Annotated in this window: 53 protein-coding genes, 1 tRNA gene and 1 other RNA gene (2 of these 55 running past the window's edge); 17 read left to right on the top strand and 38 right to left on the bottom strand. The window is 69.5% G+C overall.

All coding sequences use genetic code 11. The features are described from left to right. From KIF24_RS24845 to KIF24_RS24865, 5 genes are all read right to left on the bottom strand, one after another. On the bottom strand, positions 1-4,021 hold the 5' portion of the coding sequence (locus KIF24_RS24845; RefSeq protein WP_221086103.1) for an SNF2-related protein. Its footprint begins 3,914 nt before the window's first position; 4,021 of the gene's 7,935 nt are visible here — the first part of the coding sequence; its start codon is at positions 4,019-4,021; the stop codon falls past the left edge of the window. A 341-nt stretch (positions 4,022-4,362) separates the two neighbouring features. After that, positions 4,363-4,641 (bottom strand): hypothetical protein, encoded by a 279-nt coding sequence (locus tag KIF24_RS24850; RefSeq protein ID WP_221086104.1) that lies wholly within the window; start codon positions 4,639-4,641, stop codon positions 4,363-4,365. Positions 4,642-4,755: 114 nt separating this feature from the next. After that, positions 4,756-5,568 (bottom strand): hypothetical protein, encoded by an 813-nt coding sequence (locus KIF24_RS24855; protein ID WP_331461276.1) that lies wholly within the window; start codon positions 5,566-5,568, stop codon positions 4,756-4,758. Between the two features lie 837 nt (positions 5,569-6,405). After that, the gene (locus tag KIF24_RS24860; protein WP_221086105.1) at positions 6,406-7,527 is read right to left on the bottom strand and encodes a M23 family metallopeptidase; all 1,122 of its coding nucleotides are present in this window, start codon (positions 7,525-7,527) and stop codon (positions 6,406-6,408) included. A 5-nt stretch (positions 7,528-7,532) separates the two neighbouring features. Next, positions 7,533-7,934, bottom strand: a complete 402-nt coding sequence (locus KIF24_RS24865) for a hypothetical protein (RefSeq protein ID WP_230415874.1) — start codon at positions 7,932-7,934, stop codon at positions 7,533-7,535. Between the two features lie 247 nt (positions 7,935-8,181). Between KIF24_RS24865 and KIF24_RS24870 the strand changes: the two genes are divergently transcribed. From KIF24_RS24870 to KIF24_RS24895, 6 genes are all read left to right on the top strand, one after another. Further along, positions 8,182-8,523 (top strand): hypothetical protein, encoded by a 342-nt coding sequence (locus KIF24_RS24870; RefSeq protein WP_221086107.1) that lies wholly within the window; start codon positions 8,182-8,184, stop codon positions 8,521-8,523. Positions 8,524-8,926: 403 nt separating this feature from the next. Then, on the top strand, positions 8,927-9,223 hold the full coding sequence (locus KIF24_RS24875) for a hypothetical protein (RefSeq protein WP_221086108.1): 297 nt from the start codon (positions 8,927-8,929) through the stop codon (positions 9,221-9,223). Next, complete coding sequence (locus KIF24_RS24880) at positions 9,220-9,996, top strand: hypothetical protein (RefSeq protein ID WP_221086109.1); 777 nt, start codon at positions 9,220-9,222, stop codon at positions 9,994-9,996. Before KIF24_RS24875 ends, KIF24_RS24880 begins: the two co-directional genes overlap by 4 nt. 3 nt (positions 9,997-9,999) lie before the next feature. Further along, positions 10,000-11,343, top strand: coding sequence for a hypothetical protein (locus KIF24_RS24885; RefSeq protein WP_230415875.1), 1,344 nt, complete (start codon positions 10,000-10,002; stop codon positions 11,341-11,343). A gap of 38 nt (positions 11,344-11,381) precedes the next feature. Beyond that, positions 11,382-12,845, top strand: coding sequence for an SCO6880 family protein (locus KIF24_RS24890; RefSeq protein WP_230415876.1), 1,464 nt, complete (start codon positions 11,382-11,384; stop codon positions 12,843-12,845). Positions 12,846-12,876: 31 nt separating this feature from the next. Continuing rightward, positions 12,877-14,331 (top strand): hypothetical protein, encoded by a 1,455-nt coding sequence (locus tag KIF24_RS24895; RefSeq protein WP_230415877.1) that lies wholly within the window; start codon positions 12,877-12,879, stop codon positions 14,329-14,331. Between the two features lie 75 nt (positions 14,332-14,406). Here KIF24_RS24895 and KIF24_RS24900 read toward each other — a convergent pair. Then, positions 14,407-15,284 (bottom strand): IS5 family transposase gene (locus tag KIF24_RS24900; protein ID WP_407939906.1). Its coding sequence is split into 2 segments (ribosomal slippage): positions 14,407-14,918 and positions 14,918-15,284, totalling 879 coding nucleotides; the frame shifts between segments, so codons are not numbered across the junction. 335 nt (positions 15,285-15,619) lie between these two features. Between KIF24_RS24900 and KIF24_RS24905 the strand changes: the two genes are divergently transcribed. The 5 genes from KIF24_RS24905 to KIF24_RS24920 are packed head-to-tail and all read left to right on the top strand — an operon-like array spanning position 15,620 to position 20,073. Continuing rightward, entirely contained in the window at positions 15,620-17,143 is a 1,524-nt protein-coding gene (locus tag KIF24_RS24905) for a type IV secretory system conjugative DNA transfer family protein (protein ID WP_230415878.1), read from the top strand. After that, positions 17,140-17,352, top strand: coding sequence for a hypothetical protein (locus tag KIF24_RS24910; RefSeq protein WP_221087682.1), 213 nt, complete (start codon positions 17,140-17,142; stop codon positions 17,350-17,352). Before KIF24_RS24905 ends, KIF24_RS24910 begins: the two co-directional genes overlap by 4 nt. Then, positions 17,342-18,526: a toprim domain-containing protein gene (locus KIF24_RS33415; RefSeq protein WP_230415879.1), complete on the top strand. Its 1,185-nt coding sequence runs from the start codon at positions 17,342-17,344 to the stop codon at positions 18,524-18,526. The genes KIF24_RS24910 and KIF24_RS33415 overlap by 11 nt, the downstream gene beginning before the upstream one ends. Positions 18,527-18,560: 34 nt before the next feature. Then, positions 18,561-19,436 (top strand): PP2C family serine/threonine-protein phosphatase, encoded by an 876-nt coding sequence (locus tag KIF24_RS33420; protein ID WP_230415880.1) that lies wholly within the window; start codon positions 18,561-18,563, stop codon positions 19,434-19,436. 19 nt (positions 19,437-19,455) lie between these two features. Then, positions 19,456-20,073 carry a winged helix-turn-helix domain-containing protein gene (locus KIF24_RS24920; RefSeq protein ID WP_221086111.1) on the top strand — a complete coding sequence of 206 codons (618 nt, stop codon included), beginning with the start codon at positions 19,456-19,458 and terminating at the stop codon, positions 20,071-20,073. 289 nt (positions 20,074-20,362) lie between these two features. Here KIF24_RS24920 and KIF24_RS24925 read toward each other — a convergent pair whose 3' ends face one another. From KIF24_RS24925 to KIF24_RS25020, 20 genes are all read right to left on the bottom strand, one after another. After that, the gene (locus KIF24_RS24925; protein WP_221086112.1) at positions 20,363-21,775 is read right to left on the bottom strand and encodes a hypothetical protein; all 1,413 of its coding nucleotides are present in this window, start codon (positions 21,773-21,775) and stop codon (positions 20,363-20,365) included. Then, positions 21,772-22,158: a hypothetical protein gene (locus KIF24_RS24930; RefSeq protein ID WP_221086113.1), complete on the bottom strand. Its 387-nt coding sequence runs from the start codon at positions 22,156-22,158 to the stop codon at positions 21,772-21,774. Before KIF24_RS24930 ends, KIF24_RS24925 begins: the two co-directional genes overlap by 4 nt. A 133-nt stretch (positions 22,159-22,291) precedes the next feature. Then, complete coding sequence (locus KIF24_RS24935) at positions 22,292-22,756, bottom strand: DUF4913 domain-containing protein (RefSeq protein ID WP_221086114.1); 465 nt, start codon at positions 22,754-22,756, stop codon at positions 22,292-22,294. Next, complete coding sequence (locus KIF24_RS24940) at positions 22,753-23,739, bottom strand: hypothetical protein (protein ID WP_221086115.1); 987 nt, start codon at positions 23,737-23,739, stop codon at positions 22,753-22,755. Before KIF24_RS24940 ends, KIF24_RS24935 begins: the two co-directional genes overlap by 4 nt. A gap of 36 nt (positions 23,740-23,775) precedes the next feature. After that, positions 23,776-24,039: a hypothetical protein gene (locus KIF24_RS24945; protein ID WP_221086116.1), complete on the bottom strand. Its 264-nt coding sequence runs from the start codon at positions 24,037-24,039 to the stop codon at positions 23,776-23,778. A gap of 430 nt (positions 24,040-24,469) precedes the next feature. After that, entirely contained in the window at positions 24,470-25,183 is a 714-nt protein-coding gene (locus KIF24_RS24950; protein ID WP_221086117.1) for a hypothetical protein, read from the bottom strand. 22 nt (positions 25,184-25,205) lie between these two features. Next, positions 25,206-25,436 carry a MerR family transcriptional regulator gene (locus KIF24_RS24955; protein WP_221086118.1) on the bottom strand — a complete coding sequence of 77 codons (231 nt, stop codon included), beginning with the start codon at positions 25,434-25,436 and terminating at the stop codon, positions 25,206-25,208. A gap of 172 nt (positions 25,437-25,608) precedes the next feature. Further along, positions 25,609-26,310, bottom strand: coding sequence for a hypothetical protein (locus KIF24_RS24960; protein ID WP_230415881.1), 702 nt, complete (start codon positions 26,308-26,310; stop codon positions 25,609-25,611). A 211-nt stretch (positions 26,311-26,521) separates the two neighbouring features. Continuing rightward, positions 26,522-28,282, bottom strand: coding sequence for a DUF2637 domain-containing protein (locus KIF24_RS24965; RefSeq protein ID WP_221086119.1), 1,761 nt, complete (start codon positions 28,280-28,282; stop codon positions 26,522-26,524). A 352-nt stretch (positions 28,283-28,634) separates the two neighbouring features. After that, positions 28,635-29,126: a hypothetical protein gene (locus KIF24_RS24970; RefSeq protein WP_221086120.1), complete on the bottom strand. Its 492-nt coding sequence runs from the start codon at positions 29,124-29,126 to the stop codon at positions 28,635-28,637. A 75-nt stretch (positions 29,127-29,201) separates the two neighbouring features. Continuing rightward, positions 29,202-30,311: a deazapurine DNA modification protein DpdA family protein gene (locus tag KIF24_RS24975; protein ID WP_221086121.1), complete on the bottom strand. Its 1,110-nt coding sequence runs from the start codon at positions 30,309-30,311 to the stop codon at positions 29,202-29,204. Between the two features lie 156 nt (positions 30,312-30,467). Further along, positions 30,468-31,337: a Mom family adenine methylcarbamoylation protein gene (locus tag KIF24_RS24980; RefSeq protein WP_221086122.1), complete on the bottom strand. Its 870-nt coding sequence runs from the start codon at positions 31,335-31,337 to the stop codon at positions 30,468-30,470. A gap of 140 nt (positions 31,338-31,477) precedes the next feature. Continuing rightward, on the bottom strand, positions 31,478-33,025 hold the full coding sequence (locus KIF24_RS24985; protein WP_221086123.1) for a ParB/RepB/Spo0J family partition protein: 1,548 nt from the start codon (positions 33,023-33,025) through the stop codon (positions 31,478-31,480). Positions 33,026-33,290: 265 nt separating this feature from the next. Further along, on the bottom strand, positions 33,291-33,653 hold the full coding sequence (locus KIF24_RS24990; protein ID WP_221086124.1) for a hypothetical protein: 363 nt from the start codon (positions 33,651-33,653) through the stop codon (positions 33,291-33,293). Continuing rightward, positions 33,650-34,525, bottom strand: coding sequence for a hypothetical protein (locus tag KIF24_RS33425; protein WP_230415882.1), 876 nt, complete (start codon positions 34,523-34,525; stop codon positions 33,650-33,652). Before KIF24_RS33425 ends, KIF24_RS24990 begins: the two co-directional genes overlap by 4 nt. Positions 34,526-34,717: 192 nt before the next feature. Next, on the bottom strand, positions 34,718-35,020 hold the full coding sequence (locus KIF24_RS25000) for a hypothetical protein (protein WP_221086125.1): 303 nt from the start codon (positions 35,018-35,020) through the stop codon (positions 34,718-34,720). Positions 35,021-35,060: 40 nt separating this feature from the next. After that, on the bottom strand, positions 35,061-35,525 hold the full coding sequence (locus KIF24_RS25005; RefSeq protein ID WP_230415883.1) for a hypothetical protein: 465 nt from the start codon (positions 35,523-35,525) through the stop codon (positions 35,061-35,063). Between the two features lie 710 nt (positions 35,526-36,235). After that, a complete protein-coding gene (locus KIF24_RS25010) occupies positions 36,236-37,141 on the bottom strand; it encodes an aminoglycoside phosphotransferase family protein (RefSeq protein WP_221087539.1) in 906 nt (301 codons plus the stop codon). Between the two features lie 67 nt (positions 37,142-37,208). After that, entirely contained in the window at positions 37,209-38,492 is a 1,284-nt protein-coding gene (locus tag KIF24_RS25015; RefSeq protein ID WP_230415884.1) for a TniQ family protein, read from the bottom strand. Then, positions 38,492-38,965 carry a hypothetical protein gene (locus KIF24_RS25020; RefSeq protein WP_230415885.1) on the bottom strand — a complete coding sequence of 158 codons (474 nt, stop codon included), beginning with the start codon at positions 38,963-38,965 and terminating at the stop codon, positions 38,492-38,494. The genes KIF24_RS25015 and KIF24_RS25020 overlap by 1 nt, the downstream gene beginning before the upstream one ends. Before the next feature lie 87 nt (positions 38,966-39,052). Between KIF24_RS25020 and KIF24_RS25025 the strand changes: the two genes are divergently transcribed. From KIF24_RS25025 to KIF24_RS25035, 3 genes are read left to right on the top strand one after another with little or no spacing between them, the layout of a single operon-like run. Further along, the gene (locus KIF24_RS25025) at positions 39,053-40,168 is read left to right on the top strand and encodes a tyrosine-type recombinase/integrase (RefSeq protein ID WP_221086126.1); all 1,116 of its coding nucleotides are present in this window, start codon (positions 39,053-39,055) and stop codon (positions 40,166-40,168) included. Beyond that, entirely contained in the window at positions 40,165-42,402 is a 2,238-nt protein-coding gene (locus tag KIF24_RS34765; RefSeq protein WP_221086127.1) for a tyrosine-type recombinase/integrase, read from the top strand. Before KIF24_RS25025 ends, KIF24_RS34765 begins: the two co-directional genes overlap by 4 nt. Further along, positions 42,392-42,835 carry a DUF6262 family protein gene (locus KIF24_RS25035; protein WP_221086128.1) on the top strand — a complete coding sequence of 148 codons (444 nt, stop codon included), beginning with the start codon at positions 42,392-42,394 and terminating at the stop codon, positions 42,833-42,835. Before KIF24_RS34765 ends, KIF24_RS25035 begins: the two co-directional genes overlap by 11 nt. Before the next feature lie 41 nt (positions 42,836-42,876). Here KIF24_RS25035 and KIF24_RS25040 read toward each other — a convergent pair whose 3' ends face one another. The 5 genes from KIF24_RS25040 to KIF24_RS25060 are packed head-to-tail and all read right to left on the bottom strand — an operon-like array spanning position 42,877 to position 47,260. Next, positions 42,877-43,545: an ATP-binding protein gene (locus KIF24_RS25040; protein ID WP_230416930.1), complete on the bottom strand. Its 669-nt coding sequence runs from the start codon at positions 43,543-43,545 to the stop codon at positions 42,877-42,879. After that, positions 43,542-45,545, bottom strand: coding sequence for a Mu transposase C-terminal domain-containing protein (locus KIF24_RS25045; RefSeq protein ID WP_221086129.1), 2,004 nt, complete (start codon positions 45,543-45,545; stop codon positions 43,542-43,544). Before KIF24_RS25045 ends, KIF24_RS25040 begins: the two co-directional genes overlap by 4 nt. Next, positions 45,542-46,306 (bottom strand): TnsA-like heteromeric transposase endonuclease subunit, encoded by a 765-nt coding sequence (locus KIF24_RS25050; protein WP_221086130.1) that lies wholly within the window; start codon positions 46,304-46,306, stop codon positions 45,542-45,544. The genes KIF24_RS25045 and KIF24_RS25050 overlap by 4 nt, the downstream gene beginning before the upstream one ends. Beyond that, positions 46,299-46,796, bottom strand: coding sequence for a relaxase/mobilization nuclease domain-containing protein (locus KIF24_RS25055; RefSeq protein WP_230415886.1), 498 nt, complete (start codon positions 46,794-46,796; stop codon positions 46,299-46,301). The genes KIF24_RS25050 and KIF24_RS25055 overlap by 8 nt, the downstream gene beginning before the upstream one ends. 50 nt (positions 46,797-46,846) lie before the next feature. Beyond that, on the bottom strand, positions 46,847-47,260 hold the full coding sequence (locus KIF24_RS25060) for a hypothetical protein (RefSeq protein ID WP_331461277.1): 414 nt from the start codon (positions 47,258-47,260) through the stop codon (positions 46,847-46,849). Between the two features lie 701 nt (positions 47,261-47,961). Here KIF24_RS25060 and KIF24_RS25065 point away from each other — a divergent pair. Continuing rightward, positions 47,962-48,417 carry a hypothetical protein gene (locus KIF24_RS25065; protein WP_230415887.1) on the top strand — a complete coding sequence of 152 codons (456 nt, stop codon included), beginning with the start codon at positions 47,962-47,964 and terminating at the stop codon, positions 48,415-48,417. Between the two features lie 29 nt (positions 48,418-48,446). After that, a complete protein-coding gene (locus KIF24_RS25070; RefSeq protein ID WP_331461278.1) occupies positions 48,447-49,865 on the top strand; it encodes a relaxase/mobilization nuclease domain-containing protein in 1,419 nt (472 codons plus the stop codon). Between the two features lie 118 nt (positions 49,866-49,983). Here the strand turns inward: KIF24_RS25070 and KIF24_RS25075 are convergent, their stop codons facing one another. The 3 genes from KIF24_RS25075 to KIF24_RS25085 form a co-directional block, all read right to left on the bottom strand. Next, on the bottom strand, positions 49,984-51,120 hold the full coding sequence (locus KIF24_RS25075) for a site-specific integrase (protein WP_221086132.1): 1,137 nt from the start codon (positions 51,118-51,120) through the stop codon (positions 49,984-49,986). A gap of 645 nt (positions 51,121-51,765) precedes the next feature. After that, positions 51,766-51,838, bottom strand: a tRNA-Ala gene (locus KIF24_RS25080). A 92-nt stretch (positions 51,839-51,930) separates the two neighbouring features. After that, the gene (locus KIF24_RS25085; RefSeq protein WP_221086133.1) at positions 51,931-52,521 is read right to left on the bottom strand and encodes a YqgE/AlgH family protein; all 591 of its coding nucleotides are present in this window, start codon (positions 52,519-52,521) and stop codon (positions 51,931-51,933) included. Positions 52,522-52,816: 295 nt separating this feature from the next. Here KIF24_RS25085 and mdlC point away from each other — a divergent pair, with 295 nt between their 5' ends. Further along, positions 52,817-54,412 carry a benzoylformate decarboxylase gene (gene mdlC, locus KIF24_RS25090; RefSeq protein ID WP_221086134.1) on the top strand — a complete coding sequence of 532 codons (1,596 nt, stop codon included), beginning with the start codon at positions 52,817-52,819 and terminating at the stop codon, positions 54,410-54,412. Between the two features lie 145 nt (positions 54,413-54,557). On the opposite strand, the gene KIF24_RS25095 is transcribed toward mdlC, so the two are convergent. The 4 genes from KIF24_RS25095 to ftsX all read right to left on the bottom strand — a co-directional run. Next, on the bottom strand, positions 54,558-55,517 hold the full coding sequence (locus tag KIF24_RS25095) for a hypothetical protein (protein ID WP_221086135.1): 960 nt from the start codon (positions 55,515-55,517) through the stop codon (positions 54,558-54,560). Positions 55,518-55,668: 151 nt separating this feature from the next. Then, positions 55,669-56,044, bottom strand: a transfer-messenger RNA (tmRNA) gene (gene ssrA / locus KIF24_RS25100). A gap of 107 nt (positions 56,045-56,151) precedes the next feature. Continuing rightward, the gene (gene smpB, locus KIF24_RS25105) at positions 56,152-56,631 is read right to left on the bottom strand and encodes an SsrA-binding protein SmpB (RefSeq protein WP_221086136.1); all 480 of its coding nucleotides are present in this window, start codon (positions 56,629-56,631) and stop codon (positions 56,152-56,154) included. 141 nt (positions 56,632-56,772) lie between these two features. Beyond that, positions 56,773-57,136, bottom strand: partial view of a permease-like cell division protein FtsX gene (gene ftsX, locus KIF24_RS25110; protein ID WP_221086137.1) — the end only. It continues 512 nt past the right edge of the window; 364 of the gene's 876 nt are visible here — the last part of the coding sequence; its start codon lies beyond the right edge, outside the window; the stop codon is at positions 56,773-56,775.

The following is a 57,136-nucleotide window of genomic DNA, read 5'->3' on the forward strand; positions in this document are numbered from 1 at the left end:
GCTCGCGGATCGCCGGGTCCGCGAGACGGTCGTAGGAGTCCATCAGTTCGGCGAGGCGGTCTGCGGTCAGCGGGTTCTCGTCGTCCGCCTTCCGATACGCGGCTGCGAGCGTCTGTTGGAGGGTGTGCGGCAGGTCGCCGCTCCAGACCACTCGGCCGGTGGCGTCCCGAACGCTCTCTGGCCACTGGAAGCTCCCCCATACCCGGGGGTCCGGTGGTTCGGTGGCCCATTGGTCGATCAGCTCCTCGGCCACCCGCTCCCGGACGTCGGCGTGGCCGAGCCCGTCGTAATGGGTCAGGGTGTCGAGGATCTGGCCGCTCGTCAGCGGGCCGGCGCTCCAGTAATGAGCGTCGGCGAGGCGGAGCAGAGCTTGTTCCGTGCCGTGGTCGAACTGCCCCGACCACAGCGGTTCGCCGTCTTGCCACAACTCGGTGGGCCACGCCGTCGTGGTGGGGTCCAAGGGGTTGGGCCGCTGTCGGGCCCACAGCCCCGCAAGGTTGGCAGCCAGCGCCGCAATGGCACCCTCGTCATCGAGCACCTCGAAGCGGCGCACCACGTCGGCGATCTCGTCTGCCGTGGGTGGCACCAACCGTAGGTCCATGGCGGCGGAGCGGCCGTTGTGCGTGATTTTCAGCAGGTTGTCTTCGGTTGGATCGACATCACCGCGGCGGACCTTGTCGGCCCGGTCAACCAGAGCGGTGAGGTAGTCGCCCAGCTCGTCGCTGGCAGGAACGACCACCGTACGGGGCAGGCGCTGGCCGTCCTCGCGCTGTTTGAGGGCGGGCACGGGCAGGGCGAGGTCTTCGGCCGTCTTCACGTCTGCGACCTGGTGCAGCAGTCGCAGCAACTCCGGCACGTTGTAGAACTTGGCGAACCGACTGTTCATTCGCAGGCCGCCACCCTCCGGGACGACCTCGATTCCCTCGACCGTCTCGCCGAACGTCGCCGCCCAGGCGTCGAACTCGTCGATATACAGGGCACGCATGCGGTCCGGGGCGAGGTACATGAGCATGGTGTGGACTTCGCCGAGGGAGTTCGCGACGGGGGTCGCGGTCGCGATGGTGCCCACCCGGTCGCTGGTCTCGCGCAGCCACCGCAGTTTCATGTCCAAGTCCGTGGACCTGTTGGATCCGGGAATGCCCATCCCCGGGATCCGGCTCGATCGCTCCAGGTTCTTGAACAGGTGACCTTCGTCAACGAAAACGTAGTCGACGCCCATCATCTCGAAGGTCAGGCCGGGATCCTTCTTGGTGGACAGCTTCTTCTTGATCCGCTCCTCAGCCCGGCTGATGGCGCCTTCGAGCTGCTTCACCAGCCGCTTCTGCCCCGCGACCTCCGCCGACGCCAGCCGCAGTTCCAGCTTCTCGATCTTCGCCTTGAGGTAGGTGCGCTGGTACTCGGGCGACATGGCCACCTGCTCGAAGGCGCGGTGGGTCATGATGACGGCGTCCCAAGCACCGGTCGTCACCCTGGCCTGGAACAGCCTGCGACGGTCGGCAGTCAGGTCCGCGCTGCTGGCCGAGAGCAGCCGCGCCTGGGGGTACAGCTGGAGGAACTCCCTGCTGAATTGCTCCAACATGTGATTAGGGACGATAATCAGCGGTTTCCGGGCGAGGCCCAGGCGGCGAAGTTCCATCGCCCCCATGACCATTTCGGCGGTCTTGCCGGCGCCGACCTCGTGCCAGAGCCCGACGGATGGTTCGTTGACGATCCGGGCGACCGCGCTGTGCTGGTGCGCGTGTGGTTTGAAGGTGAGAGCCAGGCCGGGCAGGGTCAGCTTCGCTCCGTCGTAGGAGCGTAGGACGAGAGAGTTGAACCGCTCGTTGTAGATGGTCAGGTGGGCGTTTGCTCGTTGCGGGTCCGCCCACAGCCATTCGCTGAACCGTTCGTTGATCTCGGTCGCCTTGGTCTGGGCTGCGAGAGTGGCATCGGCGTTCAGACGGCGCTTCTCCGTTACCGGGTCGACGTCGTAGACGCGTACCGGCCGCTGCTTCAGCAGATCCTCCGCGAGGTCGACCGCAGATCTGCGCTCGGTGCCCCACGTGCTCGTCGCGAGAGTCGTGGCGCGGCGCTTCGAGGAGACCGCCCAGTCGGTGCCGCCGTCACCGTGTTCGACTGTGAGCGTGGGATCGTCCAGGAGCTCTTGAAGAAACTGCTCGACGGTACTGCCGCTGACCCAGCTCGCGCCCAGGCGAACGCGAATTTCCTCCGGGGTGAGGTCGACCGGTTTGACAGCGGTCAGCGCGTCGACGTTCGACGCGTACCGCTCGTCTTCCTCTGCTGCGGCGCGGGCCTGGTCCAGCTTGACCCTCACGTTGCCGGACAGATACTCCGCCGCCGGGACGAGTTGGTTCGTACCGGGCTCGTCGAAGGCCAGGGTGCCCAGTTGCTGGCGCGCTTCGGTCTCGTCCACGCCGAGAAGCCACGCCACCCGCTCCAGCGTGACCTGGCCGTACACGTCCCGGCAGATAGCGATGGCGTCCTCGGGCGTGTCCGCACCGAGCTTCGGCGCGCGAGGTGCGATCGCACGAGTGATGAAGATGTCGGACTTGTAGGCGATCTGGGCGCCTTCGTCGAAACGCTCCAGGGCGTAAACCAGGTTGGCGAAGGGATCGGTGCGGAATCCGCCCTGGGCAGGCGCGACCCGGCGCAAGATCGGCTCGCCGGTTTCCTCATCGACCTTGCCCGTCTCGTAGGTGTTGTACCGGTTGATCGGCCCGAACCGTGCGGTATATCCGTGGTAACGCCGACCCAGCTCGGTACGTAGGTGGTCGATCTCGTCGGTGTCGTCCAGCGTCGCTGCCTCTGCCTCCAGCAGCCGCATCGCGATGTTCCGCAGCCGCAGCAATTCACGCAGCTCATCGGCTTGTGTCTTCGGTGGTATGTGGGGCTGCGGTTGGCCGTCGATGACCCGGGTGAACCCACCGTCTTTGAGCACCGACAGATAGCCCTCGGGCTGCTGCTCGGCGGCTGCGACGAACGCGATCGGCTGCTGCTTGGCCCGCGGAACATCGCTGTAGGTCAGGCTCTGGGCTTTAGCCTCCCCGACGATGTCTCGCAGAGCGGCTCGTAGCGCCGGCGCGCAGTCAGGATCGCCGACGACGGCCAGTTCATCGGCCCGGTGAATACCCCCCGCGCCGAGCCGTCCAAGAACATGCTCCGGGCGGTCCAGAAAGTAGCCATTGACAGGGAATTCCTCCTCACCCACGGTGATTCGTCGAGTGGTCTCCCACTCATGCGAACTGGCGGCCGGACGACCTTCCTCGCGACGACGGAGGATCAGCACATCAACGACGGCGTTAGTACCGCTGGCCTTGGCCAAGGCGCGTGACGGCAGCCGCACGGCGCCAACGAGGTCTGCGAGTGACGCGATCTCCCTGCGGGCCGCCGGGTTGGTGCGGTCCATGCTGTAGTGCGAGGTGAGGACTGCCATGAGCCCGCCCGGCCGCAGCAGGTGCAAACTCTTGATCATGAAGTGGTCGTGAATGCGGTGCCCACCGGGGTTGTGCCGCCGATCGGTCAAGCTGACCTTGCCAAAGGGGACGTCGCCGATCACCAGGTCGAAGGCACCAGTGGAGACGCGGGTATCTGCGAAGCTCTCGTTGAAAATCCGAGCATCCGGGTACAGCGCCGCGCTGATGGCCGCGGTTGTCGGGTCCAGCTCAACGCCGACCATCCGCGCACCATCGGGGGCGAATCCGATGAAGTTGCCACTGCCGGACCCAGGTTCGAGCACCTCGCCGCCGGTGAAGCCGAGCTGCTGCACCGCTTCCCACACGGCTTTGACAATTGAGGCATCGGTGTAGTGGGCGTTGAGGGTCGTCCGTCGTGCAGCACGCCACTCGGTCTCGTCGAGTAGGTCTGCAAGCTGCTCGCGCGCCCACAGGTACGTGCTGTGCTCGTCGCGGTCCGGATCGAAGATGGCGGGGACGGCGCCCCATCCCGACCAGCGGGCGAGCACCCGTTGCTCGTCCTCGGTTGCGGGCCGCTGGTCGGCCTGCACGGCGCGCAGCACGCGCAAGGCGGCGATGTTCGCCCTGATCTTTGCGACATCACCGGGCGGCGCGAGATCGGCCTGTTCCGTCGGCCGGAATCTCGGCGCGCTCGATGCTGCTTCTACCTCCGGCGGCTCGGATCCGGCGGAGTCCGCCGATAGAACGGGGGCGTCGTCCTCCGGGGCGGCTGGGGAAGCCAGTGGGACGGGCAGCAGTTCCGCCAGCTCGCGGAGGAGATCGCCGGCAGGGGTCGAACTAGTCGGGGTGCGGTGAGCCGGCTGGGCGACGGCTGGCGCGGCGGAGTCGGATGAAACCGTCGCCCCCGGGGGCGGTGAAGCAGCCCCCGGGGCGATCGGCGCGACGACTCCTAGCGGGTCGGGCTGAGGTCGGTCTCCGGGGCGGGCAGCATCTCCCGCAGGACCTGACCCGCCGCGGTCAGCTGGGCCATGTTCAGTCGGCCGACCTTGTCCATGTACGTCTCCTGCTCCGGATCCTGGCCGGCCAGGGTCCTGGTCAGTTCCTCGATCTGCTGGCCGATCTGCTCCCCCATCTCCGTGAAGAACTGATCCGGGTTCTCGATCTGCCGGTACCGGTTCGGCAGGTGACTCTGCCAGTGCCTGCGTGCTTGCGCTCCGTACTGGTTCACTCGTCTCCACCTCCAACTCGTCGGAGCCGTCCGGTTCCGACGCAGCACGCGCCCAGAGGTAGTCGTCGAACGACAGCTGCCCGGCTAGCTCCTTGCGCCTTCTAGCCAATGGAATCACATCCCCCGCGGCCTGCGGTTGCCCTTGTCTGGGCCGTCGTTGCGGGGAATCGGTGTCACTGGCGGGGCGTCCTGGGCCGCCCGGTCTTCGCCGGCCGTCGACGGTGGCTTACTTGATCCGGCCAGTCGGGCGAGCCGGACAGGATGTCTCCCGGGCCGCTCGTCGGCGATCACGCGGGCCGAGTCGGCGACATCGTCAAGCCAGGCGAACGCCGGGATGCCATCGACGGCGCTGGTCGCGGAGATCTCGCTGTCGCGGATCGAGCTGACGATGCGGTTAGCGGCCCAGTACGCCTGTCCCCAACCGTCTTGGAGCCCGTGGGTCCAGGCGACGTTGGCGGCGGCTGCGGCGCGTTGCGCGTCGGTGCGGGCACGGTTGTCGCTGGACGCTGCGATGTAGGTCCGCAGTAGCGGGCGGTTACTCTCGTCGTCCGGTCCGGGTTCATAGTCACGCCGGACTTCGTTCCGGGCGGCGGTGGTCAATTGGGCAAGGAGTCCGCGCACAACACGCTCCGGGTCCGTGTCGTCGTCGAGGCGGGTGCTCGCCTCACGTGCTGCCGTGCTGATGCGCTGCGCCACGGCCTCGACCCCGCCTCGGCGTCCTGCGGCGAGCCCGAGCGGGAACACGGCATCGACCACGGCGTCAGCACCGGTCTGGTGCCGGTCGACGTCGGCGGCGGCGAGCGTCGCCTCGTTCCAGGCGATGGCAGTTCGTTCTGCCACATCAGCCGGAGCAGGCCAGGAAGCGTCTGCGGAGTAGCCGGGCAAGTGGGCGGCGACGGTGGCCCAGGTGAGCGGCCGGGCGCTCACGGTCTCCTCCGCGCAGGAGCAGGGACACCATCGACGCCGGCCGTGGTCGGGGTGGCCGCTCGCCCGTCCGGGGTCTGCGCGAGGTGAGGTTGACGGTGTGGCGACGCGGACATGCTGCGGCTCCTTCGTCTATCGGCTGTGCCGGGGGGTCACCTGGTGCATCGGCGCCGCGCTCGGCTGGAATGCTGGGGACGCTGCGGCAGGGCCTGACGCAGTCGTCGGTGGCGCGGCGAAGCTCAACTGGGCAACGCCGCGTGGCAGAGCCGTGGGCTTGGCGGTCTGAGCGGTGTCCGCGCCGGATACCGGGGCGCCCGGTTCGGCGGACGTCGGTCGGACCTCGGTGGCGTTGTTAAGCCGGGAGTCGACGGCTGCCGTGCGGGCGAATGTCCGGGCGGCGTCGGTTCGCAGCGGCCCGCCGGCGGCGTCCGTGAGCAAGGTGAGGGTGGTGGGGTTGGTCCGCACAGCCACCCACGGCCGGTCTGCCAGGCCGAGGCGATCCACCATCCCTCGCGTGATTTGTGACCAGTCGTGATCCGAGAGTTGACGCTCATTGGGCTGGGTACGCAGGGCGAGCGCGGTCACGCCACCCCGATCGGCGAGTCGCCGCACGTCTTCGCGCCAGGTACCCAGGTGCCAGCCACCGCCGACGTCAACGATCTGCGTATCGCTGGTGCGCCCGCGCGGACCGACTCGACCCGCCGCTCCTACCGTGATCGAGGTGGCGAGCCGACGCGAGGACTGGGGGTCGTAGGTGTTCACCAACATTGAGGTCTCCAGGTAAAGTCAGGTCTTGAGGGGCGCCGGCAGGAGCGGGCGATCCGAGGATTCGGTGGTGGACTACCGCCGGATGTGCACCCCGACGGAATCCATGAATGTCAATGGGTCGATTGCATTGCTGGCGGTCAGGGGCGGTGCGTTACGGTGCACCTCGAAGTGCAGGTGCGGGCCGGACGAGTGACCTGTGCTGCCGACCCAAGCGATGAGCTGTCCGGCCTGGACCTGGGCGCCGGCGGAGACGGCGAGGCGTACCGCGTGGCAGTAGCGGGTGGCGATGCCGTTGCCGTGGTTGATGTTGACCAGGAACCCGCAGCCGAGCAGGTTCGGGTTTCCGGGCCGGTTGCAGTAGGCGCTGTCGCATCCGGCGGACAGGACGACTCCTGCGGCTGCGGCGTAGATGGGGGTTCCGGTGGGCGCGGCAAGGTCGACGCCGTCGTGGCTGGGCCTCGATGGCGGTCGGAACCTGCTGACCAACTGGTAGCTGTCGCCGGGTAGGGGCAGGCGCCAGGCGCCGGTGCCGCCACCGGCGAGGGTGTACTTGTCGATGCGGGAGCGAACCTGCTGGGGGTAGTCGTGCGCCTTACCCGCGGCGGGAACACCGCCGGCGGCGAGGATGCAGCCCCTGCCGCAGAAGTAGCCGGCCCAGGCGATGTCCAGCGGGTTGCCGGCTAACAGGTCCGCTCCGATGTTGCGGTCGGCCCACGCGACGAGGTCGCACATCAGGCGCCCCATCGCGTAGATGGCGTCCTCGGGGTCGTTCGGCGCGTTGCGGCCGTCGTCGTCGTAGTCGTCGCCCCAGGTCGCCCACGTACCGAGTTGGAACTGTGCGATGCCGATCGCGTCCCCGCCACGGTCGGGTGGATTGTGGGCGACCGCGTCGGCGTTCCAACTGCTTTCCAGGTCGATCTGCGCCGCGATCATCGGCGGGGTGACCTGTGGGCAGATCGAGCCGGCGCGCACCACCCAGGGGGCAAGGTAACGGGCGTGCGGAGTGATGGCGTCGACGTTGAGTTGGCCGCTGGCGGGGGCCGCGACCAGCGCTGGGCTCGCCGCGAGCAGGGTGGCGGCGCCTGAGCTGACGAAGGCCACCAGGCCAGCGCCCACCGCGAGCACGCCGACAAGCAGCAGCGCAACGGCGCGTACGGAGGTTGTACCGGCCGCCTGCCCTTTCGTGTCGGCCATCGCGGTCAGCCGATCTCGTAGTCGCTGATCCGCCAGCCGACCGTGGTCGGCCGAAGGGTGCAGACGACGGTGTGGCGCTCCACCGGGCCGCGCCAGCCGTCGCGCCCCACCGGCTGGGTGGTGATCAGCGTGGCGTGGTGCCGCTGCTCATCGGTGTCCGGCGGGAGTGCGTCTCCGGCGTACGGGCCCACCTGGACCTCGGTGGAGGCGCGGTGAAGCGTCCACTCCTGCCACCGCGGTGTCTGGCGCACCGGGTCTCGGCTGGCCACTGCGGCGGCCAGCGTGGCGTTCAGGTATGCGGCGCTCCGCTGGTAGGCGTTGGCCGGGTCCTGGTCGACGGTGGTGTCGATACGGTGCACGGTCGCGGCGAACGCCTCGCACACCGCTGGCGGATCGCGGTAGTCCATCGAGGGGTCGACAGCCAGGGAAGCGGGTGTCGCGGACGGCCGGGGCCGGGGCCGTGGGCTGGTCGCGGAACAGGCGCCAACCAATCCGGCGGTGAAAGCGACCGCCAGCAGAATGAGAACCCGACGGGTACGAATCATGCTGACAACGCTCACGTCCGCCGGTTTCCGGCGGCGCTGCCGTAGCTTCCGTAGCGCCGCCGGTACCGCGGAATGAACGCGCCGGCCCCAGCCGCGGGTTCCGGTGCCGTTGCGGCTCTCGTTTGGCGAGCAAGCGAGCACGGACGTCGACGCCGATACGAGGTTCGGGCGTGACGGCAAACGCGAGGCCCAGAGGACAAAGCGGCTCACCGAACCCGTACGGGTCTACCACCCGTTCGGTGTAGGCCACCTCTTCGACCACTCCGGTGGCGGCGTCCCGTTCTCCGTCGGCGTCGTAGCCCACCAGGCGGACGTAGTCGCCGACCTGCACAGCAACGGCGTGCGCGTAGAGTCGCTCGGCCGAGGGGTGCTCCGTCGCCCGCGCGAACGCTTCCGCAGCCTGTCGCCGCCGCTGGGCAGTGCCGAGCCACCAGGCGTCGGGGAACGTTGATACAACTCGCCGACCTCAAGGGTGATCTTCTCGGCGCTGCGGGTATCTACCTCCCGTAACGCCTGTCGAGCAGCGGCCTCGGCGATCGAACCCAGGCACTCTGCCGGTTCAGACACGACCTGTCCACCGACCGCAGCAGCCATCGCGCGGGCGTCGCGCTGTGCAGCGTCGGCAAGGAGCCGCCACTCATCCACGGCGCCCAGCTTGCGATGGCCCCATCGGCCGGACGGTGAGCCGTCTGCCGTATCGCCATCGTGTCCACCGCAACTGGCGGTCAGGGCTACCCCTAGCTCCCGTAGCGCTGCCGCTAACTCCGGCGGTAACCGTAGCGGCCCCGCGCCCCCACGAACGTCTCCGGCAGCGGCCCAAACGAGGCCGCATTCGTATGTCGGAGGAAATCACCATGGTCCTCAAGCTGTACGTTGCCGGCCAAGCGGTGCTCGCCGCAGACGCCCCGAACCCGGCTCCGTCGCCACCGCCCGGGATGCAGGATGTAGCCAACTCTTTCCTCGGCTGGGGAAAGTGGATCTTGCTGGTTGCCGGCGTCCTCGGATTCATGATCTGCGCCGGAATGATGATCATCGGCCGGCGCAACCGTTCGCAGACCGCCGTGGACGGTGCGGCCGGCGTGCCCTGGGTACTCGCCGGGCTGGCGTTGACCAGCCTGGCCGCCGGCATCGCGACGGTGGCGCTGACATGAGCCGTCCACGTTTTCAGCACGCGGCTCCCCGGCGTCGCATCCGGCCCCTGGCCATCACCACGGCCGGGTTGGCCCTGCTCGTGCTGGCGTCGCTCGCGGTTGCCCGCAGCAGCGACAACCCAAGCCACCAGCAGACCTTGCCCGAGCAGCAGCTCGTCACGGTGCACCCGCCGGCCGCCGATCAGGCGTCCCCGGTGCCGCAACAGGTGGCCGTAGATTTCGCCTGGCCGACCGATCTGACCTGGATCAACGTGGCCGGGCTCGATCTGCCCGTCTCCGCCACGGCGGGTCCGCGCGACCTGGCCGATGGGCGGGCACGGAGCTTCGCCCACACACTGTCCGGTGCCGTTCTCGCGACGCTGCACCTGCTGGTCCGCACCAGCCCGCAGGTGGGCCCACGGGTCTGGGAACCGACGCTGCGCGAGCAGGTCGTCGGGCCGGACGTCGCCGCGTACGTCGACGCCGTGGCCCAGGACTACGCCGTCGCACGTGAGCAGTTGCAGATTCCCTACGGCGACCCGCTGGCTCCCATCTACGCCTCGATCGCCGGCGTACGGATCGACTCCTACCACCCGCAGGCGGTCGGCCTGCGGCTGCTCATCGAGGCGCCAGACGGTGACGGCGGCGTCGCCCGCGCCGCCACCATCGTGCAGGTCTCCTGGTCAGGTACGGACTGGCAGCTAATCGCCCCACCACGCGGCGACTGGTCCACGGTGCGCGCCCTGGTCGGCCCCGCCGTCGTCCGCGGCTACACGCCGCTGCCGGGCAGGTAGGCCATGTGCGACGCATGGGACCTCAAGTGCCAGTTCAAGGAGGGCGCGACCGAAGTCGCTGGGGCGGTCGCCGACAGCATGATCGGGCATCTCGCCGCCCTGATCAGCGAGGCGCAGTCCACCCTGATCACGTCAACGGTGACCTGGTGGCTGTACCTGCCACCGGTCGACGTCGAGCATGCACCAGCGGCGCGAACCCTCCAGCAATGGATGCTGCCGTTCGCCCTGCTGGTCTCCATCGGCGGCATCATGTGGCAGTCGCTCCTGCTGATCATCAACAGGAAGGGGGAACCGCTTGTCGCGGTCGTGAAAGGGCTGTTCACGACCGCGCTGTTCGGAGCAGTGAGCCTCACCGGTACCCAGATGCTGCTCAGGGCGTGCGAGTCCTACACCGAATGGGTCCTCACCTCGGGCCTGGGCTGCGCCTCAGGCATCGGACAGGACCCAGGCTGCAAGACCAACGCGCTCGCCGAGCGGATGCAGCTGATGCTGCTTCCGGCCGGCCCCAACATCGGCAGCATCCTGGTGGTCGTCGTGGGCCTGGTCGTCCTCGTCGCGACCATCATGCAGGCGATGCTGCTGCTGTTCCGCAACGGCGCCATCATCATCCTCGCCGGGATGCTGCAACTCGCCGCCAGCGGCAGCTTCACCGCCGCCACGAGTAACTGGCTGCGACGGGTACTCGGCTGGCTGCTCGCACTGACCTTCTACGAGCCGTTCGCCGCCACCTCCTACGCGGTCGCGTTCATGCTCATCGGCGACCGCTCAAACCGGGACATCTCCACCTGGTTCACCGGCGCCGGCATGCTCGGACTGACCCTCGTCGCGCTGCCAGCCATGATGAAGTTCTTCAACTGGACGGTGGGCGCGGTCCAGCAGTCCGGTAACTCGGCGGGAATGCTGGCCGCTGCCGGCGCTGCTGGCCTCCACGCGGTGGCTTCGAGCCGTGGCTCGTCCGGCATGACCGCAGCGGACTACGCCCGGGACATGGACCGCCGCAACCCGCCGCCCTCCGGCAGCAACGGCGACAGCGGCTCGGGGACTCCCCGACCGACGCCGCCGACGTTCAACGGTCCGACTCCCACCGCCAGCGCCACCCCGTCGGCGGGCACCACGACGGCAACCACCGCGAGCACCGCAGCCGGTAACGCCACAACGGCGACGACCGCCAGCAGCAGCGCCGCAGCCGGTGCCGGTGCCGGTGCCGGTGCCGGTGCGGTCGGGGCATCCGCCGCCGCAGGTCCCGCCGCGCCCATCGTCGCCGGTGTCGTCGTCGGCGCCCAGGTCGCGGGCGCGGCGGTCAAGTCAGCGTCGAACACAGCCACCCGTTCGACGGAAGACAGGTGATCGGGATGCCTGCCGATTCCCCTGTCAACGAGACACGCATGTACGGCGGATGGCGCCGGGCCAGAAACCTGGGCCTGTTTGGGCTCGGCTTCGGCCAGACGATGGTGGTGCTCGCGGCGATGACCGTCGCCCTGATCACGGTGTCGGTGAGTCTCGCCGCCGTCGCCGTGGTCGGACCGGTCTGCCTGATCATCATCATCGGCAACGTCGCTCAGTGGGACGGTGTGTCGCTGGCGCAGGCGCTTGTGCAGCGCTTCCGCTGGGTCACCGGTACCGCCCGTGGTCGGACGAGCTACCGCGGCGGTGTGATGTCGGCCGAGGAGCACGCCTGGCAGTTGCCCGGCGTGCTCGCCCCGACCGTGCTGTTGTCGGCCAACGACGGCCACGACGGCACCTACGGCGTGGTGTGGCATCGCCGGCTCGGAACCATGACGGTCACCTTGCGCTGCGCCGCCCAGTCCACCTGGCTGGCCGACGCGGAGGCGGCAACCGCGTGGGTGTCGAACTGGGGCGGCTGGCTGGCCGGGCTCGGCCACGTCCCGATGGTGCGGTGGGTCGCGGTCACCGTGGACACCGCGCCGGACTCCGGTACCCGGCTGGCCGACTACATCACCGGACGGCTGGCCCCGGACGGGCCAGCGGCGGCATTACGGGTCCTCCAGCAGCTCGTCGCCGCCGCTCCGCAGGCCGCTGCCGACGTGCAGACGACCGTGTCGATCACGTTCGACCCGGCCGTGTCACCGGCCCGGCCCAAGACGGTTCCGGAGTGCCTCACGGAGGTCGACCGCGCCCTGCCCGGCTTGCAGGACGCCCTGGCCGGGTGCGGGCTGACCGTTCTGGGCCGGGCCACCGCCACGGAGATCGCGGGGATCGTTCGGCACTGCTACGACCCGAGCAGCCGGGGCGACGTGACCCGGCTGCTCAGCGCCGATCCTGACGCCGCGGCCGACCTGCTGGACTGGAGCAACGCCGGCCCAGTCGCCGCTCAGGAGCACACCGACCGATACGAACACGACGGCGCCACCAGCGTCACCTGGGCGTGGCACGAGGCGCCGCGCCAGCCCGTCACCCATCACGTGCTCGCCCGGCTGCTCGCCCCCGGCGACCACCCGAAACGGGTCACGCTGATGTACCGGCCGCTGACCGCCGCGCAGGCCGCTGGCGAGGTCGAACGTCAGGTCAACGCGGCCCAGTTCCGCAGCGCCTACCGGCGAGCCCGCAAGCTCGACCCCACCGCAAGGGATCTCGCGGACCACGAGCAGGCCGCACAAGCCGCGCGAGAAGAGGCACTCGGAGCCGGCGTTGGCCTGATCAGCCTCTGGGTGACCACCACCGTGCTCGACCCGGCCGACCTTGGCCGTGCCGTCGCCGACGTGGAGAGCCGCGCGGACACCTGCAAGGTCAGGCTGCGCCGCCTGTGGCGCTCCCAGGCCGCCGGATTCGCGGTCACTCTGCCGACCGGGATCTGCCCGCCCGTGCTGTCCCAGCAATGGCCGCACTGACCCCTTCCCCATTTCCTCAGGAGCATTTCCGATGAAATCTGTCGATATTGACGTGCCCTCGTTCGGCCCTATCGCGCCGTCGTGGGGCTGGCGTCGACCGGGTGCAGGCCGAGCCGTACACGTAGCACCCGGCACCGAGTACCAGGCCACCACCGTCCAGGCCGCCGGCCTGTACCCGTTCACCGCCGGCTCCGGCTCGCCCTTGTTGGGTGTGCCGATCGGCCGTCACCAGCTCTGGGGCGAGTCCGTGCTCCTCGACCCGTTCGAGTGGCTCAACGCAGGGTTGATCACCAACACGGGAATGTTCGTGCTCGGCCAGCCGGGCGCCGGCAAGAGCGCGCTGGCCAAACGCCTGGTCATGGGGATGGCTGCCACCGGTGCTCAAGTTTTGATTTTGGGTGATACCAAGCCTGACTACTCCAGAGTCGTGCAGCACCTTGACGGCCAGGTCATCCGGGTCGGCAGAGGAATGGACCGCATCAACCCGCTCGACGCCGGTCCGCTCGGCACGGCGCTGTCGCGGATGACCGGAGCGGACGCCGACCAACTCCGGCTGGAAGTGCGCGGGCGGCGGCTCACCCTACTCATCGCCCTATGCACCCTGGTTCGAGACGGAGGGCGGGTCAGCAACACCGAGGAGGTCGTACTCGGTCGGGTAGTGGACCTGCTGGCCGAGCGCCGTGTCGTCGACCCGGTGATCCCCGACGTGCTGGCGGTGCTCGAACAAGGGCCGGACACGATCCGGGCCGCCGCACGGGCCACCTCCCTGGCCGACTACCGCCGCCGGATCGACGACCTCGTCGCCACCCTCCGGCTGTTGTGCGAAGGCACCCTCGCCGGTGTCTTCGACGCCGCCACCTCCACCCCGATCGACCTGTCTGCCAAGGCGGTCAGCATCGACATCTCCCGGGTGGCAGCCGCAGGCGACAAGCTCGTCGCCGCCGCGATGCTCTCCACCTGGAGTTACGGGTACGCCGTCATCGACGCCGCGGCCGTACTCGCCGACCAGGGCCTCGCCCCGAGGCGGCGGCACCTCGCGGTCATGGACGAGCTGTGGCGGGTGCTACGGGGAGCGCCGGGGCTAGTCGAGCCGGCAGACGCCCTCACCCGGCTGTCCCGCAACCTCGGCGTCGCGCAGATCATGCTCACCCACTCCTTGGACGACCTCGACGCGCTCGCCACCGACGAGGACAGGGCCAAGGGCCGCGGCATGGCCGAACGGTGTGCCATCAAGATCCTTGCCGCGCTTCCTGGTCGGGAACTGGACCGGATTGGCCAGATGGTCCGCCTCTCCGGTCCTGAGCGGGAGATGGTCGCCTCCTGGGCCGCCCCGGAAGCCCTGGTACCCGGTGCGACGCATCCCGGCCGCGGGAAGTACCTCGTCAAGACCGGCGAGCGGGCTGGCATGCCGGTCGCGCTGCACCTGGTCGGCGATGAGCTGTCGCTGTACGACACCGACGCGGCGGTGCGGGCGGGTGCCCGATGAGCGGCATCCGCAGCCAGCAGCCGATCTATCCGCGCGGTAGCGCGGGCGGATACCCCCTAGGTGGTGTCCTGCGGATCATGGAGTGCGGTCGGGTACGGCACGGAGCCAGTCGAGCATCTCGATGAGGTCCAGTGTGGCTTCGTAGCTCTCGATGAGCTTGTCGTACCTGGTCGCCAGGCCTCGCCAGTGTTTGCGTCGACCGAAGCCACGTTCGACCTGGTTGCGGTGGGTGTATGCGCTGGTGTCGAAGTCTGGGGGACGGCCGCCTGATGATCCTTTCCTTGTCCGGTTGGCTTTCTGGTCGGCGCGTTCGGGGATCACGGCGGCAATCTTGCGGGCCCGCAACGCGGCCCGGTTCGCCTTGGACGAGTACGCCTTGTCCGCGGTCAGCGAGTCCGGACGCTTACGGGGACGACCGACGCCGCCGGGCCGGGTCACGGCGATCTGATCCAACAAGGGCACCAGTTGCTTGGTATCGGAGGCCTGGCCCGGGGTGATCCGCGTGGCGAGCGAACGGCCTCGCCCGTCGGCCATAGTGTGCACCTTCGTGGTCAACCCTCCCCGGGAACGACCCAGACCCTGACGTGCCTGCGAATCGGTGGTGGTGAGCCCCCTTTACGGGCACCGGCGGCGTGCTGGTGAGCGCGCACGACCGTGGAATCGGCCTGAGCGTCCCAGTCGATGTCACCGTCAGCCTCAGCCAACGCGACCACCTGCTGCTTGAGCCGGGTCCAGGTGCCGTCGGCAGCCCACCGGCGAAACCGTTCATGACTGGTCTTCCACGGCCCGTACCGCTCGGGCATGTCCCGCCACGGCGACCCGGTCCGTTTCACCCAGCAGATCCCGTTGATCACCTGCCGGTGATCACGCCACTGCCCACCACGACGGGACTGCGCGGGCAGCAACGGCTCCAACACCGCCCACTCGGCATCAGTCAAATCAAAACGCGCCACGACCAGAACAACGAACCACCACCAAGATCCGCCGGACACCACCTAGCGCCGTGGCTGATCCTGGGCGCGTGCGCCGCCGCCGCAGGGTTGACCTGGATGGCGTGGCTGGCCGGACGCCTCGCCGCCGTGGTGTCCGGGCGCCCGTGGGACACCGGCCCGCCCTTCGGCTGGGACTTCACCGGCCGACTGCTCGACCAGGACTGGCAGCACCTGTGGCCCGGCGTGCCGCCGCTACGGGTAGCGCTCATCTACGCGCTGATGCTCACCGCGACCGTGGTGCCCGGCTTCTGGGGTGGGCGTGGTGGCAGGCCCGCCGGCCGCAGGCCGGAGACCCGTTGCCGTCCCTCGCCCGCGCTCACGACGTCGACGAACTCATCGGCGCCACCGCGCTACGTCGGGCGCAACGGCTCCGGCCGAGCCTCGCCGGACGCGACCCGAAGCAGGTGCTGGCCGCCGCGATCGGCATCGCGCTCGGACCGCTCGTCACCGTCAGTCGGCGACGTGGCCCGGTACTTCGGTCCAGTTGGGAGGACGTCATCCTCGCCGTAATGGCGCCCCGGGCGGGTAAGACGACCAGCCTCGCCGTCCCCCCGATCCTGGACGCACCGGGGCCGGTGCTCGCCACGAGCAACCGCTCCGATCTGTGGGCCGCGACCGCCCGAGCCCGCCAGCGGGTCGGCCGGGTCTGGCCGTTCGACCCGCAGCGGGTCACCCGCCAGCCCCAAACCCTCTGGTGGGATCCGCTCGCCACGATCAACGGGGTCGAGGACGCCGCGCGGCTGGCCGACCACTTCATCCAGGAGATCCGCGGCGTAGGCTCCTCCGACCCGTTCTGGCCGCTCGCCGCCGGGGACCTACTCACCTGCCTCTTCCTAGCCGCAGCCAACTCCGGCGGCACCCTCACAGACGTCCAAGCCTGGCTGTCCGACGTCACCAGCCGCGAGCCGGTGACGCTGCTGCGCGCCGCCGGATACCCGCAGGCCGCCCGGTCGCTCGCCGGTCGGCAGGGCGGCGCCCCGGAGACCAGGGACGGCGTTTACGAGACCGCGCGCACCGCCGCCCGCTGCCTGTCCGACCCGGACATCATGGCCTGGGTCACCCCACCGGCAAGCAACATCGACCGCCTCGACGTAACCACGTTCCCGACCTCCCGTGACACCCTCTACCTGCTCAGCAAGGAAGGCGCGGGGGCGGCGGCTCCCCTGGTCGCCGCCCTCACCGACGCGGTGTTCCGCACCGCCGTAGTGCACGCTGAAGCCGCTGGTGGCCGCATCGACCCGCCTGTACTGGCAGTGCTCGACGAGGCAGCCAACATCTGCAAGATCAACGATCTGCCCCAGCTCTACAGCCACCTCGGTGGCCGAGGCGTCATCCCGATCACGATCATCCAGAACATCGCCCAAGGCCAGGGCGTGTGGGGCGAACGCGGCATGACCGCCCTGTGGAGCGCCGCCACCATCAAGCTCATCGGCGCCGGACTGGATGACGCCCGCCACGCCGAAGACGTCTCCCGCCTCATCGGCGACCACGACGTCGCGGTGACCTCGATCAACCGGGACGGCAACGGCCACACCAGCTACTCCACCAGCGTCCAACGGCGACGGATCTTGGAACCAGGCGACCTGCGGGCCCTCAAGCGCGGACGGGCGATCCTGCTGGCAACCGGCGCCCGCGCCGCCATGATCGACCTGATGCCGTGGTACAGCGGCGAACACGCCGACACCATCGGTGCGGACACCGCCACCAGTGTCGAAGCCATCACCCGAACCGCCCGCGCAGACCTCGCCGCCGGCCGAAAGGACGACAACCGGCCGAGCCTGGACTTGCCGCTCCCTGACGACGGCAGGGACGCGTCATGAACGACCACTCATCCCGGCTCTCAGCCGACCTGCGCTGGGTGGAGGCGATGCTCGCCAACCTCCAACAGCAGATCGACCAGCTCGCCGGTGAACTCCGGGCGCTCGACAACCTCCTGCACGCCCACACCCTCGCGTCGCTGGGCCGGGAACCGGCCGCGGACGCCGCTCTCACGCCGGACCAGTACCAGGAGACCGACGATGGCCGCTGAACGACCGGCCCCGCCGACGGAACGCCTGTACGAGGTCAACGCCGCCGCCGCCAGCTTCTACGCCAGCCGGCTGCGCACCTCGAAGAAGACCGCCCGCTACCTAGACAGCCACGGCATCAGCGCCGCGACGGATCCGAACGGGCCCTGGCAGGTGGGGTACGCGCCGGGGCGGTGGACCGAGCTGGCCACCCACCTCCAGGCGGCGGGGTTCAGCGCCGACGACGTGGTCGCCGCCGGCCTGGGTTTCATCCACAGCAAAAGCAGAAGCCTGCTGGACCGTTTCCGCGACCGGCTCATGTTCCCGGTCACCGACGCACACAACCGCGTTGTGGGGTTCACTGCCCGCGACCTGAGCGGACGAGCCGAGGCCAAGTGGATCAACACCCCGGAAACGGCCATCTACCAGAAACGCCTGCTGCTCTACGGCCTCGGGCAGCAGCTCGCGGACCGACCCGCCGGCGTCGGCGACCCGGTCGTATTCGTCGTCGAGGGCGCCGCCGACGTACTCGCGATGCACCGCATGGCCGCCGCCCACGCCGCCATCCCCGAGACGCAGCCGGTGTACGCGGTCGCTCCATGCGGCACCAACTTCACCCGCGACCAGCTCAACCTGCTCCAACAAACCCTGCCCGGCGCCCACCTGATCTTGGCCTTCGACGGCGACGATGCCGGGCACCGGGCCGCCGACCGGGCGTACCCGGCCGCGTCCCGGTGGCCCGGCCAGGTCTCCGGAGTACGCCTGCCCAAGGGGCAGGACCCCGCCGACATGCTCGCCACCATGGACCCGATCTGGGCCATGAGCGAGATCGTCGGTGCCGTCCAGCCCCTTGCCCAGCTACAGATGACCAACACGATCAGCCGGCTGTTCGACACCAAGCGGATCACCGATCCCGCCCGGTTCGTGGAGGACCGGATCACCGCCTACCGGGCGATCGCGGAGCTGTTCGTCGACGCCCCGCACGCCAGCCGTGACATGGCCGAGGCCGCCGCCGAGCAGCTCGGTCTGGACTCCACCGACGTGGTGCGCGGCGTCTTCGAGGCGTGGCACGCCCGCACCGGCACCCCGGCGGCACCGACCCGCCTCCGGACGTACCGGCGTCCGCCCCGACGCCGAGCCGTTGCCGGCGCCACCCGCTGGTCGCTCGACGCCGTCGGGCGCGAACGGACCGGGTGAGACAGGCGGCACCGTCTCCGCGGAGGCCCGCAGCATGGGAGGCCGGAGCCTCGGCACCACCGCCGTGATCACACGCCATGACCCAACGAGCGGGATCACGGTCTGGGCGCTCGCCGACGGCATCGGCCGCCACTCCCAGGCCGCGACCGCCGCGCAGATGGCGGCCGACATCGCCGCGACGGTCACCCTGCACTCCACGCCCGCGGCCGGACTGCACGCCGCACGGGCCGCCATCAACGCCTTCTACGGCGGGGTCCACGCCAGCCAGGCGGGCGATGCCTCATTGCTCGTAGTCTCGGCGTATCCGGCCCCGGAAACCCGCCACGGCGTACGGTTCGAGGTCGCTTGGGCTGGGGACTGCCGCGCATACACCATCCGGGCCGGTCAGCTCGCTCAGGTCACTGCCGATCACACCGCCGCTCGGCAACGCCGCGACCGGGGTGAGCACACCCCGCCGGGCAGCATCGCCGACGTCCTGCTCACCTCCAGTGTTCGCGCGGGTGACATCAGCATCTGCCCACTCGATGACGGCCCACTCCTGTTATGCAACAGCGCCCTGCACCGGGCCGTCCCCGCCGGTCAGCTAGGGGCGGAACTGGCCGGGATGAGCGACGCGCAAGCCAGTGCCAACCGGATCATCAGCGCCATCGGGTCACAGCGGTCCGGCAACGCGGCCGTGTTGCTCATCCACCCCCGCTCAGCCCCGCCCTCGCTGGTCACCACCACCGGGAAAACGCGAACGGCGACACACACCGCAACCGGTTCGGCCGCCGCGCTCGCCAGGACCTCGTTCGCCCGCTCGCCATCCGCACAGACCGTCGCAGCCGCCACCGCCAGCACGTCATCTGGCCGACCCGACAGGTCACCGCCGTCGCGGCTGCCACCACGAAGCAGCCCGCGTCGACCATAAACAGGAATGGAGAAGTGCCGTGGCGCGGAAGATAGTCCGGGTCGACGAACAGGTGCACGCCGCGCTTCGCCAGCGGGCCATCGAGTCGCGCCTGCGCCCGAACGATGTTCTTCGGCGCCTCTTCGGGCTGCCGGTATCCGAGCCGGTCGCACGGCCAGCGGCGGATCAGAGCATCCCGCACCCTCAGTTCGAGATACCGATTCTGCGAGCCTTGGAACAACTCGGTGGCGGCGCACGGGCGCATGAGGTCATCGAGAGGGTCGGGCAGTTGCTCGCCGCTCAGCTCACCGACGCCGATCGCCAGAAACTCGGCAACGGTCAGACACGGTGGCGGTTGCGGTGCAACGTGGCCCGAAATGACCTGATCAAACGCGGCCACCTCAGCGCTGACAGCGCACGAGGACGATGGGAGATCACGGATCAGGGCTTGGAACGCCTACACAGCGTCGATGGCGTCGATGGCGTCGATGGCGTCGATCAAGCCTCCGCCCCCGTGCGCCAGCAAGGCGCCGACAGCGCACCGGCCACAGCCCGAAGCTCATTCGCCAGCCGAGCCACTAACGAGGCACCGGCGCCTCCGGTCGCTGGCCCCTCCTCGGAGGCGGGCGCCAGACGATCCACAACCCGGCGGGGCTAGGCCGAGAGTCCGATCCACGCCGGAAACCGCATCGACCCCCGGGCATCTGCCCGGGGGTCGATGGAAGGCCGTGGTTCCGGCGTCGTAACCCATCCCGCGAACGAAATGGCTCAGAGGAGCTGGGTGATCTACCGGTTACGCATCCGGTTGGCCCTTGATCCGGAAGCTTACGAAGAACAGTCGTAAAAGTTCGCGCACGCCACCCGCCACCCCATTTCCTCGTTGACGTGGATCCGGGAACGGGCCGCTAGGCACTGCGCCGGGTCTGCGCGCGGCGTGGCGTCCGGCATCACCGGTGGGACCGGTCGCGCCGGCTCGGGTTGGAAAGGCGCTGCTGCACCGCCTGGTCCACCGCTACGCCCACGCGGTTGGTCGGCTCCGTCCCGGCAGTTGCAGCGAAAGCAAGCTTGGCCAGACGCGGTGCTGCACGAGGCAGGTGTGGCGGTGCAGAGGCGAGTGCGGAGGCGCCAACACCGTAGAGCGCCGACCTCAGCCGATAGATCTGCTCGTGGTCCGGACGGGCAACGCTCCACCGTGCGACCGCGTGATACACCAGCGATCCGGGGACGCGTTCCAGGCTCCGGCGGCCGACGACGAAGAAATTGCCGTGACGAGCAGCCTTCTGGGCCGCTGCGCTAAGAACTTCCGCCAGTGACGGCAGCACGGTGGCGAGTTTGTCGATCGCTTCACGACGGGGACCGCCCGTGGTGAGCTGTCCTGGGCGGGCTGGCCCGGGACGGACCCATCGCGCGACAAGGCCCAGCTCACGGGCTACGTCGACGGCTGGGCCATGTGGCGGTGTGCCGTGCAACTGACTCGCGGCGTGAGCAGCAGCGCTCCAGGAACGCCAGTCCGCTCCAGCAGCGTGAGTTGTCGCAAGTGCGCTGATCGCGAGGCCCGCCTGAGTCGCCGTGGCCAGGTGAACGGCCCGCACGTCGCCCGCGTTGCGGTGCATCCAGTCCCGCGCGGCGATCAACGCGCTCCGCGCGGTGGCACCCTCTGTGATTGCCCGTCCGCCCCCCGGTATCGGCGGCATCTCAAGCAGATGCAGCAGGGATGGAGCGTCGCCCGCGTCGGCTCTCACCTGGTGACTGAGCTGGGTAAGCCGGCCAGCGCTGGCCCAGCGTGCTTCGTCCGCCACGGGCGCGTAGACGTCGTGCGCGAGGCTGTGGCTGCTCGACAGCCACTCGGGAAGTCCCGCATCGATGGCCAGCATGTCGTGGGTCAGCGCAGCGATGTCGGCCAGGGCGGCCTTCTGTCCGGCTCCTGCACGAATCGCGATGCCCTCTGGGGTCAGCGGTTCTTTCATCGGCGGTGTGTGGCTGGCCAGGATCTCGCCAGCCACAGCAACCGCTTCCGCCGCCGAGTCAAGGTGGCGCCCAACTCGGCAGATCGGCGCCGTGGTCGGGGCATCCCGCCGGGCGACGCGGGCCGCGGCGGTAAGCCCCAGGTAGAGCCGTGTCGCATGATCCCCTGCGTGTGTTTGCAAGGCGATGTCCACGGTGTCACGGTCGATGTCGGAGCGGGCAGGCTGACCGCCGGTCACCAGCTCCACGAGCTTGGCCAGCCGGAGATAGACCCGGTGCCGGGCGAAGACGGTCGCACCGATGTCGTCGAAGGTGACGGCAGGATCGGACCGTAGGCGCGTCTGAGCGTGGGTGAGGTCGTCATGCGCCCGCCCTAGCCAATCTCCGTAGGTCACATCAGCCCTCGCACCGCGCCGTCTAGGCGAGCGGCTGTCGCCGCGTAGGCGAAGCGGCGCTGGGCCGGCAGCTCCGATTGCGCGCTCGCCCGGTCGTAGCCATTCGCGAGCACCAACACGAGACGAATCAGCGCCCGACGTGCCGGGCTGGACGCAATCGAGGGGTGCCTGGCGGCGACAGCGATCGGCGCCGGGTCGGGGTACAGCTCGGTAAGCGCAGCGAGCAGTTCGGACCCGAGCAATGCCCATTCCTGACCCGGCAAGCTCGGAGAGCTCAAGGCCAGGCAGGCCAGTCGCAGGCCGGCTTGAGCCTCGGTCTCATCCTCCACTCCACGGGCTTCCAGACGGGTGGTGGCCTGCTGCAACGCGGTGAGGTAGTTCATCCCCGGATCCTTTCGGCAGACCGGGGTGGCGTCCACCAGGACAGCGATGGCCTGTGGATAACCGGCGAAACCAATCTCTGGCACGGCTGTGTGGCGGCCACCGTCTGGAAGCGAAGGGACGTCAACCTGGTCATCAGTCCCACCAGCCGTCAGGGGCGGGCTCAGCGGTTGCGGGCGGGAGTTCGGTGTGGCGGGCGGCGCGGTCGTCGTCGGCGGCCCGGCACTGCCGGAAAGGTCCGTCGTCGCCGAGCAGTTCGTGGATGTGCCGGTCGATTTCGACCGACCAGCCCGACATGCCGGTCGCCGCGAGACGACTGACCTCCCAGGAACGCCAGAGCAGTTCCAGTCGCCAGATCGCCTCCGCGTGGCGCCACCACTGCGGGCACCAGTGCCAGCGTTGCCCATCGACGCGCCATCCGAACATCGGCAGGAACAGGCCGACGACCCAGGCTTCGACAGTCGGGAACCTCAGCGCCGGTGGCGTATCCGTGGTCGCGGCGGGTGCCTGGTCATCGAGACGCTGGGTGATTTCGGCGACCTGGTCCTGCAAGGCAGCGACCATACCGGCCAGGTCCTCATCGCGGTTGCGGCCGGTCACCGGGTCCTCCTCTGTGTGGAACGTGCGGTTGAGGTGCGGGCTGGCATGGCAGCCGGGTGAGCGGTGAGCGCCCGCTGCGCGGGCAGAGCGAAGGACTCACCGGCCAACCGCGCCGGTTCGGCCGGCGGTACGGCCGTGGCGAGCGCGGCGGCGTCCGCGGCGTCGTCGCCAGCGCGGCCGGCTGCGGCGGCGGCACTGGCGCGGGCAGCCTGGTGCTCGTCGACAGCGGTGGCCGGGTTGTCGGGCGTGCCGGCGGTGGTGGCCGCGGTGCGCTGCTCGGCCTCGGCTCGGTCGAGGAGGGTCTCGATGTGCGCGAGTGACTGTGCGGACCAGCCGGTGTCTTCGAGGTTGCGCAACAACCGAGCCCGGCCGATCGGGTCCAGCGTTCCGGCCAGTCGGCTGATCTCCCGGTCGAGTTCATCGCCGACCTGGGTGAGCGCGCCGGCGGCGGGTGGCCGCCCGGGGTGAGGGCGGGCGGGGCCCGCACCGGACCAGACGTAGCGGGCGGCGTCGGCCATCGCGTCCTGGCGTGACATGCCGGCGTCGCGCCCGAGGTGGTAGAAGTCGATCAGGCTCGGGGCGCGGCGACGCAACTCGTCTTCGGCGGCGGCCAGTACGGTCGCGGCGGTGGGGTTACTGTCGGCGTGCCGGGCGGCCTGCCCCCAGTGCCGTGCCACCTCCTGGACCGGCAGGTCCGCGAGGTAGTCGCGAAGCCGTCCGTCGTCGGCGGCGAAACGGGCCCATTCCCGGTTTCGTCGGGATGCCTCTGCTGCGGCGAGCCGTTCGGCTTTCCGGTCTGCTTTCCGCTCGGTCTGCTCGCGGCGAGTCTCGTCGCGAAGTTCTTGTTCGGCTCGGTTGGCTTTGCTTCGGGCGTTCTCGGCGGCCAGCCGTGATCCGGCCTCGACGAGTACGCCGAGGGCCATGACGCGTTCCATCGCGCGCTGGGTGCCCTCGGCCCAGGGATCGTGATGTTCGGGTTGCATGCCAGCGACGCTGGTAGGTGAGGGTTTCCGGCGGCGCTACCGGTAGCGGCTACGGGTCGGCTGCCGGGTCGGCGGTGCTGGGGTTACGGGCAACGGCTGACCGGATGCCGGTGGGACCGGCGGCCGGCGGTGGTCGGGGGCAGCAGTGTGCAGGCGGGCGGCGGCGGCGGAGGCCGCAGCGGCTTGAGTGCGGCGTTGCTGGGCTTGCCGGACAGTGGCGAGGTTGTCGGCGAAGCCGGCCAGCAGGTATACGAGCTGCACGGCGGCGGCGCCGCTTCGGTCGTTGCTGAGCTGTCCCATCAGTCCGACCAGCCGGGCGAGGGAGCGAAGGTGGACGGCACGGGCGTCTGGCGCTGGTGGGGTTCGACGCCTCCCGCCGATCGCGCGATAGAGCAGTTCAGAAGCATCAGCCAGGCGCTGTGCCTGCGGGTCCGGGAAGGCGGTCGCGGTGGCGGTCAGGATGTCGGCTACGGCCCCGCTGGCCTGGGCGGACAGCGGTTCGGGTGTCCGGGTGAGGTCGCTGGTGGCGCTGCTGACCGCGTCGGCCGTCTCCTGCCAAAGGTGCTGGCGCTGTTCGGGTGTGGTCGGCGCGGGTGTCTCGAAAGGTCGGGGTGCCTGCGCCCAGCGGGTGCGTAGGCGCGGCAGGCTCAGCTCGGGGCGAGTTGGCCGCCACCGAACCAGCGCGGCTGGTCGCTGCCTGGCGGGGCGGGATGGCTGACGGCGTAGCCGGTCACGCTGTTGTCGGCACGGCTGCGCCGCAGCCGCACCCGCAGCCCGGCAGCCCGTAGCCGGTGGACGAAGTCGTCTTCGTCCAGGGCGACGATGGCTGCCGCACGGACCTGGCGGCGCAGCCGGTCACGGGCTGAGGGGGTGTGGAGCGTCGCGTCGGGGCGGCGTGCGGCGTGCCGGGCACTGTCGCGCCTGGCTCCGGCGGAGGCGGTGTGAGTCCGAGTCGGCGTTCGAGGTTGCGAGTGGCGTGCGCGCAGCGGTGCCGGTCGTCGCTGGCCGGTTCGGTCCGGCCGTCCTGGTGTACGAGGGTCGCGACGATGTCGACCCGCGTGTGTCCGTGCGCTACGGCGATCCATCGCACGCCGTTGCGGTCACCGTGGGGTGCCAGGCCGGCTTCGTCGAGGAGATCTCTGACGGCGGCGGCCCACTCCTTTTGAGTGAGTCGCCGTTCAGTGGGGTCGAGTTCGAGGGTGCACCGCCAGACGGGTCGGGGCGGCGGGTTGGCGCCTTCCCTCATTGGTGCGGCGAGCAGCGTGGCCAGGCGCGCGGTGTCGTAGCCGCCCGGTCGGGGCGCTGGTTCCAGGTCTGCCAGCTCGCCGCTGCCGTCCCAGGCGGCGACCAACTGGGGTGCCGGGTCGGTCACGTCGCGGGCGGCGTACGCGCGGCGGATCGCGGCGCTCACGAGGGTGCCGCGGGCATGCACTTGGGTGATCATCGGGTGATCCGTGGCAGCGCGGCTAGTCGACGCCGAGGAGCTTGAGCAGGGCCGGGACGCTGACGAGGTAACGGCGCCCGATGCGAAGGATCTTCACCGGGAACTCGTCGGTCTTGGCCAGCTCGTACGCCTTCGTTCGGCCGATGCCGAGGATCTCCCCGGCGGTCTCGACGTCGGTTGTCATGCCGAGGGCACGCACCGCGTGCTCCGTCCAGACCTGGGACTGCGGTGTGGTCGCGGTACTGGTCGTCATCGGTCCTCCCGCTGCTGTCTAGTGCCGACCTGTGGGTCTGTGACAACAGCGACGGTGCCGATGGCGGGGTGGTGCCGGGGCTACCCCTTGCGGTGCCGTCCGCTAGGCGTAGCGCCAGCAGGCCGGACCGCTGGTAACCCACATCCCGCGGGGTGCTACGGGTAGCAGAGGGTCAGCTTCCGGTGCCCGGTTGCGCGTCTTGCTTGGGCCGGCCAGTACTCGACGCCGAACCAGTGCGCCCGTTGATCCAGCTTTCGACCCGGTGACGCTTCCACGAGCGGATGATCCCGCGACGGCCGGGCTCCTCCAGGTCAGGTCTGATCAGGTATCCGTCCCGCTCCTCCCGCCAGGCCGGAAGGCTCTTCTCCACGTACTTGGACCAAGCGCCCGCGCCGACTCTGATGATCGTCCGGAACTCTTTCGCGGTGATCAGCTCGTCCGGGTCGCCCTCCAGCGTGACCTGGTGCACCCGCGCCTGGCGAGCCTTCCGCTTGGCCTGGAAGTACGCGATGTTGAACGCGTCAAGATCGTCAAGCGCGTTCCACTCCTGGCCGGCGACGACGTCAACCGGCTCCGGCCAGCCTGTCGTTGGGCGTTGCTTGGGTGAGGCGACGAGATTGATGGTGGGCAGGCTGCGGTCGAGGTACTCGGCTGCGCCACGGCGGTTCGTGCAGAGCCGGCCGTGAATCACCCGTAGCTCCACGATCCCCCCTGACGTCACGTGCCGGCGTGCTTCCGCGTTCTCCGCCGGGCCGCCGTTTCCGCTTCCGCTCGCTGCGGCTGACGGACGCCGGTCGCGGGTGATGGTCACTGTACCGGCAGCAACCTCACCAGTTGCTTCCGCCTTTTCCGGCACCAGCACGTCGATCCGCATGATGAATGTCCTTCCGGAAGTTGGGGGTGGGACGGACAGACGTGCCGGCCTGCCAGCGAAAGGGCGTGGGGTCTGGTCGGGCCGCGTCGCCCACCGAGGTCAGTCGCGCTCCCGGGGCCGGCAGTGATAGCTCGTCGCGGCGGCAAACCGTCACGCCTCCCGGTTGATCTAGCTCAACCGGGAGGCGTGACAGTAAAGGGTTGATACCCGGTCAGGTGCCAGCCGTGGCGAGTTCCCGCCGCGATGCCGCAGAGAGCACGCTCCGAACCGTCCGGTCGGTGACGCCCGCGAGGGTCGCCAGATCCTGCTGTTTCGCGTCCGGGTGATCCCGGTGCGCTTCGAGCACCGCCAGGACGGTGGCGGGACTGACCCGGTCGACCTGCGGCACCGGCTGCCCCTCGAACATCAGTGGCTCGCCCGCGGGTGCGTTCGACGCCGTCCGGCGACGGCGCGGCGACATCCGCTCCATAAGCAGTCGGAGCTGTTCCTCCGCAGCCTCTCGGCGCTGCTGTTCGTCAGCGGCGGCACGCTCAGCGGTTGCCGCCCGAACCTCCAGGTCCTTCTGGAGCCGCGTCTGCTCCGCGCCCTTCCGCCGGAAGTTGGCGACGTCGGTTTCCGCCAGTTCGCCGCGTCGGCGCCATTCCTGTGCTTCCGCTTCCGCCTGCCCCCGCCCCCGGGCCGCCTGCTCGGCTTCCGCTCGGGCCTTCGTTGCCGCCTCCTCTGCCGCCGCCCGCAGGGCCGCTTCGTGCTCGGCCCGCCGGCTCGCCCGTTCCGCCTCCTCTACTGCTTCCGCTCGCCGCGCTGCTTCCGCTTCCGCCGTCTGCCGCGCCGCGCGGGTTTCCGCTTCCGCCTGCGCGCGTCGCGTCGCTTCCGCTTCCGCCCGCGCGTCCGCTTCCGCTGCGGCGGCGCGGGCGGCGCGGGCATCCTCGTGCGCCGCTTCCGCTTCCTTGTGCGCCGGCCCCGGCAGCGCCAGTGACGGTACCGAGGTGCCGGTCTGGGCGAGGTGCAGTAGCGCCGTGAGCGCCGGGCCGGTCTCGCCCGCACGGGCCGCCTTCCGGGCGACGGTGCGCGCCTGCTTCCGGACGTCGGTCGCGAGCGCCTCCTGCCGCTCTCGTTCCCGCTCGGCCGCTGCGAGCCGGCGGCGCTCGACCCGAGCAGCCTCGGCACGAGCGACCAGGGCCGCCGCTCCGGGGCTGAGCCGGTCGAGCACGTCCAACCGCCAGGCGGTGAGGGTGGATCGAGGGGCGACCAGCCACCGCCGCCACCCGAACCGCTCCGGCGGTGGCGGCAGCATTCCCCGCTCCCGCAGCTCAGGCCGGTGCTTGGCCCCGCTGCGGACCTCGTACACGATGATCCCGAGCGCCGACAGGAACGACAGCCCGACCGCCTTGACCGGGTCGGCGTGGTGGCCGATGGCGTTGATCGCGACCGCCGCTGCCGTGCAGATCCAGATCAGCGCCCGCGCCGCAAGCGCACGCTCACCGGCGAGGCGCTGCTGCTGCGCGGTGAGGGCCATCGCCAGGCCGGTGCCTTCGATCGCGATCGCCGCCACCACGCCGATGGGCGTGGGCAACCCGTTGGCCCTGGCAGCGTCCACCTGGCCATACACGGCACCCGCTACGGCCAGCCCGTAGATCAGGCCGGAGTAAACCGAGGCCGCGTTGGTCCGTACGTACTCGATGCGGCGCGCGTACCAGGTCGCTGTTTCCTGCCGGCGGGCCTGGCGCCGTTGCCGCTTCGCTTCGCGCTCGGCCTTACGCTCCTGCCGGCGGCGCTTGGCGCGGGCGGCGTTCTGCTGGTCACGCTGGTCATCCAGTCGCAACCGCCCTTCCTGCATGCGCAGGCGTCGCTCCGCCGCCGCGTCCTCGTCGGCGATTCGTTGCTCGCTGGCCAGCCGCCCCGCCTCCGCGGTCGCCAACTCGCGGGCGACCCGCCGGTCGGTCCTGGCCAGGTCGGTCAGGTCGGTGCTCATCGCGCCACCGGACCTTCCGGCACACCGCGCGGCGGCACCGACCCTGGCGCTACGGGACGGATCGGGGGCAGAAGGAACAGCGGCATCAAGGCCGTAAGGTCTGTCATGGGTCGGACCTCCGTTGTCCGATCAAGGTCCCGGCCGGTGGGTTGCCTCCACCGACCGGGACCGCTGCGTTTACGGGCCGGATGGGGCACCAACGGTGGGTGATCATCCGGCCTATCGTGAGAGCTACGGGTTATCGGCAGCGCTACGGGTAACGCGCCTGGTGTACGGTGCCCGGCTCTCTGCACCTCGCCGGCCGGGCGAGCGGCCCGGCCCGGCGGGGCGGGCGCACCGTCGATGAAGCCGTTCAACGCGCTGGCGGCTGACCGGACGAGCGGCGGATCGGCGCGGCGAACGCCTGCATGCAGTAGCCGGAACAGTGCGCCCGCCAGATGCTGTCGTCGGCGTCGTCGGCATAGAGCATGTGACCGGCGGCCCGGCGGGTACCGAGCCGATACCCGGCGGCACGAAGTCGGGCGGCTGCGTCGGCGCGGCTGATGACGTGCCAGCCCAACGCGCGTAGCGCGGCATCCACGTCTGCGGTGGTGCGCTCGGCGAAGGGGTGCCCGGCCGGTAGCGGCTCCGGCGTGATCGCCTCCAGCAACCTGAACCCGCGAGCCGGGACCGGGCCGTTGTCGTGATGGGGACGGATGCCGGTCAGGCCGGCGGCGCCGGTCGGTAGGTGCAGCCACACCTGACCGAGATCTGCGGCAGCGTGTGGGTCACCAGGCCAACCGCCGAGGTGGCCGCCGCCGGAGCGCTCGGCCGCTTTGAGATAGGCAGTGGCGTGCGTTGTCATGAGGACTCCCGAGGAGTTGACATCGGGCGCTGGCAGGGCCAGCCACCCCCGATAGGACTTATAATGATACCGCATCTATGCCATGCTGCCGGCTGTTTCATCGAACAACGTGAGCTGGTCCGGGTGTGGCGCCCGCCGACGGGAACGGCGGGCCAGCGGCGTACGCCGGTTGCTCGCCGGCGTCCCGGGCGGGGCCGATGACAGGTCGACCAGCGGTGTGGACGGCGCGGACACACCGCGTGCGGCGTACCGCAGCGCGTCCATCACCTCCTCTCGGTACGCGATGGCGTAGCGAAAGCAGTTGCGGCAGTCGGTAGGTACGCGGTAGCCGGTCACGGGGTCTGGGCGACTCAGATGGGTGCACCCCGGCAGGCGGATGCGCTCGCGCCGGGCGGTGGCCGACCAGGCTTGACTGTCGGAGCTGACCAGCAGGGGGCCAACGAGCCGAAGGGCGTTGATGCTGACTCCGAACCCGTGCATTCGCACACCCAGCGGCGCGAGGGTGCCCAGGACGCGGGCCACGTCGCGTTGGGAGCCGCGCCGGCACAGACTGCCGACGCCGATGCGCATGCCGGCCAGGTCTACCCCCGCGGCCTGATACATGCCGTAGTGCTCGACGTACTCCCACGGGTGCCACCCCTGCAACGTCGGCAGCCACGGTATGTGCGGGAACTGTTGGGCGAGGTAGAGGTAGTTGGTCACGGTCGCTTCCTGGTGCTCCCGGACAGTGGCTCCGGTACGGCGCAGGCACTGCGGTTCGCAGGGCCAGTCCTGAATGCCGACGACATCGGGCGGTCCCACGTCCTCTTGGAAGCGGGTCCACATGGCCCCGTACTCGTCGGGGTGCGCGAACCAGGGATGTCCCTCCGGGTCGGCGCGCAGGATCAGTGCCGCGTACGCGCCGGAGTCGCCGGCCCAGGGTGCCCCGTTCATCCGTACCGGGAAATCGTCGCCGCGCCGCCGGTAGCGGGCCAGGGTGGTCGCCGAGATGAACAGTGGCACGGGTGATTCGTTCAACCGATGGGGATGTCCCACCCCGAGGTAGAAGGTGGTTCGGCGCGCGGCGTCGGGATGGAACTCGCTGATCGTCCAAGGAGTGATCAGCCCCCACGGCGTGTTCACGCGGTCGGGGCCGAGGCCGAACCGGGCCACGTGCGCGTCCCAGCGAGCGCGACGCTCCTCCACCGTTGGTGAAGGTGGAGGCCACTGCGTAAGGTTCTGCTTCCGCGACGGGCCGAGGACCTGCCGGCGTTCCTGTGGGGAGACGTCAACGGTCATGCCGGCGCTCCGGTAGGCCACGCTCCAGGGTGCGCAGCAGGTCAGCCTCGGCGCGCAGCGGGTTCACAGGGTCACCGCCGGGTCCGTCGCGAGCGGGTACGGCAGTTCGACCAGGCCAATCGGACAGCGCCGACGCCAGCCCCTATCGCCCACCGGCCAGGCGAAGCGGTGGCAGCCTCGATGGCGAACCCGCCGGGCGCCGATCTGGACCAGGACAAGTTCCAGCCATTCCGCCGGGGTCAGGTCGTATCCCACCCGCGCGTACTCGGCTACCATCTCCGGCAAGGGCCGGGCGCCCAACGCTGTTAGGCGAGCCCGTACACCGGGCGCCCCGCGTTCCCCGGCGCGGACCTTCTGCACGGCCCTGGCCGTCAGGACAGTGCCGTCTGGCAGAATCGTGATAGTCCTGGCAGTCCCCCGCCCCAGATACCGTCCGCGAGTTACGCGGTAGATGTGCCCAACGTGCCCAGGCATGAGGAGTGTGCCGCCGAGGATTCGAGGCATCGGGTCGGAGAAGGCGACCAGCCCTCGGAGGCCGTGCCCAGCGGCCAGGCGGAACAGTTGCCCCAGAAGCCAGCTCTCCGCGTTGGACGGCACGACATCGAGCAAGATCAGGCGGGAGATTTCCGCAGCCCGGTCAGCGCCGAGGGTCGGGAACGGCTTGGTCAGCACAGCGGGGTGCATCGGCACGCCGAGCACGACCGCCCCGACCAGGTGCTCTCGTTCCAGCAGCCCAAATGACATTCGAGAGGCCGGAAAACTCCTGCTGTAGTGGTGCTCGGTGACAAACCGGCGGATCGGGGCCTCCGGCATCTGTACGAGGCGAAAGCGGCGGCGGTCGAAGCCGCCCTCGTGCACCGGCCGCCACGTGTGCTTCCCGCCGCGCCAACGCTGGCAGAAGGCAGGGTCGAACAAGGAGAGTTGCTCAAGCATGGTTTCCACCCACGGGTTTGTTCGAGGGGTGCAAGGGGTCCGTTACCGCGCCGGGCAGGTCAACCGAAAGCCGGCGGCAGGGTTGCAGTTCTCCAGCGGCTCCGGCCACCGTCGCGGTGGCCGGAGCCGTCTCCCGTTGGCTATGCCTGGGGTGAGGCCGGGGTGGCGGGGTCGGGGGACGGCAGCGGCGCTTCGCCGCACGCCCGCAACTCGACCGCGGACAGCTCGTACCCGTTGGCTTCCAGGTAGCGCAGGTACCGCGCGGTGCTGTCGCTGACCGTGCGCCACGAGTTGCGGCTCGTCGCGTCTTCATAGGCGGCCAGGACCAGGCCGAGCGCGATCATCTGGGCGCGGTCGTCGCTGGCCTTACCTACGAGTTCGACCATCGCGGAGGCACGCCGGCCGTACGTCGGCGTCTGGTCCGGCAGGCCGAGCAGGTCATGGCCGAGGCGGTTGCCGCCGGTGAGCGCCGACGTGATGGCGTGGTCCGCACGGGCGAGGCTGCCGGCCAGAAACCCAGCCGCCGTCTTCGGTGCGTTCTTGCGAGTGAGGAAGGTGCGCAGCCAGTCCCGGCGGACCGTCTCGGCGCTGTCCCACGCCTTGTTGGACTGGATCACGTCGCGGCGCTCAGCGCGGGCTTGTTCCCGTTCCGTGTCTGTCATCTCGGCTGCGGTCTTGCGTCCGCTGCCGGAGTCGTGCCCGCGAGAGCGCAGGGTGTGCCCGTGCGCGGCGTAGTCGGTGCACACGTACTCAGGCAGCCAGACCCGGTACGGGCCAGCCGGCTCGCTCTCCTCCGTGCCTTCATCGGCCTCGGTGTCGTCGCCCCAGGGATCGTCCTCGTCCTCGTCCTCTTCTGACTCGTCCTCGTTCGGGTACACCCAGTCGTCGTCGAGGAAGGCGGCGTGGCCGGGGCAGGAGGAGTGGTTGTCCTCGGTAATCTGTTCCTCACCCTGCTTCAGCTCCGACAGCCGCTTGACCGTCTCGTTGTCCCACGCCGGCCGGTCGACCACCATGATGCCGGCGGCGGCAAGGGCAGCAGCGGCTTCTGCCTTCGCCGCAGCATCGGCGCGGGCGTCGCGCAACTGCTGCGCCTGGTGGTCGAACCCGCCGCGTTGGGCGGCGACAACGAGCCGCTTGACCGCCTCCCCGTCATCCTCGAACTCCGCGATCACGGCGGCCTGGTCAACGGTGAGGAACTCCCACCGCTGCGTGGCCCCCCGAGCGAGTTCGCTTCGGGCCACCTTGAGCGCCTTGTCGACTACCGGCCGGCTGGCGGACATCCGCTTGGCGATCTCCCCAGCCGGGACACCGCAGAGAGCCAGTTGCTCGTAGGCGGCCACACGTTCCGCCACCGTAAGGGGCTCGCGGTGGTCGTTCTCGTTGACCTGGTCAGTCAGCCGGTCGGCTTCGTCTGGCTGTGCAACCACCATCACCCGGACCCACGGACGCTGGGCCTGCACAGCCGCGAGGGTCCGGCGTTGCCCACGCAGCACGACAAGGCGCTGATCGGCGTCCTGGTAGGCGATGACCGGCTCTTTGACGCCGCGCTCGGCGATGTTCTCTACGTAGCTCTTGCGCAACCGTGGGTCCAAGCGCACATTCGCGCCCACGACCAGCGTCGCGGGATCGACACGCAGCAGCTTCTCCTCGAACTGCTCGGCATCGACGGTGTGGGTTTCGGTGGTCATCGAGGGTGTTCCTTCCAAGAGCACTTCTGGTTGAAGTCGGCTACGTCTGGCGGGCCGGCTCCGCGCAGGCCGCAGCGACCGCGACGGCGGCGGGCAGGGTCGATCGCGTCGACGGAGCAGGGGGTGCGGCGGAGCGGCGCTACGGGTAGCCGCAGCGGCTACGCTGTGCCGTGCGGACCGTCTGGCGGTACGCCGGGTTCGGGTTGTAGCGACCTGGAGCCCCGGTGCTGGCCCACGCGACGCAAGACCGCGCGGGCCGGCACCGTTACTTCCGTTCCAGTTGGGTCTCCAGCTCGCACTGACCGATCAGTTGCTGGTGCAACCACGTGCGGATCCGGTATCGAGCGAGCCCGTCGACGGCGGGTAGCTCAGTGGTCTCCACGTCGATCGGCACCAGCGCATCGGCCAGGCGGACGTACACAGCGACCAGCGCGTCACGGCTGCCGGGGCCGCGCAGACGCCGGATGATCTCCGCCTGGGCGACCGCCCGCACTCCTCCGACGATGAGCCCGGAGTCTGGGCGCAGGGTGGTCAGGATGATGTAGGTCGCGGACTCGCGGGTGGGCATCGGATTCTCGGCCGGCTCGGGCTTCGGGTTCCCGGCGTCGCCGGGCTGGTGGCCGGTCACCGCGCGCCGCCGTCCTGCTCGACCCTGGTGACGTCCCCGATCGGGGGAAGGGCTTCCCACGCCTGCCCGGTCCAGATCTGGTAGATCTCGCCGTCGTTCAGGGGCCGCTTGTAATGGAGCGCCCGCACGATGGCCCCCCACCAGGTCCGGTCGGCCCGTGCGCCAGCGCCAAACGGAAGACCCTTGACGTGGCCGTGCCGTTGCCCGACCGGCTGGATCGGCGTGAGCAGGCGGATCGGCGTCCAGCCCCTTGCCAGCACCTGGCGCACGGCGTCGGCCGCCTCCTGCTCATCGATCAGGGCGTTCAGCACCGTCTCGGCCGTGACGGTCGCGCCGTCCTCGTCGCGGCACTGCATGACGAACGTCGCCAGGTCAGCTTCGCCGAACGGCGATCCGCTGATGGGTGCGAACCAGGGATCGGTGCCGCGCGGTTTGAGGATCTGGCCAGCGGCCTGCTCATTGAGGTACAGCACAGCGTCGTACCCCGCCCCGGAGTCCCCGATGTCGCGCTGCCGCAGGTGGCGTGCGCTCAGATGGTCGTGCGGTGCCCGCAGGCCCGTGTGCGGCAGCACGATCGCGGTGTCCGTCGCCCCGCTGGTGGGCTGGGGCGAGAGTGCAGGCTGGGCGAGCAGGAAGGTCTGTCCGCCGGAAAGGTCTAGGACCGTGCCGGCGTCGGTGACGACGTTGTAGCGGGTGCGCCGGCCAGGAACGGCCTGCTTTTCGAGCACGGTCGCGCCGGTCGCGCCGGTCTTGACCCGGCTCGGGTGCCAGTCGCCCCGCGTGCGGGTCGATGCCTTGGCCGGGTCGTCGGTGATAAGGACCCGGTCACCACGGACCAGGCCGGTAGTGGTCTTCTTACCTTGAGCAGTCACGGACGTTCCTTCTGTCTGGCGGTTGTCGGTGACGACGTGAGCCGGGTGGTAGCGACACCCGTAGGCGGCACACGTCGGGAGGTCAGGGCTGCGCGAGCCGGGTCGAAGTGGTTCACCGGCAGGAGCGCCACGGGGCCGGGCTACCGGGCGCCCGTGGCTTGCTCCTCGTCACGATTGGGCAGGTCAGTGCGGTCAATCGCAGTCGGCGTCGGTCCCGCAGCGGCAGACCGCTTCGACCAGGGCCGCTCCGTGCAGCCGGGCGAGGTGCTCGATAGCCGAGCGCGCCGAGTTGAACAGCATGTCCATGTCGGCAGTCTCAGGTGACCACAGGTCGCCGCAGTCGAGCAGCCATCCCCCCGTGGCCGTTCGCACCGCCACGGCAAGGCAGATGTCTCCGTGCGCGCCAACCCAGGCGCGCACCTCTTGGGCGGAGTCCTCGTCCACGCCGCCGCAGAACTGCCACCGGAAAACGATGGTTTCCGTGACCGCCGCCATTCCCAACCCCAATCAGTTCTAATGATGCCGCATTAAGTGTTCAGGATCCGTCCGCAACAGCCTCAGCGGAGACGTTCTCAGCCTCGCTTCGCACACGGTGCCAGTCAAGGATCGCCAGCCGGCGCAGGCCGGTCGCCGTGGCGTCTCGCTTCGTGCGATGCCAGGTGGAAACACCGTCGCCCGGCAGCGTGAGCTGCCAGACCCCCGACTCGCCGTAGGGCATCTCGGCTCGGGTGCGCTTGACAACCGAGACCCGCGCGTCCCTCTCCGGAATCGGGACGCCAGCGGGGGCGACGCGCTCCGGTTCACACTTCCGGACCGGCAGCCCATTGGCGAGCAACGCGAAGCTCAGGGTGGTCCAGGGGCCGCCGTCGCCGCCGCCGTACTCCACCGGGGCGTCGTCGTACCACGAGATCACACGATCGCCCACGGCCGGAATGCCAGCCGCCAACGAGACGGGGCCGACTTCGACACCCGCATCGCTGGCGCTCAACTGATCAGACATGCGCTTCCTTCCGTTGGAGGTCCGGTTGGAGATCGGCCAACCACTTATAATGATACCGCATTAAAGTCCTAAGCGCCAGCCCGTATAGCGCTTGACCTGCAACAACACGTCCGATCACACCGATGCCACGGGGAAAGCAGGGGAACGGATTCGCCACCGAGCGCATCCGGCAAAGCCGGACGGACGCCGTTCCGGCACTCCGCCACAGCCCCCGCCGAAGCACCCGAGCGAGCCGTCAAGATCATCTAGTACGGGCGGACATCGGCTCCTCGGTGATCGAAGAAGCAGCGGAGGCGCTGCCGCGCCCGACCGGAGGCAGCGGATGATCAAGGCGCTGACCAGCGGTCCGCAAGGTAGGTCCGGACGCTGGCGGGCCGAAGTATCCGGACCTACCTTGCGACTTTCCGGCACAGAGCCGCCGCCTGCGAACAGGCCCGTCCGTGAACGCCCTGGTCATCGCGTCGGCCATCGGTGTAGGTCCGGACTCCGCAAGATCATCCGCAGGGTAAGTCCGGACTCCGCAAGGTTCGCGTGGACACTGTCGCGTCCGGCTCGGGGTTGTGGATGACCATGGCACTGACCAGCGGCTCGCAAGATAGGTCTGGACGCCAGCGGAGCCGGTTGTCCGGATCTACTTTGTGGATTCCAGCGTCAGCGTTCTGCGGGCGCGGGCGTGGCGGTGGGCTGAGTGGTTTCCCGCGAGTCCGGGGTCAGCGTGTTGCGGCGTCTTTGAGGATCGTTCCGAGCCGTGTCCGACATTCGGTCACGAAGGTGGGCCACGTGTTCCGGTAGTAGGAGATTCCGCTGATGCCCACGGCGATGGCCCATGCCCGGGCCCGGACCCAGGTGAGGTCGTCAAGGTTCACGGCATTCCAGTAGGCGTGGCGCGCTGGTTCCGGCAGGTCCCAGACAGTGGCGTGCTCGGCAGCGGGGAAGCCGACGGAGAGACCCCCGAAATCGATGACGGCGTGCAACTGGCCCTTCGCGACCAGGAGGTTGGAGGGCCTGAGGTCTCCGTGGAGCCACACGTGAGGGCTGGAAGGCTCGGGCAGTCTGAGGGCGGCGCGCCAAAGTTGTTCTAACATTTCGACATCGAGGTCGGTGTCTGTGATGGTCCGGCAGTCCTCGAAACAAGTGCTGATCCACTTGTCGCAGTCCTTCAGGCTGCCTCCGCGGTACCAGCTCAGTTCATCAGCGCGAGCGGCGCCCATGAGGTCGATGTTGTGCAGCTCGTGGACGAACGACGCCAGCTCGGTTCCGAAAGCGGCCCAGTTCTGGACGGTATTGGGCGCAACTTCGGTCCCGTCGATCCAGCGGTAGATCGACCAGGGCAAGGGGAACTCGGTGGCTGGCGTGCCGGCGTGGACCGGCTCCGGGATCTGGCATGTCAGAAGTGGTCCCAGCCGGGGGAGCCACGTCCGCTCCTTGTTCAGCGACCGAGCCTTGTCGGCTGTTCGCGGAAGCCGGACGAGTAGGTCGTTTCCGAGCCGATACATGGTGTTGTCCGTGCCGGCACCTGCCGGCGACAGCGGCAGCGAAGCCCAGTCTGGGCGTTGACTCCGCAGAAGTGACTTGACGACTGTCTCGTCGACTGGGATCTCGTTCTCGTGAAGCATCACGACATAGATCCTTCCGTCGGAGGAGACACCAGACCAGTCAAATTCTCGGCAGAGTCGTCTGGTCTCAGCCGTCTGAGTTGAGAAAGACCTTGCGCTCGTGTCCGAGCAGCGGCCGCCCTCCGCGTGGTGCCAATGGTGAGTCGCGGGACGGCCAGGGTGCGGGGTTGACGGCGGTGTCGAGGTATTCGGACTGCACTGCAGTGGGTCTCTTGTAGTCGGCGATGACGGGTTTGGTGGCGTCGCCGGCGGCGGTGGCCGGGGTGTCGGGGAAGGTGGTTGCTTCGGCGCTGGCTGCGACGGTGCCGATGAACAGGTCCATGCGACGTGACCAGTCGCGGGCGAGGACGGGCCCGACGTGGCGGTGGTAGAGGATGCCGCGTCCGCCCCGGCGGTTGCGGGCGAACCAGCGGGCGCTGCGGCGGTGCCGGTCGATGCTGTGCTGGTTGGCCTTGGGGATGGTGTGGCCGCCGAAGCCGCGCTGGCTGCGGTAGGTGGTTCGGGGCAGGCTGGGTGGTCGCCAACAGTCGTCGTCGATCCAGTGGGCGATCGGGTCCTGGGCGACTTTGGGCCGGTAGTCGGGTTGGCCGAGTCGGCGGCCGATCTCGGAGGCGAAGCGGTGTTGCCCGAGCGGGTCGCTCGCGGCGAGGCGGCGCCAGTGCAGGGAGCCGATGAGCGCGGCGATCTTGACGGCTTCGGGGTAGGTCGCGGCGAACAGCCGGGAGGTGCTGAAGGTGGTTTCCTCGGTGCCGTGCGGGATGAGTTCGGCGGCGCGGTCGCTCCAGTCGAGGCGGGCGTCGTCGGGGTGGTGGGCGTCTTGGTCCCAGCGGTGGCCGCAGATGAGGAAGCCGGTGAGGACGGCGTCGTAGGTGGCGGCCGGGCCAAGGCGGTGCAGGAGCCGTAGGTGCGCGCGTTGCGCGGCGACGATTTCGGGGAGTTGGTTGAGGGTGGGATAGGGCTGGTCGATGATGTCCGGCGGGCCGATCCAGATGCGGTGCTGGGTGCAGACGTAGCGGTGGTGCGGGAAGAGTTGCCGGACTGGGCCGCCGGGGTGCCGGGCGGTGCAGCGGGGGCATCCGTGTTGGGGTTCGTGGTGGAAGGCTTGCCAGTCGGGTTCGGGTTGGCGGATCTCGATGACGGCGCGGGCCAGGCGAGTCTCGGGTATGCCGGTGACGGCGGCGAGCTGATCAGCGGCGATGAATCGCGCGGCGCCGCTTGCGGCGCGGGGCCGGCTGACCTGTTGCCAGAGCTCGGGGAATGGGATGCCGTGCAGGTGGGCGAGCCTGGTGACGTAGGAGGCGGCGGTTTCGTGGTGGGCGGGCGCGACCGCGATGGGCAGGCGGGAGTACATCAGGCGCTCGCGGCGGCGGTCTCGGCGGACCGGCGGGTGCGCGGACGTGGCGGGGATGTTCGGGTGGCTTTCTCAGCGGCGAAGTCGACCGGGACGAGGTCGAGCAGGTCGCGGGTGATCTGTTCGCTGCCGTCCTCGATGGCCAGGATCGCGGCGCCGCGGATGAGCTGGGAGAGGCTGCCGATCATGCCGGAGGTGCGGCGGTAGAGGTGCTCGTCGAGGCCGACGAGGGTTCCAGGGGTGTGTTGGTGCAGCCGCAGCATGGCTTCGAGAGTGGCGATGAGTGACCGCCATGCGGTGCGCTGCTCGGTGGTGCCGTAGGCGAACGGGGTGGACGCGATGAGGGTGAACCGGCCGGCGATCTGGCGTCCGCGAACGCCGGCGAACAGCCCTTCGGCCTCGACGTCGATGCCGGCGTAGACGAAGGTGGCTGGCAGCCTTTCGTTATCTGGAGCCGGTGAAGGGATGTCCATGACGTAGACGACGAGGGCTGAGGTTGTCCGGGATCTCGTCGTGGATGCGATTACCTTCCGCTTTCCATCACGGAAACGGGAGGTGCGATGCGCGTTCAGCGCGTGATCATGCCGGGGTCCGGGCGCGAGTCCTGGACACTGCTGGGCGATGACTTGGTTCCGGTCGAGCCGGTCGAGCGGTTCCTGGCCTTTCTGGCGTCGGCCGAGAGGTCTCCGAACACGATCAAGGCCTACGCCCACGACCTGAAGGACTGGTGGGTGTACCTGTCCCGGCACGGGCTCGGCTGGCAGTCGGTGACGTTGGAGGACGTGGCGGGGTTCGTCGCCTGGCTTCGGCTGCCGCCGGAGGCCCGCGACGGCCTGGTTGCCGTACTGCCAACGGTGGAGCATCACTGCTCGGCAGCTAGCGTGAACCGGAAGCTGGCGGCGTTGACCTCGTTCTGCGAGTTCCATGCCCGCCACGGCGTCGACCTGGCCGGGCTTCTGGTCAGGATGCAGCCCGCCGGGCATCGCCGCTCGGCCACGTCCTATAAGCCGTTCCTGCAGCACGTCGCCAAGAACAAGCCGGAACGTCGGCGCGCGATCACGTTGAAGACCTCACCTCCCCGGCCGAAGATCCTTACCGTCAAACAGGTTCAGGCGATCCTGGACGTCTGCGAACACCTGCGGGACCGCCTACTGTTCGCGATCTTGCTGGACACGGGCGTTCGTATCGGCGAGGCCTTGGGCCTGCGGCACGAGGATATGGGGATCGCCGAGCGCGAGGTCACCGTGATGCCGCGGGACAACGACAACCGTGCGCGCGCCAAAGCCGGCCGGTCCCGCGTGATCCCGGCCAGCCCGGAGCTCATGCGGCTGTATGCCGACTACCTCAACCGCGAGTACGGCGCGCTGGACTCCGACTACGTGTTCGTCAATATCTGGGCCGAGCCGCGCGGCCGTCCGTGGGCCTACCCGGCCGTCTACGACCTGGTTCTGCGACTTCGTGAGCGCACCGGTATCGACTTCGAGCCCCACCAATACCGCCATACCTATGCGACCTGGCTGCTTCGCCGGGGTGCGGGCATGGAGGCGGTGAAGGAACTCCTCGGTCACGCCTCGATCACGACCACGATCGACACGTACGGGCACCTCACGGTCGAGGATGCACGCAAGGCCCTGGAGTCCGCAGGCTGGTTCACCGGGCGGGAGGTCAGCTGGTGAGGGCCGCCGCCGCGAAGCCTACTTCGGGATCGACGCTGGCGAAGCTGATGGCCGTTGTCCGGACGGAGTTTCGGGCCGAGGTCTACGTTCCCGCGCCGAACGACCCCGTGTTCGTCGCCGACCAGTGCATCGTCGCCGACTGCGACCGAACCGCGGAGACGCTTGCGCAACGGCTGTGCGGCGCCCACTCGCAGCGGTTCCGCAAGCGCGGCTACTCCTCGATGGAGGAGTTCCTGGCCGATCCGGGGCCGCCGACACGGGGCCGCAAGGCCCTCGCCGCCTGCGTCATGACGGGATGTCGGCACGGCCGCTGGGACCGGAACGGATTGTGCCGCAAGCACAACGGTTATTGGAAGCGTGCCGGCCAGCCTGACCTGGCCGTCTGGGACGCTCCCGACTTGGCCTGCTCCGGCCCGACGCCAGCGGAGTGCAAACTGCCGTTCTGCGATCTGTGGGTCGACAGTCTCGCGAAGTCGTTCTGTCCTGGGCATTACGACCGCTGGGCTCGGCATGGCCGGCCCGATCTCGAACGGTTCGTCACCGACTGCGAGTTGGTCGGCACCGCCCACATCGATCTGCGAGCTCTGGCCCCACAACCGCGACTGGAGATCCAGTACGCGCTGCAATGCCGACACGACGCCCGCGGCCGCGTCGCGCCTGCTCGCATGGTCACACCCGCCGTCCGGCTCGTCGCGACGCTCGGTATCACCTCGCTGTTGGAGATGAGCGAGCAACAGTGGCGCGCCGCGGCCGCCACCCGACCCAACCAGTCGCTGATCTTCCTGCTCGATGCCCGCTACGGGATCGAGGCCCTGCGCGACGGAATCGGCTGGGAGACCGAATACAGCAGGGATGTCTGGCGGTTGGACAGGCTGCCCGGCATCGCCGGACCCGGCGGGCGCCCGTGTCCCCGGGTCCGGTTGCGGTTCGACCGCATCACCCATCCTCGGCTACGTGAGCTGGGCAAACGGTGGACCCGGCTGCGGCTGACGTCCGGGCTGAGCATCGGCGCGGCCCGCGCCGGCGTCGATGCCCTGACCCGGTTCAGCGACTTCCTCGCCCTGGCCGGTGTCGGCTCGCTCGCCGACATCAACCGGCCGCTGCTGGAACGCTACCTCGCCCATGCGATGTCCCAGCTCGGTGGAAACGACGCGAAGAGACACCGGATCAGCGCACTCAACGTCTTCTTCCAGGCCGTTCGCCAGCACGGCTGGGACGACAGCCTGCCCGGCCGGGCCACCTTCTATCCCGGTGACACACCCCCGATCCGCGCTCAGGTGGACCGCCGGCTGGCGGAGTTCGTCATGGCCCAGGTCGAATCACCGGCCAATCTGGCCCGCTGGTCGGACCTGTCCGCCAAGCTGGTCACCCTGATCCTGACCCGTTGCGGTCTGCGGATCTCGAGCGCCTTGTCGCTCGCGTTCGACTGCGTGGTCCACGACGGGCAGGGCGCCCCCTACCTTCGATACTTCAACACCAAGATGAAACGCGAAGCCGCCGTCCCCATCGACGAAGAACTCGAAGCCGCGATCGGTGAGCAACAACGCGCGGTCCTACGGCGGTGGCCAGACAGGCCGCCGCTGCTGTTCCCACGCGAGCGTTCCAACGTCTCCGGCAACGTCCCGCTCGATCCCGGCACCTACCGCCGGAAGCTGAACGGCTGGCTACAAGCCTGCGATATCCGCGACGAACACGGCTGCCCGGTGCACCTGACACCCCACCAATGGAGGCACACCTTCGCCTGCCGTCTCATCAACCGCGACGTCCCGCAAGAGGTGGTACGAGTCCTACTCGACCACGAGTCACACCGCATGACCAGCCATTACGCCAAGCTCACTGATCAGACCGTGCGTCGCCACTGGCAGGAGGCCACGAAGGTCAACATCAAAGGTGACAGGGTCTCGATCGATCCGGACGGGCCGCTGGCCCAGGCGCAGTGGGCCAAGACCCGCTACGGCATGGCCACACAGACCCTGCCGAACGGCTACTGCGGCCTGCCCCTGCAGAAGAGCTGCCCGCATGCCAATGCCTGCTTGACCTGCCCAGTCTTCCTGACCGGGCCGGAGTTCCTTCCCGAACTACGCGAGCAGCGGCACCGCACGCTCACGCTCATCGACGTCTCCACGAGCAACGGGCAGACCCGGGTGGTCGAGATGAACAAGCAGGTCCTCACCAACCTGGACCGCATGATCGGCGAACTCGACACCGGCACGGAGGCCAACGTTGCGGGCTGACAACTCCCACCACCTGATCATCGCTGCCCGGCGCCGGGCAGCGGCCACCCGCAAACGCGCCGTCACCGCCCTGCGCCGGATGGATACCGCCGGCACACCGATCACCGTCGACGCCGTCGCCAAGCAGGCTCGCGTCTCCCGGTCCTGGCTCTACAGTCAGACGGATCTTCGGGCCGAGATCGAGCGACTCCGCAGCCGCCACCAGAGCGCGGCCGCAGGCCGTCCGGTTCCTGACCGGCAACGCGCCTCCGACGCCTCGCTGCTACGCCGCCTCGAATCCGCCACGGAACGCATCAGGAACCTGGAAACCGAGAACCGGCAGCTGCGTGACGCTCTCGCCTTGGCCCTCGGCGAGCAACGAGCGGCCACCGTTCTTGGCAACACCCGCGACACGCCGAGAAAGAAATCTGCACACATCATCGGACCCTGCTGACCGACAGCGTCGAAGACACGTCCACCATGCATCACCGCAGGTCAGCACGGCGCAAGATCAAAAAGCTCAAGATAACGAGCGGCGAAGTATTTGAGCTGGTCGGAAACCTCGGCGCCGGCTCGGGTGGCGAGGTTGAGGTTGTGGATCTCGTCGACCAGGACCAGTTCGATGCCGGTGTTGGCGCCGGTGGCGCAGACCGCGTTGACGATGTCGGGCATGTTGGCCCGGGCGGAGAACTCCAGGCCATAGAAGCGGGCGAACTCGACGGCGAGCATCTTGGCGGTCGCAGCCGGCGGGACGGTGACATAGGCGACCGGGAGCCGGTGCCGGCTGCCGGGGTGCCGTTTGCGTACGGCGCGTTCGTGGGTGCGGCCGAGCTGAGTCAGCGCGGTGGTCTTGCCGGTGCCGGAGGCGCCGGACAGGATCAGGCCGCGCCGGGCGGAAACCTGCCGCCGGTTGAGCTGGACCAGCAGACGGCCGGTGCCGAGCATCTGTCGGATGATCGGTGTGTTCACCAGCGGCAGTTCGGCGTGATATTCGCGGCGGGCTTCGTCGTGCGCGGCCCGCCGCGAGCGGGTCAGCGCGAGGAGTTGCTCGGCGCTGAGCGTAGCCGGTGGTTCGGGCTGGTAGTCCACGAACCGGCGCCAGCCCTCCTTGGTGGTCGGCGGTTCCTCCGGCGTGATCACATCGTCGTCGGCGACGGTGTTCATATCCACCTTTCTGCTTCGGCGTCGGCGTCAAAGATCCCGAACGGGATGACCTCAGCGTCCGGCGCGGTGGACTCGTCGACGGCCGGGGTTGGGGCAGGCTCGGGCAGTTGAGGCCGGTGGGTGGCTTGACCGGCGCGGGTGCGGGCGGTGATGCGGGCGCTCGCCTTGTCCGGTCCGTGCTCGGCGCGGGTGAGCAGGTCGTCGAGAACCCGGGCGATCTGGGTTTCGGTGGCTTCCCTTCCGGCCAGCCGGCGGGCGTGGCGCCAGGTGAAGTCGGCGAACGGCGCGGACACCATCGGCAGGTGCGTCCACGGGACGGTGATCCAGCCGTCCGGGGTGCGCAGGTGGACCTGGGAGACGTCGTAGGGGTCGTAGTGGACCTCCCACCGGTCACGCTTGGCGACCATTCCGGACCGCTGGTGGCGGTAGGGGCCGAGAGCGGCGGCGTTGTAGGTGCGGTTATCGATCTGGATGCCCTCGTCGGTGATCCGCCTCCATTTGACCGGCAGCAACTCCAGGTAGTCCTCGCCGGACAGGGTCAGCGGGAGGTAGCCGGCGGCGGCGACCAGCGCGGCGTACTTTTCGTTCGGGGTGAGCACCCGGCGAGGCTGGTGTGGGTCACGCAGTTCGTCGTGCGGGCGGTGCTGCCAGCCGACGATGAGCCATTCGTCGAGCAGGTCCTGCAACTCGCCGATGGTCCACTCGCCGGTGACGTCGCGACCGCGCATCGTCGGGTTGCCGCCGGTGTAGCCGGCGACGTGCTGCGCGAACAGGGTCTTGACCGCGTCGTTGGTGGCCTCGACCACGCCCTTGTCGGTCGGGGTGCCCTTGCGGGCCGGCTGGACGGAGATGCCGAGCCGGTCGCAGGCCCGCTCGAAGGTCTCCGAGACAAACACCCGGCCGTGGTCGATGACGATCTGGTCCGGGACGATCACCGGCCTGGCCGCCGCCTCCCGCATGCGGGTGTCGATGTCGACCAGCCGGGCATGCGGCATCCGCGACGCCGACAGTCGCAGCGCGTTTGCCCAGCCCGGGCGCATCGGCTCCGGGACCAGCATCTTGGCCAGCAGCAGCGCCGCGTCGACGGCCTTGGTGCCGACCGGGCGCAACACCGCGGCGCAGATCGTGCGGGTGGCGATGTCAACGGCGATGGTCAGATCGGCCCGGACCGGCAGGCCGTCGTCGAGAACCACCATGACGTCGATCGGGGTGGAGTCGATCTGCACCTGCTCACCCGGGCGGGAGGCGAACGTCGGAGTGAACACCCCACCCGGCCGGTTCGCCATCTGCCGGCGCGTGACCGCCGAGCCGAAGGTGTGCTTGCCGGCGGCGAGCCGGTCGACCAGCTCGTAGAAGGCGCTGCGACGGGGCAGCGGCACGACTCCAGGCCCGTGGATCTCCGCTACCCGTTTGACCACCTGGCGGATCAGGCGGGATCGGGTGCCGGTCGAGGCCTCGGTCTGCGCCGCGATGACCTCCCGGACAACCTCGACCAGTCGAGCGTCGGCCCGGCCGGCGACCTCCCACGTCCGCACCGCCCGCTGATCGACCAGCCCCCACAGCCCTTGGGCGGCGTAGCGCAGCCGCCGGTTTTCGACCGTGCGATAGCTGACGCCCAGCTCGGCGCCCTTGGCCCGCTGCCGCTCGGCCAGGCTGTGCTTCGCCGGGTCGTACTCGGGACTCGGCGTGGCGTCGATCAGCGCGTGCGGCGGCAGCCCGGTCTCAACCTCCACGATGTGACGTTCCCACTGCTTGGCCGCGGCGAGCACGTCCTCGGGCAACGAGTCGAGCAGCCCGAACGGCTCCACGTCCGGTGCCGGGCACCCGTCGATGACCGCGAAGTCGGGCGACGCCATCAGGTGCCCGGCCAGCACCACCTGGTCGGCGCCGCCGGCCTCCGAGCGCAGCCGCACCGACGCCCCGGCCAGCCCCACCACCTGGTGCTCACCGCCGTCGAAGTGCACCCAGTCACCTGGGCGCAGCACCGACCGCGGCGTCACCCGGCCACCGCCGAGCTGACGACGGCGTCCGGGTGCAGCGGCGTGGACAGGTCCGCGTGCAGGACGTGGCGCCAGAGCAGGTGGAACAGCACCGGCAGCACCGCAATCGGATCACCGGCCGCCTCGGCGCCGGCCAGCAGCCCACCAGGCTCGGCGAACACCTGCCGCAGCGTGGCCGCCACCGCCGGCAGATCGTGACGGGGGTGCCGGTAGCCGGCCAGCCAACGCACGTTGCGGACGAGGATCGCATCCAGTGCGCCGACCACACGGTAGTCCCAGCCCAGCTGCTCGCAGGCCGTCCGAGTCCGGGCGAACTTCACCGCGTCCTTCGGTTTGATCCGCTGGATCGGGCGGCAGTCGACCACACAGGCGCCGCCGTCGGCCAGTCGGGCGAAGTAGTCCGGGGCGTGTGAGCGGATCTTGCCCTGCTCGTTGGCCCAGAACAGCCAGAACGGTTGGGATGCCACTGCGACCACGGCCTGGTCGAAGTCCAGCAGCATCAGGTGGTCGCGTTCCAGCCACGACTCGTAGCCGACGTGATGGCCCATCGTCGCCGTCCACCACCGACCGGGGAAATGCTTCTGCCCCTTGTACTGGGGAAACCGCCGCGCCGGGCGGCACCGCTCGAATCGCACCGACCACGCGTCAGCCAACGGAATGCGGTGCTCGATGCCGTCGAGGCCGACGTAGCCGACCTCGAACCCGCCCAGCGGGTCACCGCTCACGCCGCCCGGCACCGGCCGCAGCGTCGCCTCACCCATGCCCGACCCCAGCCGCGGCCGGCGTCCGGATACCCGGGCGCAGCCCGAGGCGTTCCTCGATCTCCCGGGCCACGCTCTGGCAGCGGCGGTAATCGTTGCGCGGCCACACGGTGCGCCCGTCCTGGCGTACCAGCGTGGCGACCAGGTGAACGTGGTCCACGCCGTGACGCACCGCCACCCACCGCACTGCGGCCAGGTCCCCGGCGGGGGCCAACCCGACCCCGTCAAGGAACGCGGCCGCGACCTGCGCCCACTGCTCGTCGGACAGCACCAGGTCATCCGGGTGGTTGTGCACAGAGCAGTGCCAAACCGGCTTGGCTGGCGGGTTGACCCCGGCAAAAACCGGCTGTTCCAGCAGACCAGCCAGCCGGCTCACCGCGCCGGGGGATGACGCCGACGGCAGACCTGCCACCCCGCCGACTGCGGCCGCCGCCCACGCTGCCACCAACCGCTGATCCCGGTGCTCGCCGTACTCACCTGGCCCCAGCAAATACCGCAGCACCTCGCGCACATCCCCGCCGCGCGGCCGGACCCGCGGAATCACGCCGCGACCCGCCGAAGCAGCCCGTGCAGCCGCTCGGCCACCGCGTCCAGCCGCGCCACCACCGCAGCGCAAGCCGCGACGTTACCCCCGGCCGACGGAGCCCGCCCGGCGTCGAGCGCATCGGCGGCACAAACCAGCGCCGTGCGGGCGGCGAACAGATCCCGCTGCACCCGCGCCAGCTCAGCCCGGCTCGGACCGGTCACCGCCGTCTCGACGCCGCGGGCAGCAGCGACCGTGACCTCTCCGGTGTACCCGGTCGACGTCAGCCCTGCCCGCGCTGCAGCCGCCGCCACATCACGCAGTTCCTCAGCGGTCAGCCGGACGTTCACGCTGTACGACCGCCCAGCCGGCACCCGTACCCGGTTGCGAGCCGGCACCGCCGGCGAGTCACTCGGGAGATCGACATTCACGCCGAGGGATTCTGCACCATCGTCGATGCCTGCTCTTGTACGCCCCACAAGGTAGATCCGGACTCCACAAGATCATCCACAACATAGGTCCGGACTCCACAAGGTTCACGCGGACGCGACAGACACGACAACAACCAACGAGCGCGTAATCGCATCTGATCGAACAGGCGGCGGTCCGAGCAAGTTGTAGTACGGGTCACCGGACCTGCCGACCGAGCGCGGTCGGCAGGTCCGGCAACCCGGCGGAACGCTGACCCAGCGGGGTCAGCACGAGAGCAGCACCGTGGACGCCGTAGCGCTGCTACGGCCGAGATCGGGACTGTCTACCGGCCCCTGGACGGCAAATTCGGCCACCGGCTCGCGTCACTTCGGTTCGACGACCAGACCGAAAGCGGACCGTCCGACGGCAGTTCGCCCGCCACATGTTCGTCGTGCAGTGCCGACCGTTGGGCTCCCAATCAGCGAACGAACGTCCGCGTCGGAACCGTCATGCGCACAGATGCTTCCGCTTCCACCACCAGGGCGGAAGTCCTGACAAGTCCGCTTCCGGTCGCGGGCTCTGCTTCCGTCGCCCCGCCCGAACCGGACGCGGAACCGGAGCCTCACCGTTTCCGCCTGCGTGTGGCGCTACCCGTAGCGCTTCCGGTAACCCGGCCGACCGACGTTCAAAAGCACACCAACCATGAAGCGGAGGTGACGAGGTGGACACCAACCCACGGGCGGCGGCAGTGGTTGAAGCGCAGCGCCCGCGCGGCGCGGATCGGCGTCATCAGTTCCCCGGTCGAGGACAGCGGATCAACCTCCGGCTCGACGAGTCCGAGCACAGCGACGTCCTAGAGGCTGCTGCCCGCGCAGGACTCACTCCGACCGGGTTCTGTGCCAATGCCGCGTTGGCCATGGCCCGGGGCACCACCGGTCCCGGCGGCCTGGTTTCCGGTACCGGTGTCACCCGGACGGAACTTGCCGCAATGCAGCGAGACCTGTTCTCCGCGCGTACCGCCGTTACGCGTACCGGCACCAACCTCAACCAGGCGACTGCGGCGCTCAACGCGACGGGCGAGGCGCCCGTCTGGCTCGCGCACGCGATCAAGAGATGCGTGCATGCGCTCGACAAGCTCGACGCTGTCGTGGCTGACATCGACCGGCGGCTGCGCTGATCCCCGCCATCCATCCCCGCGGCACGAACGTGGGCGGCCTGCTTCGCTACCTGTTCGGTCCTGGGAAGATCGAGGAGCACGTCAACCCGCACCTCGTCGCCGCCTGGTCCGGACCCGGCCAACTGCCGTCGCTGGAACCCCCAGCCGGGCCAACCGGCCGCCACGACATCCGGAACCTCGCCAGACTGCTCGAACAGCCGGTACGCGCCGGCAGGAACCCGCCGCAGAAGTTCGTCTGGCACGCCTCCGTCCGAAACCACATCACCGACCGCATTCTCAGCGACAGCCAATGGGCGCACATCGCTGCCGAGATGGTCGCCGCCGTCGGCATCGCCCCACACGGCGACCCGGACGCCGTGCGCTGGGTCGCGGTCCGTCACGCCGACGATCACATCCACATCGTGGCCACGTTGGTACGCCAAGACGGCGAAACCGTCTGGGCCTGGAACGAACGCCTCAAGGCCCAAACCGCCGCCCGCGACCTCGAACAACGCTACGGCCTCCATCAGGTCGGCCCGGTCGACCACACCAGCCACCGCCGCCCCACCGCGGCCGAACAGAACAAGAGCCACCGCCAGGGCCGCCCGGAAATCCCCCGGGACAGGCTCCGCCGCGAGGTACGCGCCGCCGCAGCAGCAGCCATCGACGAGAACGACTTCGTTGACCGGCTCCGGTCGGCAGGCGTTCTCGTGCGGCTGCGGCACAGCACGATTAATCCGGACGAGGTCACCGGCTACGCCGTCGGGCTCCCCGACCACCACACCAGCACCGGCGAGACCGTCTGGTACGGCGGGGGCCGGCTCGCTCCGGATCTCACCCTCCCCCAGCTCCGACGACGCTGGGACTCCGGTCCCGGTATGTCGCCGCACGGCGACGCGCGGCACGCGGGGCAGCCGGGAACCCGACATCGGGCAAATGCCTTCCGCCGGGCAACAACAGCTGCAAACGACGGCGCCCGTCACCTCGCGGGTATGCAGCCCAGCGACTGGGACGGAATCGCATCCCTCGCCGAGGCCGCTGGCGACGTCCTAGCATCCACTGCACGAGCGTTCGAGGGCCGCAGAGGTGGGCCCCTCACCGACGCCTCGGAGACCTTCGACCGGGCGACACGCGAGCCACACCGACGCCGCCCGGGGCGCCTACACCCAGCGTCGGGCCAGCTCCGGTCCATGTCCCGGCTCATCTCGACGGTCGGCCGGCTCACCAGCGACGACGACACCGCCGCAGCTCTACAGCTAGTCCTACGCATGTCGATGATCGCCGACAACGTCGCCACCCTCCGCGAGGCCCAAGACAGGATCCACCAGGCCCGTGCGGCACGAATCGTCGCCGAGCGACTGCGAAGGATCGCCACCGCCTCGCGTTCTCAGGTCCCCCTCCCGGCGGACCGCGCGTACACGGCTGCCGTACGTCCATCGGAAGAGCGGGCGGCAAGACGGACCAGCTGATCGGTTCAGAAATTCAGGCATGTCGACGAAACGCGGCAGGGGGCGAGGCCCGTTCGAGACCTCGCCCCCTGCCGTCTGTAACGCCTTAATCAGTAGTAGCCCCGCAGTCCCAGGATTCCTAGTGGCCGAGCCGTCCCAGGATCGCCTCTTCCATGATCTCAGCGGATCGCCGCTCCGACTCTGGTAGCACGTGAGTGTAGACCTCGTCCGTCATCCTCGCCCGAGCGTGGCCAAGACGCTTCTGCATTGCGTGTCGCGGTACTCCATGATCAGCGCCAACAGTCGCAGACGTGTGCCGGCCGTCGTGCAGCACGATCACCGGTACGCCCGCTGCGATGCAGAGAGCCCGGAACCTGTCGGTGAAATACTTCGGATGGTAAGGCGTACCGTCTTCCTTGCAAAAGACGTACCCGAGTTCCTTATACAGAAGACCAGCATCAGCCATCTCCTTCTGCTGACCGCGCTGGTGATCTGTCAGCACTATGCCCAACGCAGAGCCGAAGAGGATGGACCTCTTGCTCTTGCCCTTCGGCGCCTTCTCAACAACACCGCCCTCGACTTCGCCCGACGCACAGGCGCGCTGCCAGTGGACGTGAACAATCTTGCGCTCCAGGTCGATCTTCGGCCACTTCAACCCCGCCAGTTCTCCGCGGCGCATACCAGCCACGATGACGAGCACCCAGGCTGCGTAGAGTCGATCACCGGCGACGTACTCTAGAAACTGAGCACACTGCTTCGCCGTCCAAATCCCCTTACGGCCATACTCCTCGCGCTCACCCGGGCGAGGCTGCCGCACCCCATCGATCACGACACCAAAGTCCTTGAGCGCCTTCATCAGTGTTCGATGGACGTGCCTGACCGTCTCTGCGGCCAGCCCCGTACCCTTCCTTCCCCCCTTCTTCAACAGATGACGGTAGAAGTCATTGATGACTTGCTTGTCCAGGTCATACAGTCGCCGAGCACCAAGCCGAGGAATAATATACTTCATGATCGCATTGCGGTAGTTACCCAATGTGGTCACCGCAACGTCTAGCTCGCGCTCTTCCAGCCACTTGACCAGTTCTGCGGCGACCGTACCGTCTGCCGCCAACTCGGCTTGGCCGAACTGCTTGCGAGCCAAGTCCTCGGCCTTTAGCGCCTCCTTCTCCGTCTCGAACCCACGGACGAACTTCTGGTTACGCTTGCCGTCATCTCCGCGCGGCAGATCGATGACGTAGTACCAGGTGTTCCGCTTCGAGTCTTGTCGGACGCTCATCGCACGCCCCCGTTCAGCGAGGCGCGGGCGTAAAAAGGTTCATCCGCCGTTGCCCGACGGGCGACGGCCCACCGGCCATAGGCGGCCTCGTACGCCGCTAGACGGCTTGCCGGGACAATCGCGAATGCGACCGGCTGAGCGGCCTGCGATCGTCGGGTCTTAGGGTGGTTCATGGGTTGGACCTCCTGAGTCCAATCAAGGTCCCGGTCAGGTGGTGGAGCACGTGGCCGGGACCGCCTTCTATGCCTAGGCGCGACGATCCGGAGCGCGGTGATCTCACCGCGCTCATCGTGAGCGGCCAGGGTTATCGGGAGCGCTACGGCTGAGAGGGCCATCCCGCGTAGGTACCGCAGAAGCGGCGAGCGGAGGCGTTACGGGGGGACAGGTGGAAATCTGACCGCGCAGCGGCCCTTCTCATCGTCGACCCGCGTCGGGCCGTCGAGGTGCTACGCGTCGGGTACGACGGGGCGTCAGAAACTAGCCCTGTACCTGGATTGCGGACCGCCACCTGTTCCTCCCGTGCTCACAGCCGAGCGCCATGGGAATCAGCGTAACGGATCATTGTGAGCACGGCGGTGAGCACAAGATCGGAATCCATCGAACCAAGTCGATGGATTCCGACCTCCCACCTGCGGTGGAACAAGGTGGAGCCGAGGGGACTCGAACCCCTGACCCCCACACTGCCAGTGTGGTGCGCTACCAGCTGCGCCACGGCCCCCTGCTGTCGCGCCCGGGCCTCCCGGGCACTGGGAGAACTATACACACGCCCGCCGGCATGGTCATCCGGCGGGGTCCGAGGCCGGCGGCGGATCAGTTCAGCGCCACGTCCGGGGGGAAGTGCGCCACCGCGGCCATCATGCCGCCCTGCCGGCGCAGCACCATCGGCCACAGGTCGTCGGGCCGCTCGACGAAGGCGTCACCGGGCAGCGCGTCCAGCACGAACCAGGAGCCGTCCTCGATCTCCTGCTCCAGCTGCCCCGTGCCCCAACCGGCGTAGCCGGCGAAGACCCGGATGCTCTGCACGCTCTCCCGCAGCCGCTGCGGGTCGACCGACAGGTCGAGCGTGCCGACCGCACCGGAGACCTGGTGGAAGCCCTTGAGCCGGCGAACCGGCGAGCGCATCCGAGCCAGGCAGATCGCCGAGTCGGGCTGCACCGGGCCACCCTCGAACAGCACCGCCGGGTCGCGGGCCAGATCACCCCAGTCGCGCAGCACGTCGGCCACCGGCACCTCGGTGGCCCGGTTGAGCACCACGCCGAGCGCGCCGCCGGGTTCGTGCGCGACCAGCAGCACGACCGTACGGTCGAAGTTCGGGTCCTTCAGCCCCGGTGTCGCCACCAGCAGCTTCCCGGTCATCGACTCCGTCGCCCGCCCGCCGATCGCCTGCCCCTCTCCCTGCATCACGCGCACCCGTCAGCCGTGCACTGGGAGGCGGAACCGGTCACGCACACCGACGGCGGGCCGAACCGGTGCCATCCGCACTGTCAATGCCATGCCTGGCACCATAGCCTGCGTCCCCGACCCTGGCGAAGGTCTGGCGGTCGGGTGATCGACAGACCCGGTGGAGGCCGGTCGGCGCCGGGCATCGTCCACGACCGCCGCCGGGGCGGCGGCGGTAGACGTGCGGAAGAAGCCGGCCGCGGAGCAGCGCCGAAATGCCCTCTATACCGGAGTTGCCCCGATAGATTCGGTGACGATGGCAACGGTCCGCGACACCACCTACGACCTGCTCCGGGCCCTGGGCATGACCACCGTCTTCGGTAACCCCGGTTCCACCGAGGAGCCGTTCCTGCATGCCTTCCCCGACGACTTCCACTACGTGCTCGCGCTGCACGAGGCGTCCGCGGTCGGCATCGCCGACGGTTACGCCCAGATCACCGGAGCCCCCGTGCACGTCAACCTGCACACGGCGCCGGGCACCGGCAACGCCATGGGCAACATCGTCACCGCCTGGCACAACCGGACCCCGCTGATCGTGACTGCCGGGCAGCAGACCCGGGAGATGCTGCTGCTCGAACCCCGGCTCACCGCCCGGCACCCCACCGAGCTTCCCCAGCCGTACGTCAAGTGGGCACACGAGCCGGTCCGGGCCCAGGACGTCCCGGCGGCACTCATGCGGGCGTACGCCACGGCGATCCAGCCGCCCAGCGGGCCGGTCTTCCTCTCGCTGCCGCTGGACGACTGGGCCCAGCCCACCGACCCTCCCCCGCAGGCCCGCACGGTGGCCACCCGGTTCGCCCCCGACCCGGAGCGCCTGCGCCAGTTCGCGGCGACGCTGGCGACCAGCCGGTCACCGGCCCTGGTGTTCGGCGCCGCGGTGGACCGGGCCGGCGCCTGGACGGCCGCGGTCGCCCTGGCCGAGCGGCTCGTCGCCCCGGTCTGGTCGGCGCCCGCCCCCGAACGGACCGCCTTCCCCGAGGAGCATCCGCACTTCCAGGGTGTGCTGCCGTTCGCGACCGGCCCGCTGGCGAAGAAGCTGCGCGGGCACGACACGGTGCTGGTGGTCGGCGCCCCGGTGTTCCGTTACTACCCGCATGTGCCGGGCGAGACGCTGCCGGACGGCACCCGGCTGTTGCACGTGACCGACGATCCCGAGGAGGCGGCCCGCGCTCCGGTCGGCGACAGCCTGCTCGGCGACGCCGGCCTCACCCTCGCCGCATTGGCCGACCTGATGCCGCCGGCCGACCGGCCACCACCACCGGTCCGGCCCGCACCGTCCCCGGTGGAGTACTCCGTCCCGCTCAGCGCCGACGCGCTGTTCGCCACCCTGGCCGCGCACTGGCCCGAGGACGGGGTGCTGGTGCAGGAGTCGCCGTCCAACCTGTCGGCGTTGCGCCGCCAGCTGCGGTTCAACACACCTGGCTCGTACTTCACCATGGCCAGCGGTGGTCTCGGCTACGGGCTGCCGGCGGCCGTCGGCATCGCGCTCGCGCAGCGCGACACCGGCCGCCACCGGCCGGTCGTGGCGGTGATCGGCGACGGTTCGTTCCACTACTCCGTGCAGGCCCTGTGGACCGCCGCCCAACTGCGGCTGCCGCTGGTCGTCGTGGTTCCGGTCAACCAGCAGTACGCCATCCTCAAGGCGTTCGCCGAACTCAAGCACACCCCGGGCGTACCCGGGCTGGACCTGCCGGGCCTGGACGTCGCCGCGATCGCCCGCGGCTACGGATGCGCCACCACGGTCGTCGACGCGCCCGACCGGCTCGGCGAGGCCATCGCCGCGGCGGTGCGCGCGGACGGGCCGACGGTGCTGCCGGTGCCGATCCGCACCGAGGTACCGCCGATTCTCTGAGACCGGCGGCGAATTTGCGGGCGTCGCGCCGGACTCGCCGGGACCATGCCGCCGCAGTTCGCCGCCGCCTGGGCCGCGCTCGCCGGGCGGGGACGGTGGTGCCGCACCGACGCCGTCCCGGGCCGGACGGCGTCGGTGCGGACGGTCAGCCTGCTGCCAGCCGCAGTGGTGCGCCGGTGAGCACGTCGAGGACCGGACGGGCGTCCAGCGGTGCCCGCAGTTGCACCACGACCGGTTCCAGCCTGAGCATGTCGTCGCAGGCAACGCCGGTGGCCCGCAGGATGCTGCCACCGACCACGACCACGTGGTCGTGCTCCCGCACCAGCGGGGTGATGCCGGTGTCGCAGCTGCCCACACCGAGCCGGTAGGTCAGCGTCGCCCCGTCGATCGCCCTGATGTCCTGCGCGCCGACCAGATCCGCCGGTGCCGGCGCGGTCGGGGCGACCGGCTCGGGCACGGCGCCGACCGCGTGCGGCGCTACCGCGACCCGGGCCACCACGGCACTGATCTCTGCCACGCTGAACAGCCACGCCGGCACCTGCACCGTGCCGCGGGTGGTGTGCATCGGCGCCGTGCCAGGTTCGACCTTCGTGACGGTGAGCGGGATGCAGGCGGCCTGCGGCTCGCTGCTCACCGGGTCGTCCGGGGCGGCCGGCGCATCCGGTGGGTTGGCCGGCGGCGGCGTGCCGGGCTCCTTCGGTCGTCCCGGGCAGGGCGGCGGGTCACCCTGGTCGAGCTGCCGGTACGCCTCCGCCGCGGTGATCAGTGGCACGCGCAGCTCACCGTCCGGAAAGCGGATGGTGCCGGCGCGCTGCCCGGTCGGCAGGTCCGTCTGCCGGCGGTACCAGCCGGCGTGGAAGGCCAACTTGGTCTCGTCGGTGAACTCGGGTTCGCCGACGAGCACCGTGGCGTCCTGGAGCGGCACGTAGCCGGTGCTCCACGCCGCACCGGGGTGCCACGCCTCGGCGACCGCCGCCGCCCGCTCGTCGAACGCCTCGTGACGGTTGTCCGGGCTGGCGGCGCTGCCCGGTTCGGTGTCCGCCGGGGCGCAGCCGGCGACGATCATCATCAGCGGCAGACCCAGCAGGGCGACTGTTCGACGCATACCTGTCTGACGGGCCGGCGGGGCAGCAGGTTCCCCGCAGTTGCGTCTGGACGGTCGCCGGGGCGGCAGACCGCCGCCGGCCGGTGCGGAGCGTGCGGTGGTGGCAGACGACTGCGCGCCCCGGTCGGGCGACCGGGGCGCGCAGTTCAGGTGGTGGAGGTGCCGGGAATCGAACCCGGGTCCTTCGCCGGTTTGTCAGGGCTTCTCCGAGCGCAGCTCGCTATGCCTCTACTCGGCCCCACCGCTCACGCGAGCAAGTTGGTGTGACGGGCCCAGTCGCTGATTGATCTCGCCGCACGGACCCCGCGACCGGGTCCGGTTGGCCAGCCTTCTAGCTGATGCCGGCAAACTGGGTCGAAGGCGCTCCCAGGCCGACAGACTCACTACTCGCCTCAGGCGGCGAGAGCGAAGTCAGCGCGATTGTTCTTGGCGCTTATTGGTTTCCGACGACCGATTCTCGAGACGACGTCGGCTTCCTCGGCTCGCTTCCCCTGTCGCTGCGTACGAAGTCGAAACCAGTCACCCCCTCGACGGGCCGCCGGGTTCCGGCGGCTTCGACAAGCGTAACGCCTGCCGCAACCGGATTCATCCCGAGCCCGAGCCGGACAGCCAGCACTGGAATGATCCGGACAAATCAGTCTTCCATTCCCTTACCTCGCCGACCGGCCGCCCGGGCGATCTCCCGGTCGGCGTCCCGCTTGGCGAGGTCCTGCCGCTTGTCATACGACTTCTTGCCCTTGGCCAGGCCGATCTCCACCTTGGCCCAGCCGTCGGAGAAGTAGACCTGCAGCGGCACCAGGGTCAACCCGCTCTCCCGGAGCTTGCCGAGCAGCCGGTCGATCTCCATCCGGTTGAGCAGCAGCTTGCGTGTCCGCCGAGGCTCGTGGTTGGTCCAGGTGCCCTGGGTGTACTCCGGGATGTGCATGCCGTGCAGGTAGAGCTCACCGTCGCGCTCCTGGGCGAACGCGTCGACCAGCGACGCCCGGCCGGCCCGCAACGACTTCACCTCGGTGCCGGTCAGCGCCATGCCCGCCTCGTACGTGTCGAGGATGGCGTAGTCGTGACGCGCCTTCTTGTTGGAGGCGACAACCTTGCGCCCCTTCTCCCGTGGCATCGCGGCGCCACCCCCTCTCCGTCGCCGCACCCGACCGGTGGTGCCCGGCCGGAGAGCGGAGATCATGCTACCCGAACGACAAGGGCCCTCCCGCGCCCTTTATTCCGACGCGGGAGGGCGGGAGGGCCCTTGATCGACGAACTAGACCCGCAGGTAGAAGCGGAGGGTGACCCAGGCGGTGACCGCGCTGATCAGACCGCCGATGCCGGCCATCAGCGGGAAGGTCAGGAACACCTCTCCCCAGCTCACCGGCGCGAACAGGCCCTGTAGCGCGCTGAGCGCACCGTCGAACAGGAAGACCTTGAGGGCGATCAGGGCACCGAGGCCGAGGACCGAGCCGATCAGGCCGGCCACCACCGCCTCCAGCACGAACGGCGCCTGGATGAACCAGTTGGACGCACCGACCAGCTTCATGACCGCGACCTCACGCCGCTTGCTGTACGCGGCGACCTGGATGGTGTTGGCCACCAGCAGCAGGGCGGCGACAGCCATCGCTATCGCGGCG

Source organism: Micromonospora tarapacensis (assembly GCF_019697375.1).
GTDB classification, from domain to species: domain Bacteria; phylum Actinomycetota; class Actinomycetes; order Mycobacteriales; family Micromonosporaceae; genus Micromonospora; species Micromonospora tarapacensis.

Coding starts and splice junctions, on each gene's coding strand:
- KIF24_RS25050 (WP_221086130.1), bottom strand. CDS start 46,306: ATGGGTGAGGCGACGCTGCGGCCGGTGCCGGGCGGCGTGAGCGGTGAC.
- KIF24_RS33415 (WP_230415879.1), top strand. CDS start 17,342: ATGGCCGCTGAACGACCGGCCCCGCCGACGGAACGCCTGTACGAGGTC.
- KIF24_RS24865 (WP_230415874.1), bottom strand. CDS start 7,934: ATGGACTACCGCGATCCGCCAGCGGTGTGCGAGGCGTTCGCCGCGACC.
- mdlC (WP_221086134.1), top strand. CDS start 52,817: ATGGCAACGGTCCGCGACACCACCTACGACCTGCTCCGGGCCCTGGGC.
- smpB (WP_221086136.1), bottom strand. CDS start 56,631: ATGCCACGGGAGAAGGGGCGCAAGGTTGTCGCCTCCAACAAGAAGGCG.
- KIF24_RS25005 (WP_230415883.1), bottom strand. CDS start 35,525: ATGTCTGATCAGTTGAGCGCCAGCGATGCGGGTGTCGAAGTCGGCCCC.
- KIF24_RS25085 (WP_221086133.1), bottom strand. CDS start 52,521: ATGCAGGGAGAGGGGCAGGCGATCGGCGGGCGGGCGACGGAGTCGATG.
- KIF24_RS25020 (WP_230415885.1), bottom strand. CDS start 38,965: ATGGACATCCCTTCACCGGCTCCAGATAACGAAAGGCTGCCAGCCACC.
- KIF24_RS25025 (WP_221086126.1), top strand. CDS start 39,053: ATGCGCGTTCAGCGCGTGATCATGCCGGGGTCCGGGCGCGAGTCCTGG.
- KIF24_RS24985 (WP_221086123.1), bottom strand. CDS start 33,025: ATGACCACCGAAACCCACACCGTCGATGCCGAGCAGTTCGAGGAGAAG.
- KIF24_RS24895 (WP_230415877.1), top strand. CDS start 12,877: ATGAAATCTGTCGATATTGACGTGCCCTCGTTCGGCCCTATCGCGCCG.
- KIF24_RS24980 (WP_221086122.1), bottom strand. CDS start 31,337: ATGCTTGAGCAACTCTCCTTGTTCGACCCTGCCTTCTGCCAGCGTTGG.
- KIF24_RS24960 (WP_230415881.1), bottom strand. CDS start 26,310: ATGCGGATCGACGTGCTGGTGCCGGAAAAGGCGGAAGCAACTGGTGAG.
- KIF24_RS24970 (WP_221086120.1), bottom strand. CDS start 29,126: ATGACAACGCACGCCACTGCCTATCTCAAAGCGGCCGAGCGCTCCGGC.
- KIF24_RS24945 (WP_221086116.1), bottom strand. CDS start 24,039: ATGGGACAGCTCAGCAACGACCGAAGCGGCGCCGCCGCCGTGCAGCTC.
- KIF24_RS25015 (WP_230415884.1), bottom strand. CDS start 38,492: ATGTACTCCCGCCTGCCCATCGCGGTCGCGCCCGCCCACCACGAAACC.
- KIF24_RS33420 (WP_230415880.1), top strand. CDS start 18,561: ATGGGAGGCCGGAGCCTCGGCACCACCGCCGTGATCACACGCCATGAC.
- KIF24_RS24910 (WP_221087682.1), top strand. CDS start 17,140: ATGAACGACCACTCATCCCGGCTCTCAGCCGACCTGCGCTGGGTGGAG.
- KIF24_RS24950 (WP_221086117.1), bottom strand. CDS start 25,183: ATGATCACCCAAGTGCATGCCCGCGGCACCCTCGTGAGCGCCGCGATC.
- KIF24_RS25095 (WP_221086135.1), bottom strand. CDS start 55,517: ATGCGTCGAACAGTCGCCCTGCTGGGTCTGCCGCTGATGATGATCGTC.
- KIF24_RS24890 (WP_230415876.1), top strand. CDS start 11,382: ATGTACGGCGGATGGCGCCGGGCCAGAAACCTGGGCCTGTTTGGGCTC.
- KIF24_RS24965 (WP_221086119.1), bottom strand. CDS start 28,282: ATGAGCACCGACCTGACCGACCTGGCCAGGACCGACCGGCGGGTCGCC.
- KIF24_RS24875 (WP_221086108.1), top strand. CDS start 8,927: ATGGTCCTCAAGCTGTACGTTGCCGGCCAAGCGGTGCTCGCCGCAGAC.
- KIF24_RS24930 (WP_221086113.1), bottom strand. CDS start 22,158: ATGAACTACCTCACCGCGTTGCAGCAGGCCACCACCCGTCTGGAAGCC.
- KIF24_RS24885 (WP_230415875.1), top strand. CDS start 10,000: ATGTGCGACGCATGGGACCTCAAGTGCCAGTTCAAGGAGGGCGCGACC.
- KIF24_RS25075 (WP_221086132.1), bottom strand. CDS start 51,120: ATGAGCGTCCGACAAGACTCGAAGCGGAACACCTGGTACTACGTCATC.
- KIF24_RS24880 (WP_221086109.1), top strand. CDS start 9,220: ATGAGCCGTCCACGTTTTCAGCACGCGGCTCCCCGGCGTCGCATCCGG.
- KIF24_RS24955 (WP_221086118.1), bottom strand. CDS start 25,436: ATGACGACCAGTACCGCGACCACACCGCAGTCCCAGGTCTGGACGGAG.
- KIF24_RS24860 (WP_221086105.1), bottom strand. CDS start 7,527: ATGGCCGACACGAAAGGGCAGGCGGCCGGTACAACCTCCGTACGCGCC.
- KIF24_RS24940 (WP_221086115.1), bottom strand. CDS start 23,739: ATGCAACCCGAACATCACGATCCCTGGGCCGAGGGCACCCAGCGCGCG.
- KIF24_RS25000 (WP_221086125.1), bottom strand. CDS start 35,020: ATGGCGGCGGTCACGGAAACCATCGTTTTCCGGTGGCAGTTCTGCGGC.
- KIF24_RS25040 (WP_230416930.1), bottom strand. CDS start 43,545: ATGAACACCGTCGCCGACGACGATGTGATCACGCCGGAGGAACCGCCG.
- KIF24_RS25010 (WP_221087539.1), bottom strand. CDS start 37,141: ATGCTTCACGAGAACGAGATCCCAGTCGACGAGACAGTCGTCAAGTCA.